This window comes from Streptomyces sp. NPDC058662 (assembly GCF_042716255.1).
Taxonomy (GTDB): domain Bacteria; phylum Actinomycetota; class Actinomycetes; order Streptomycetales; family Streptomycetaceae; genus Streptomyces.
Genome location: NZ_JBHXRU010000012.1, coordinates 1 through 57,116, shown reverse-complemented (window position 1 = coordinate 57,116; position 57,116 = coordinate 1). Strand labels below are relative to the sequence as shown.

Here is a 57,116-nt window from a genome sequence, read left to right as displayed (position 1 = left end):
CTCGCGCTCGCGGTGGTCCTCGTCATGCTGGCGACCACCGGCTGGACCGCCGTGCACCGCCCCGAGGGCGGCACGCCGCTGCGGACCGCGGCCCTCGCCGCCTGGGCCGCCGCCCGGATCGACGGGCGTGCGGTGCCCGCCGCCGACGCCCCCGCAAGGACCGTGGCCCGCTTCTTCACCGGCCTCGACGGAGCCCAGCGGGCCCGCCTCGCCGACGGCTACCCCCTCGTCGTCGGCAACCTCGACGGGGTCCCCGCCCAGACCCGCTATCGGGCCAACCTGCGCGGGCTGCGGCTGGCCGAGCGCGTGGAGCGGTCCCGCAGCGTCGACGTCGCCCTCACCCCGGCCGACCGGGCCTCGGCCACCCGCCGCGCCCACCGCTTCGCCTCCCTCGCCGAACCCGGCCGGCAGATCCTCGCCTTCGACCCCACGGGCGGCGGCCGCGCCGCCGAGGTCTTCGGCGACCTCGACCGGGCCCGCCGGGTCTCGGTGGTCGTCCCGGGCGTCGACACCGACGTGATCACCTTCGAGCGCACCCAGCGCCGCTTCAGCGCCCCCGTCGGCATGGCCCAGTCCCTGTACGAGGCCCAGGACGCGGCCGCGCCCGGCGGCCGGACCGCGGTGATCGCGTGGGCCGGCTACACCGCGCCGGCCGGGGTCGGCGTGGACGCCGTGACGGGCCGGATGGCCGTCGACGGCGCCGCCCGGCTGCGGTCGCTGGCCGCGGGCCTGCCGAGGAGCGCGAGCGTGGCGCTGTTCTGCCACAGCTACGGCTCGGTGGTGTGCGGGGTGGCCGCGCGCGACCTTCCGGCCCGGGTGACGGACGTGGTGGTGGCGGGCAGCCCGGGGATGCGCGCGCAGAACGTCGCCGGCCTGCACACCTCGGCCCGGGTGTGGGCCGCGCGGGACGAGGGCGACTGGATCGCGGACGTGCCGCACCTGGAGGTCGGCGGACTGGGGCACGGCGCGGACCCCGTGTCCCCCGGGTTCGGCGCCCGGCTGCTGTCCTCGGCCGGGGCCCGGAGCCACACCGGCTATTTCACGCCAGGTACGGGTTCCGTGGAGAACTTCGCGAAGATCGGAACCGGCGCCTTCGGTTCCCTTGTGTGCGCGACCGGCGACGACGCCTGCCGGCGTGAAATTTCCGGGGCTGAGCAGGACTGACGCACGGAATGACGGAGAGACCGGTCTTTCCGACGAGGGGGACGCGCGGGGGTGCCTCCCTTTACCATGTGCCGCATGGGTGACGTACTGGCCGGAAATCATGCCGTCTGGGAGTTCGACTCGGACTCGGTGCTCATCCGCTTCGCACGGGGGATGAGAACGCCGAGGACGCCGAGACTCCTTCAGGCCCTGGGCTCGCGCCGGATCCCCCTGGAAGCGGTGTCCGGGGTGACCGTGAGTGGAGGAAGACGCGACACCGTCGTACTGCGCGCCGTGCCGCGGCCGGGGGCGGACCCGCTGATGGAGGCGGCCGCCGGGCAGTTGAAGGACGTGTGCGACCCGTACCGGCTGGTGCTGCCGGGCGGGCGGGCGGGGCAGGCCGAGGAGTTCGCCGAGGCCCTGCGCTCCCGCCTGCGGGCGGAGGCCGCCGAACCGGCCCCGCGCTTCCTCGTCGAGGTCCCGCGGCCGCCGGTGCAGCTCAAGGCGTACGACGCCCGGGTGGCCCTCGACGGCGGCGCCGTCACCTTCCACTGGTCGCGCACCGGCGCGACCAGCACCAAGTGGAAGGCGTGCGACCAGCGTTACCCGCTCTCCGATGTGACCGGCGTCGAGTGGCGCTCCCCGGAGGGCCCCGGCGGCCACCTGCGGCTCCTGCTGCGGGAGCCCCGCCCCGCCGCCGCAGACCCGCGCCCGGACCACGACCTCGCGGCGGCGGTCTTCGGCACCGGATACGGGTCGGTGCACGAGTCGCTGCCGTTCGCCGCGGCCGTCCTGCAGGAGCTGCGCGGCCGTACCCCGCTCGGCTCGGTACCCCCGGCCCGCGCCGCGGCGAGCCCGGCCGGCCGCTCCGGTGACGAGCGGCTGCGGCACCTGGGCGAGCTGCACGGTGCGGGCCTGCTGACGGACGCCGAGTACGGAACGCTGCGCGCCCGGTTCACCTCGGAGGCCCTGGGGACCTGAGGGCACGGCGTCCCGGGCCGCCCGCGCTCAGTCCTCGCGGGCCGCGGCGGTGGAGCTCATGTCCGGGTAGCGGTCCCCCGCGACCCGGTCGGCGATCGGCTCCAGCAGGGCCAGCTCCGCGTCGGTGAGGGTGATCCGGGTCGCCGCCGCGTTCTCCGCGAGGCGCTCGGCCCTGCGGGTGCCCGGGATCGGGACCACGGTCAGCCCGTGCACCCGCGCCCGCTGCTGCACCCAGGCCAGGGCGATCTGCGCCGGGCGGGCGCCGTGCGCCTCGGCGACCCGGCGTACCGGGGCCAGCAGTTCCGCGTTGGCCCGCGCGTTGTCGCCGGTGAACCGGGGCTGGAAGCGGCGGAAGTCGCCCGCCGTGAGGTCCTTCCCCGCGTCGGTGAAGGAGCCCGCCAGGAAGCCGCGGCCGAGCGGCGAGTAGGGCACGAGGGCCACGCCCAATTCCGCCGCGGCGGCCACCGCGCTGCGCTCCACGTCCCGGCTGAACAGCGACCACTCCGACTGGAGCGCCGCGACGGGGTGCACGGCGTGCGCCTCGCGCAGCTCCGCGCCGGTGACCTCGCTGAGCCCCAGCCAACGCACCTTGCCCTCGCGCACCAGCTCCGCCATGGCGCCGACCGATTCGGCGAGCGGCACGGCGGGGTCGCGCCGGTGCATGTAGTACAGGTCGATGACGTCCACGCCGAGCCGGCGCAGGCTGCCCTCGACGGCCTGCCGGACGTAGGCGCGGTCGTTGCGGACGCCCCGGTACGCCGGGTCGTCGGTGCGCTCTATCGCGAACTTCGTCGCCAGGGTGATCTCGTCCCGGTGGGCCGCCGCGAACGGGGCGAGGAACTCCTCGTTGCGCCCCCGCCCGTAGGCGTCCGCCGTGTCGAGGAGGGTGACCCCGGCAGCCAGCGCGGCGTCCAGGGTCCGGCGGGCCTCCTTCTCGTCCGTCTCCCCGTAGAACTCGCTCATGCCCATGCAGCCGAGGCCCTGGACCCCGACCAGCGGGCCGCCCCGGCCCAGTTCCACCCGCTCGATCGGCCTGCCGCCGCCGTTCTCCGTCATTGCGCTGCCTCTCCCGAGCCCGTTCTCATCGCGTACGTGCCGATCTTGTAGTCCAGAACCCCGAGCGCGTCCGTCAGCTCCGTGATCCGCGCCCGCACCTCGCGCCGGGTCCGCTCCAGCAGCTCGCGGCGCTCGTCGCAGGTGTGCTCGCCCGCGCGGACCAGTTCCGCGTACCTGACCATGTCCGCCACCGACATTCCGGTGGCGCGCAGCTTGCCCACGAAGGCCAGCCAGTCGAGGTCCTTGTCGCTGAAGCGCCGCTGCCCCGAGTGGGAGCGGTCCACATGCGGCATCAGGCCGATCCGCTCGTACCAGCGCAGGGTGTGCTGGGTCAGACCGGTCCGCGCCTCGACCTCGCTGATCGTGTACCGCGCCGGCGTCAGGCTCTGGCTCATGGCCCCCACGCTAAAACCCTTGAGTGCGCTCCAAGCAAGTAGGCTCGGCGGCATGGAGAGCGTGGAGGCCGTCAACGGCATGGAAAGTCTGCGGATCATCGAAACCTGGCCGGTGCCGACGGCCGCGGCGGCCGTGGTGCGCGCCGACGGGACCGCTGTCGGCTCCCACGGGGACACGGGGCACCGCTTCGCGCTGGCCTCGGTGACCAAGCCGCTCACCGCGTACGCCGCCCTCGTCGCGTACGAGGAGGGGGCGATCGAGCTGGACGAGCCCGCCGGGCCCGAGGGCTCGACGATCCGTCACCTGCTCGCGCACACCAGCGGTCTGGCCTTCGACGAGCACCGGGCGGCCGCCCCGCCCGGGCAGCGCAGGATGTACTCGAACGCCGGTTTCGAGGTGCTCGGGGACCACATCGCCAAGGCCACCGGAATCCCCTTCGCCGAGTACCTGCACCAGGCGGTCTTCGAGCCGCTGGGCATGACGGCGACGACGCTGGACGGCTCGCCCGCCAAGGACGGTGTGTCCACCGTCCGGGACCTCGCGCGCTTCGCCGCCGAGCTGCAGGCGCCCCGGCTCCTCGATGTCCGTACGGTCGCCGAGGCGACCTCCGTGGTCCAGCCCGGGCTCGCCGGCGTCCTGCCCGGGTACGGCCACCAGTCCCCCAACGACTGGGGCCTGGGCCTGGAGATCCGCGACGGGAAGTCCCCGCACTGGACGGGCGCCTCGTCCTCGCCGCGCGCCTTCGGCCACTTCGGCCAGGCGGGCACCTTCCTGTGGGTGGACCCGGACGCGCGCGCCGCGTGCGTGGTGCTGACGGACCGGCCGTTCGGCCCGTGGGCCGTGGCTGCGTGGCCGCAGTTCACCGACGCGGTCCTCGCCGAGCTGGCCTCCGGCGGCCGGGGCTGAGCCGTCGGCTCAGCCCGGCAGCTCCCAGATCAGCAGCTCCCCCGGGGAGCCCGCGACGACCTCCAGGCCCGCCTCGCCGGTGATCCGGACCGAGTCCCCGGGGCCCAGCTCCTCCCCGTCCAGGCGCAGGTCCCCGCGCACCACGTGCAGGTACACGCGCTCGGCCGCCGGTACGGCGACCCGCTCGCCCGCGCCCGGCCGGCGGACGTGGAGCACGGCTCCGGCCGCGGGGACCTTGTAGGGCGCGCCGTCGGCGAGGGCCTCGACCACCTCGTACGCGGGCTGGCCGCCGGCGGCGAGCGGGGCGAGCCAGGTCTGCACGAAGCGCAGCCGGCCGGCGCCGTCGTTGCGCTCGACGTGCCGCGCCCCGGAGCCGGCGCTCAGGTGCTGGACGTCTCCGGTTCGGACCACGGTCGAGGACCCGGTGCTGTCCTGGTGGGTGAGTTCGCCCTCGATCACCCAGGTGACGATCTCGGTGTGGCTGTGCGGGTGCTCGTCGAACCCGGCGCCGGCGACGAGGGTCTCCTCGTTGCAGGCCAGGACCGGGCCGAAGCGGACGTTGTCCGGGTCGTAGGAGGACCCGAAGGAGAAGGCGTGCCGGGTGGTGATCCCGGTGGCGGGCCGGCCGCCCTCGTACCGGTCCGTGCCGCGACGTACATCAATCATGGGGGCCACGGTAGCCCCGGGCGCGGGGGCGGTACGGGACCGGACTCCGCGCAGCCGTCCCGATAAGGCAGTCTTGTCACGTGCCTCAACCCGAACGTGAGCATTCCCCCGCGACACATCCCGCGCATCCCGTGCCCGCGCATCCGCACACCGCGACGCTGCGCCGGCTGGAGAAGTCCTCCGGCCGGCTCGCCGCGAACGCGATCGCGCGGATGGACGAGACCCTGCCGTGGTACCGGGCGATGCCCCCGGAGAACCGGTCCTGGATCGGCCTGGTGGCGCAGGCGGGCATCGCCGCGTTCACGGAGTGGTTCCGGCACCCGGAGACGCCGCAGGCGATCTCCACGGACGTGTTCGGGACGGCTCCGCGCGAGCTGACCCGGGCCATCACCCTGCGGCAGACCGTCGAGATGGTCCGCACCACGATCGAGGTCATGGAGACCGCGATCGAGGAGGTGGCGGCTCCGGGCGACGAGTCGATCCTGCGCGAGGCGCTCCTGGTGTACGCCCGGGAGATCGCCTTCGCGACGGCCCAGGTGTACGCGCAGGCCGCCGAGGCGCGCGGAGCCTGGGACGCCCGGCTGGAATCGCTGGTGGTCAACGCCGTGCTGTCCGGTGAGGCGGACGAGGGCGCCCTGTCCCGGGCGGCCGCGCTCGGCTGGAACTCGCCGGAGCACGTGTGCGTGGTGCTGGGCACCGCGCCGGAGGGCGACAGCGAGCTGACGGTCGAGGCGATCCGGCGGGCTGCCCGCCATCACAAGCTCCAGGTGCTCACGGGTGTGCTCGGGGACCGGCTGGTGGTCATCGCGGGCGGCAGCGACAACCCGATGCAGGTGGCGAAATCCCTGATCGGGCCGTTCGCCGCCGGTCCGGTGGTGGCCGGGCCGGTGGTCCCCGACCTGCTGAACGCGACGAAGTCGGCGCAGGCCGCGGCGGCCGGTCTCAAGGCCTGTACGGCGTGGCAGGACGCGCCGCGCCCCGTCCTGGCGGACGATCTCCTCCCGGAGCGGGCCATCGCCTCGGATCCGGCGGCGCGGGAGCAGTTGGTGGAGGAGATCTACAGACCGCTGGAGGAGGCGGGGTCGGCTCTGCTGGAGACGCTGAGCGTCTACCTGGAGCAGGCCAGCAGTCTCGAAGGGGCGGCCCGGATGCTGTTCGTGCACCCCAACACGGTGCGGTACCGGCTCCGACGTGTGACCGACGTCACCGGATGGTCGCCTTCCGATGTGCGCTCCGCGTTCACGCTGCGGATCGCCCTGATCCTGGGGCGTCTGGCCGACGGAGATCCGCAGTCCTAGACTTTTGTCGGACATCAACAATTCCCCCGACGGTTCTTCGTCCCTGTCCCCACGGGCGGCGGGGACCGTCCACAAGAGAGAGTGTGAGGGTGCTCGTACTCGTCGCTCCCGGCCAAGGCGCTCAGACGCCCGGCTTCCTGACTCCCTGGCTCGACCTCCCCGGCGCCGCTGACCGCGTCGCCGCCTGGTCGGACGCCATCGGGCTCGACCTTGCCCACTACGGCACGAACGCCGACGCCGACGAGATCCGCGACACGGCCGTGGCCCAGCCGCTGCTGGTCGCCGCCGGTCTGCTGTCCGCCTCCGCGCTCGGCTCGCCCACCGCCTTCGGCGCGGTAGCCGGCCACAGCGTCGGCGAGATCACCGCCGCCGCGTACGCCGGCGTGCTGTCCGAGGCCGACGCGCTGTCCTTCGTACGGACCCGCGGTCTGGCGATGGCCGAGGCCGCCGCCGTCACCGAGACGGGTATGGCCGCCGTCCTCGGCGGCGACCGCGACGTGGTCGTCGCGCACCTGGAGAAGCTGGGGCTGACCCCGGCCAACATCAACGGCGCGGGCCAGATCGTGGCCGCCGGCACCATGGAGCAGATCGCGGACCTGGAGGCCGAGAAGCCCGAGGGTTCCATGAAGGTCGTCGCCCTCAAGGTCGCGGGCGCCTTCCACACGCACCACATGACCCCGGCGGTCGCGACGCTGGCGAAGGCCGCCGAGGCCCTCTCCCCGGCCGACCCGGTTCTGAAGTACGTCTCGAACAAGGACGGCCTCGTCGTCACCGCGGGCGCCGACGTCGTCGCCCGACTGGTCGGCCAGGTCGCGAATCCGGTCCGTTGGGACCTGTGCATGGAGACGTTCGCCGAGCTGGGCGTCACGGGGATCATCGAGCTCTGCCCCGGTGGCACCCTGACGGGTCTGGCCAAGCGCGCGCTGAAGGGCGTACCGAGCGTGGCGCTGAAGACCCCGGACGATCTCGACAAGGCCGCGGCGCTCCTCACCGAGCACGCGGCCTGAGAGAAGGAGCCGACACAGCATGTCCAAGATCAAGCCGGCCAAGGGCTCCCCGTACGCCCGCATCCTCGGGGTCGGCGGGTACCGTCCGACCCGTGTGGTGCCCAACGAGGTCATCCTGGAGACGATCGACTCGTCCGACGAGTGGATCAGGTCCCGCTCCGGCATCGCGACGCGCCACTGGGCCTCGCCCCAGGAGACCGTCTCCGCGATGTCGGTGGAGGCCTCCGGGAAGGCGCTGGCCGACGCCGGTGTCTCGCCCGAGCAGATCGGGGCGGTGATCGTCTCGACGGTCTCGCACTTCAAGCAGACCCCGGCCGTCGCGACCGACATCGCGCACCGGATCGGCGCGGGCAAGCCCGCCGCCTTCGACATCTCCGCGGGGTGCGCCGGCTTCGGCTACGGCCTGACCCTGGCCAAGGGCCTGGTGGTGGAAGGTTCCGCCGAGTACGTCCTGGTCATCGGTGTGGAGCGGCTCTCGGACCTGACCGACCTGGAGGACCGCGCGACGGCCTTCCTGTTCGGCGACGGCGCGGGCGCCGTGGTCGTCGGCCCCTCGGCGGAACCCGCCATCGGCCCCACGGTGTGGGGTTCCGAGGGCGACAAGTCCGAGACCATCAAGCAGACCGTGCCGTGGGACGAGTACCTCGGCAAGGACGGCGGCGAGAAGTTCCCGGCCATCACGCAGGAGGGCCAGGCGGTCTTCCGCTGGGCCGTCTTCGAGATGGCCAAGGTGGCCCAGCAGGCGCTGGACGCCGCCGGGATCACCGCCGAAGACCTGGACGTCTTCATTCCGCACCAGGCGAACATGCGGATCATCGACTCGATGGTGAAGACTCTGAAACTGCCGGAGCACGTCACGGTCGCCCGCGACGTGGAGACCACCGGCAACACCTCGGCCGCCTCGATCCCGCTCGCTATGGAGCGGCTCCTGGCGACCGGAGCGGCGAAGAGCGGCGACACCGCGCTCGTCATCGGCTTCGGGGCGGGGCTCGTCTACGCCGCGACGGTCGTTACCCTCCCCTAGGGCCGGGTTCCACTTCCCGTCCTGAATTCCAGTTACCCAGAGAAGGAGCGCCACATGGCCGCCACGCAGGAAGAGATCGTCGCCGGTCTCGCGGAGATCGTCAACGAGATCGCCGGCATCCCGACCGAGGACGTCCAGATCGAGAAGTCGTTCACCGACGACCTCGATGTCGACTCCCTGTCCATGGTCGAGGTCGTCGTCGCCGCCGAAGAGCGCTTCGACGTCAAGATCCCGGACGAGGACGTCAAGAACCTCAAGACGGTCGGCGACGCCGCCGAGTACATCCTGAAGAACCAGGCCTGAGCCTGACGAGCGTTTGTCGCCACCTGGCGGTGGCGCCGTGACAATTCAGCACCCCCTGAGACGTGGAGAAAGAATTCCTGTGAGCCCGACCAATCGCACCGTGGTCGTCACCGGTATCGGCGCAACCACTCCGCTGGGTGGCGACAGCGCTTCGACCTGGGAAGGTCTGCTTGCCGGCCGTTCCGGCGTAAAGCCCCTGGAGGGCGAGCGCTTCGCCGAACTCCCGGTCCGTATCGCCGCCCCGGCCGCCGTGGACCCGAGCGAGGTGCTCCCCCGGCCGCTGGCCCGCAAGCTGGACCGCTCGGCGCAGTTCGCCGTCATCGCGGCCCGCGAGGCGTGGGCCGACGCCGGCTACACGGCTCCGGCCGGCGAGGAGACGCAGACGGGCGCCTTCGTCGCGCCCGACCGCCTGGGCACGGTCATCGCCTCCGGCATCGGCGGCGTCACCACCCTGCTCGACCAGTACGACGTGCTGAAGGAGAAGGGTGTGCGCCGGGTCTCCCCGCACACCGTTCCCATGCTGATGCCGAACGGCCCGTCCGCCAACGTCGGCCTGGAGGTCAACGCCCAGGCCGGTGTGCACACTCCGGTCAGCGCGTGCGCGTCCGGCGCGGAGGCCATCGGCTACGCCGTGGAGATGATCCGCACCGGCCGTGCCGACGTGGTCGTCGCGGGCGGCACCGAGGCGGCGATCCACCCGCTGCCCATCGCCGCGTTCGCCAACATGATGGCGATGTCCAAGAACAACGAGCACCCCGAGCAGGCTTCGCGCCCGTACGACAAGGGCCGTGACGGCTTCGTCCTCGGCGAGGGCGCCGGCGTCGTGGTCCTGGAGTCCGCCGAGCACGCAGCCGCGCGCGGTGCCCGGGTCTACTGCGAGGTGCTGGGCCAGGGCCTGTCCGCCGACAGCCACCACATCGCGCAGCCGGAGCCGACCGGCCGCGGTGTCGCCGCCGCGGTGCGCAACCTGCTCGACAACACGGGTCTGGACCCGGCCGAGCTGGTCCACCTGAACGCGCACGCCACGTCCACCCCGCAGGGTGACACGGCCGAGCTGAAGGCGCTGCGCAAGGTGCTGGGCGACGACCTCGACCACATCGCGATCTCCGCGACGAAGTCGATGACCGGCCACCTCCTGGGCGGCGCGGGCGGCATCGAGACCGTTGCCACGGTGCTGGCCCTGTACAACCGCCTGGCCCCGCCGACGATCAACGTCGACGAGCTGGACGACGACATCGACGCGGACATCGTGCGCGGCGAGCCGCGCAAGCTGCCGGCCGACGGTCCGATCTCGGCGATCAACAACTCCTTCGGCTTCGGCGGCCACAACGTGACCCTGGCGTTCCGGAGCGTCTGACACGCGTACGAAGGGCCCCGCCCGGCAGTTGCCGGGCGGGGCCCTTTCCGTGCCGGGGGTCAGACGACCTGGTGGAGCCAGCGCACGGGTGCTCCCTCGCCCGCGTAGCGGAAGGGCTCCAACTCGTCGTCCCAGGGCTTGCCGAGCAGTTTGGCGATCTCCGCCTCCAGCTCGGTCTCGCCGCGCGCGGACCGGGCCAGGGCGGCGCGCAGCCGGTCCTCCGGGATGAGGATGTCCCCGTGCATGCCGGTGACGGCGTGGAAGATGCCGAGCTCCGGGGTGGAGCTGTAGCGCTCGCCCTCCGCGGTCGGGCAGGGGTCCGCGGTCACTTCGAAGCGCAGCAGGTGCCAGCCCCGCAGGGCGGAGGCGAGCTTCGAGGCGGTGCCGGCCTCGGCCTGCCAGGAGAACTCGGCTCTCCAGGTGCCGGGGGAGGCGGGCTGTCTGATCCAGTCGAGGTTCACCCGCACCCCGAGCACGCCCGCAACAGCCCATTCCACATGCGGGCAGAGCGCGCGCGGTGCGGAATGCACGTACAGAACTCCACGTGTCGTCACCGGGACCTCCAGTGTGGGACGAGGTCGGGAATAAACTCCAGAAAACGGACAGAATGTGACGTGATGTAATGTAACGGAAATTTTTGGACATTGCGCTACGGGACCTGCGGCCGAAACGCCACGGGAAAAAGCTACCGTGAGTCAGGGGTCATGGTGTGACGTACGGTCGCTCCAAGACCCGTAATCACAGAGCTTTCACTCAGCAGGACGCCCCCGAACGATGACGGGGTGACACGAAGGGGACCCATTCCGATGCGCACCACCGCTCCGCGCCGCCGCGCGCGCCGCACGCTCGCGGGGGCGGGCGCCGCGGTCGCACTGCTGACCGGAACGGTGGCGGGGTGCTCCCCGGGCGGACCGGGAGACGCGGGCGAGCGCGGGGCGCAGGCCGCGCCGCGCTGGAACACCCGGCCCACCTCGATCGCCGCCGTCGGCGACTCCATCACGCGGGGTTTCGACGCCTGTTCGGTCCTGGCCGACTGCCCGGAGGTGTCCTGGGCCACCGGGAACGACCCCGCGGTCCGCTCGCTCGCCATGCGGCTGCTCGGGGACGCCGCGGCGCCGTCCCGCAGCTGGAACTACGCGGTGACCGGCTCCCGGATGGCGGACCTGCCGGCGCAGCTGACGGCGGCCGCCGGGCACGCTCCCGACCTGGTCACCGTGATGGTCGGCTCGAACGACGCCTGCCGGCCCACCGTTGCCTCCATGACCCCGGTGGCGGATTTCAAGGCGGGCTTCGAGACGGCCCTCGCGGGGCTGCGGGCCGCCTCCCCCTCCACCCAGGTGTACGTCTCCAGCGTCCCCGACCTCCAACGGCTGTGGGAGCAGGGCAAGGACACCCCGATGGTCCGGCAGGTCTGGAAGCTCGGCATCTGCCAGTCGATGCTCGCCGACCCGCTGTCCGCGGCGACGGGGGCGACGGCCCGGCGCGAGCAGGTGCGGGCCCGGGTGGTGGAGTACAACGAGGTCCTGCGGGAGGTCTGCGCGAAGGACGCGCTGTGCCGCTACGACGGCGGCGCGGTGTTCCAGTACCCCTTCTCGGCGGATCAGTTGAGCCGCTGGGACTGGTTCCACCCGGGCAGGGACGGCCAGGCGCGGCTGGCGGAACTGGCGCACCGCCAGGTGACCGCGGCCGAGCCGCCCCGGTAGCCGTACGGACCGGGGGCGGGTGTCAGGGCCCGCCCCCGGTCCTGCTCTTGACCGCCTCAGGAGGGATCCTTTCCGGCCATCGGGCGTGTCACGCGAGATGGAGCGCGGCCGTCAGCCGCGTGTCGCCGTGCGCGTGGCTCGCGCGGACCTCGTAGGCGCCGCCGATCCGCCGCCAGCCGCCGCTCTCCTCGTCCCAGATCTCGAAGGCCCGGGCGGGCAGTGGGATCTCCACCTCGACGCTCTCGCCGGGGCCTGCCTCGGCGCCCGCGAAGGCCGCCAGCCAGTCGGCCGGGCGCTCGACGGTGTCGGCCACGGGCGCCAGGTAGACCTGGACCACCTCGCGGCCCGGCCGGCTCCCGGTGTTGGTGAGGCGCACCCGGACCGTGTCGGCGGTGGCCTCCAGGGACTCGTAGGCCCAGTCGGTGTAGCCGAGCCCGTGCCCGAACGGGTAGGCGGGGGTGACGGCGTACTTCTCGTACGCCCGGTAGCCGATGTGGAGGCCCTCGCGGTACTCCAGGCGCCCCTCGGTGGGGACGACCTCGGTGACGGGGGCGTCGGCGAGCTCCGCCGGCCAGGTCGTGGGCAGCCGCCCGCCCGGCTCCGCGTCGCCGAGCAGGACGTCGGCCAGCGCGGCCCCGCCCTCCTGCCCGGGGAACCACGTGAGCAGGACGGCGGCGACCTCCTCGCGCCACGGGAGCTCGACGGGGGAACCGGCGTTGACGACGACCACGGTGTTCGGGTTGGCCGCGGCGACGGCGCGGACCAGGTCGTCCTGGCGGCCCGGGAGCCGGAGGTCCGCGCGGTCGAAGCCCTCGGACTCCACCCGCTCGGTGGTGGCGACGACCACGACGGCCGTGTCCGCGGCGCGGGCGGCCGCCACGGCCTCGGCGATCAGTTCGTCCCCGTCGCGCCGCGGCCCGAGGTGGAGCAGCGAGAACATCACGGCGCGGAGCGGCAGCGCGCTCATGTCGGGGACCTGGTAGGTCAGCGACACCTCGACCGGCTCCCCCTCGGCGAGGTCGACCCGGGCGCGCTCGCTGGGGGCGCCGAAGAACGCCTCGAAGGGATCGGCCTCCTCGCCCATCTCCTGGACGCCCTCCCAGCGGACCTCCCCGCCGACGGCGAGGGCGAAGGCCCCCAGTCCCCGGGTGCCGAAGACGTGCTCACCGTTCTCGCGCGGCAGGAACGTACCTGTGACCTCGATGCTCGCCATCGTCTCGTACGAGGCACCCGCGGGCAGGTCGTCGCCGATCCACTGGACCTGGCCGGTCGGCAGGGAGCCCTCGCCGATGACGGCGCCGGACGCGTCGCGGCAGACGGCGCGCAGCTCGAAGCCCTTGCCGGCCGGGGCCGGCTCGTCGGAGGGGTCGGCGCCGACGGTGAAGGTGAGCGCCCCCTGCGGCAGGGCGGCGGCGAGCCCGTCGAGCGGGGAGACGATCCGCTCGGGGAAGACGGTGGCGGAGCCGCCGCCGAGGACGCGGGCGTCGCGGGCGGCTGCTCCGACCAGGGCGACGGTCCGGCCGGCGCCGGTGTCGAGCGGCAGGGCCGCGGCCCCGCCGGAGAGGGCCTCGTTGCGGAGGAGGACGAAGCCGCGGGCCGCGAGCTCGCGGGCCAGGGCCTGGCCGTCGACGGGGGCCGGGGGCTCGGTGACGACGGCGGGGACGCCGTCCAGCAGGCCGACGCGGGCGGCCAGGCGCAGTACGTTGCGCACCGCCGCGTCCACGGCGGACTCGGGGACCTCCCCGGCCCGTACGGCCTCGGCGAGGGCGGGGCCGTAGACGGTGGCCGGACCGGGCATGGCGACGTCCATGCCGCCCCCGATGTCGCCGGTGGTGGAGCGGGCGGCCATCCAGTCGGAGACGTTGCAGCCGTCGAAGCCCCACTCCCCGCGCAGGACCTCGTTCACGAGGTGTCGGTGCTCGGTCATCGTGGTGCCGTTGACCTGGTTGTAGGCGGTCATGATGCCCCAGGGGCGGGCGTTGGCGACGATGGCCTCGAAGGGCGCCAGGTACAGCTCGCGCAGCGGGCGCGGGGCGATGACGCTGTCGACGGTGAAGCGGTCGGTCTCGGCGTCGTTGCCGACGAAGTGCTTGACGGTGGTGCCGACCCCGCCGTCCTGGACGCCGCTGACGTAGCCGCTGCCGATGGCGCCGGTGAGGTACGGGTCCTCGGAGTAGCACTCGAAGTGCCGTCCCCCGAGTGGTGAGCGGTGCAGGTTGACGGTGGGCGCGAGCAGGACGTGCACGCCCTTGCGGCGGGCCTCCTGCGCGAGGAGCCGGCCGGCGCGGCGGGCGAGCGCCGGGTCCCAGGCGGCGGCGAGCGCGGTCGGTGAGGGCAGGGCGACGGACGGGTCGTCGGCGGTCCAGCGCACGCCGCGCACCCCGACGGGACCGTCGGACATGACCAGGGACCCCAGCCCGATCTCCGGCAGCGCGGGCAGGGACCACATGTCCTGGCCGGCCAGGAGGCGGGTCCTGGTGTCGAGGTCGAGTTTCCTGAGTGCCGCTTCCACGGCGTCTTCGCGGACCTGATCGGCATCGGTCACGGCCGAGCCTCCTCGCTGGGTGCGGTGCGTGCAGTTCGGGGTGCGGTGCGGTCGATGTGCGGGTGGGGCGTGCGGTGGGGCGGTGGGGCGGTGGGCGCCCCCATCGTGGACCCGATACCTGTAGAGCGGTAGGGTTCGTTATGCCTTCGTGATTTTTATGTGCCGTACGGTCCTGCTGACAGGGATGGGCGGAGAAGGGGTGCCGGTCGATGGCCAGGGCGAGGAGCGAGGAGCGGCGCGGGGAGATCCTGCGGGCCGCCGTCGAGGTGATCGCGGAGCGCGGGTACCGGGGCGCGGCCCTGGGCGCGGTCGCGGAGCGCGTGGGCCTGACGCAGCAGGGACTGCTGCACTACTTCCCGACCAAGGAGGCGCTGCTCGTCGCGGTCCTGGAGGAGCGCGACCGGTGGGACACCGGCGGCGGCTCCCGCGCCGCGGCCGACACCTGGCGCCTCGACCTGCTGGCCTCGTTGGTCGACTACAACGCCATGCGCCCGGGCATCGTCCAGACCTTCTCGGCGCTGCTGGGCGAGAGCGTCACCGACGGCCATCCGGCCCGCGAGTTCTTCACCGCGCGCTACGCGCAGGTCCGCGCGGAGATGGCCACCGTCCTGCGCGCCGAGTTCGGCGAGCGCCTGCCCTCGGGACTGACCCCGGAGCAGGCCGCGCCGCTGCTCACGGCCGTCATGGACGGCCTCCAGTACCAGTGGCTGCTGGCCCCCGAGTCGGTGGACATGCCCGGCGCCTTCCGGTCCTTCCTCACCCTGCTGCGCGGACCGGCGGCCCCCTGAGGGCCGCGCCGCGGGCAGTTGGGATGCTGGGCCCGTGAAGATCGCCGCAGCCCAGCTGACCTGTGTCCCCGCCGACGTCCGCGCCAACGCCGGCCGGGCCGCCGGCCTCGCCGTCCGGGCCCGTGAGGAGGGGGCCGCCCTGGTGGTGTTCCCCGAGCTCACGCTCACCGGCTACGAACTGCCGGCGCTGGCCGCCGATCCCGGACTGTGGATGGAGCCCGACGACCCCCGGCTGGACCCGGTGCGCTCGGCCGGCGTCGCCACCGCGGTCAACGTCGCGCTGCGCACGGACGGCCCCCTCCCGGCTCTGGCGACGCTGGTCCACGACGCGGACGGCGCGCACGTGACGACGTACGCGAAGCAGCACCTCTACGAGCAGGAGCGGGACGTCTTCCGGGCGGGCGGCGACGACGGGCGCTTCGAGCTCGCAGGGATCCGCTTCTCGTTGGGCGTCTGCTTCGACAACCACTTCCCGCGACTGCCCGGCCGGGCCGCGGCGGACGGCTGCCGGGTGCACCTGGCCAGCTCCCTGTACGGGACGGGCGCGGGGGTACGGGAGCGCGCCGCCGTCCACCCCGGCATCGCGAGGGACCACGGGCTGTACGTCGTGCTCGCCAACCACGTGGGGCCGGCCGGGCCGTGGACCGGCTGCGGCGGCGCGGCCGTCTGGGCGCCCGGCGGCGCGCTGCTCGCCGAGGCGGACGACCGCACCCCCTCGGTGGTGACGGCGGACATCGGCGCCTGAACCGGCGCGGCCCCCGCACCCGCCGGTACGGGGGTGCGGGGGCCGCGGCACTCACGCCGGCTCCGGGGGGCGGGCCCGGTCAGAGGAACTCGGGAACGCGCGAATGCCGCCCGGAGCGCGCGCCGTCGGTGTCCGCGTCCTCACCGGCGGCGGGGACCCGGTCCGACTGCAGCGCCGGTACGAGCAGGGCCAGCGCGGTCACCGCGTACACACCGGTCCACAGCACCCAGCCGCCGGGCGGGGCCCAGTGCGCCGGGGAGGGCACCCACGAGGCGGAGGTGCCGACGGCGAACCGGCGCAGCGTCCAGAAGAAGGCCGCCACGTTCGCGAGCGTGAGCCCGGCGGCGGCGAACCCGACCATCCGGCGCCAGGGGAAGCCCCGGTCCGGTGCCCGGCTCGCGCAGATGAGCACCGCCATCAGGGGCAGGCCCACGGCGAACGGCAGCAGGTAGCGGCCCTGCCACACCATGCCGATCTTCTCCGCCTGCGAGGCCTGCGCCACCACCGGTAGCAGCACGATGCCCACCAGCATGCCCAGGACCGCCAGCGTCTCGCGGAAGCGGCCGTAGGCGAGCGCCAGCACGACGAGCGCGGCGATCACGCCCAGCCAGACCTCCCAGGTGAGGGCGGGCGCGGGGGTGTCCAGCCAGCCGAAGTAGCCGAGCATCTGCTGGACGTAGGTGGCGGTGTTGCCGAGGGTCTGCTTGGCGGCCGTCACGGTGGTGAGGCTGTCCGGGATGTCGATCACCGAGTTGTCCGGGTGCGCGCGCGCCCAGAGCAGCGCCCCGGCCGAGGCCGCGCCCAGCAGGGCGGTCCACAGCCAGAGGGCCTTGCGGCGCAACACCGAGCCCAGGAGGCCGCGCCGGCGCGCCAGCAGCAGACCGAAGACCAGCGCCCCGGCGAACCAGATCAGTCCCAGCGGCCGGATGTTGATCAGCACCAGCCCGCCGATGCCGAGCCGCGCCAGCCGGCGGTTGAGCAGCGCCGGGTCGGGGGACATCGTGATGGACAGCAGGGCCGTCCACACCAGGATGCCGGCGGCGATCTCCCCACCGCTCGGGTTGACCATGCCCGCCATGTACAGGGTCATCGGTGTGGCCGCGGCGAGGACGCCCAGCACCGCCAGCGAGCGGCGCCGCCACTCGGAGGCCGTGACCACCGCGCCGGCCAGCAGGGCCGAGCAGAGCAGCGCCGACACCAGGCGCATCAGGTACAGCCCCGCGGGGCCGTCGACGAGCAGGCTCGGCCAGCCGGTCGCCAGGTAGTACGCCGGGTGGTACCGGCCGGCGGCGGTGGTGACCTGGACGGTCTTCTCGGAGCCCGCGACGGCGGGCGCGCAGGAGGCGGGCTCGTCCTCGTGCCAGGAGTAGCACTCGTGCAGCGACGGAAGCTGCTTGTACCACTCCGGGAGCCGCACGCCCGTCTCGGCGAACTCGCCCTCGATGCCCGCGACGTAGTGCGGGACCATCACCTCGGGTCCGCCGATCTGGCCCCGGGCGACGGCGGCGGCGCGGATGAAGTGCGCGTGCTCGTCCGGGCTGCTGCCGATGGGCGAGGCCGCGGCCCAGGAGCCGGCGAGGGTGAAGAAGAGGGCGAACGAGACCAGCCAGAGCCGCTTGGGCGTCCGGGCGGACCAGTCGGCCAGCCGCGTCAGTGCGGAGATCATCTGTTCCCTCGGGTCATCGGATGTAGTCGAGCCAGCTCTGGTCGCCGTCCTTGGAGCACGTGCCGCCGGGGGCGAACCGCGGGCAGCTGCCGTCCTGCTCGGTGATCGTGTGCGAGACGTAGGGCAGGATCCGGTACGTACCGTCCTGGGCCGGCATGTAGCGGTCGGCCATCGAGGAGGAGACGGTGCCCAGGAGCAGCAGCAGCGCGCACAGGGTGCCGATCACCGCGCCCTCGCGGGCCGGGAGCCCGGAGCCCTCGGGGCGGCCGACGGCCGGACCTGCGGCGGCGCCCGCGGCCTCCTCGGCGGTGCGGCGTGCGGCCATCCGCTGCGAGACCAGGTGGGCGACCAGCGCGCACAGCAGCAGGCCGCAGTAGAGCAGCTGGTTGTTGGTGCGGGTGTAGAGCTGCACGGTCTGGGTCTCGTACATGTTCGAGGCGATGAACATCCGCATGACCCAGGCGCTGATGAACATGGCCGCGATGGTCACGACCATGGGCCGGCGGATGCCGAGCCAGATCGCGGCGCCCAGGCAGACGAAGGTGAGGAGGGCGAAGAGGCCGACGCCGCCGTACTCGCCGGGCAGCGGCCACTCGCCGACCTTGCCGGGCATGTCGGTGCGCCACATCAGGTAGTAGGCCGGGTCGGTGAAGTTGTCGAACCGGAAGTTGTAGTCCTTGGTGGTCTGCCCCTCGGTCAGCATGACCACCAGGTAGCGCCCGGCGACGACGAGGAAGCCGGCCAGGGAGGCGCCGAGGAAGGCCGCGCCCTTGAGCCGGCCGGTGCGCCACGGGAAGTACAGCAGGGCGGCGAACAGCACGCCCGCCGCGCTCCACAGGAACCAGCCCGAGTAGGTGAGGAACAGGACGCCGAGGAGTACGCCGAAGCCCGCGCCCTTGAGGAGCAGGGGCCGCCAGCCGTCCGTCCCGCTGCGGCGCAGGGACACCACCAGCGCCACGAGCACGGGGACCAGCAGCACGAGGACGGTCTGGCTGTACGGCTTGTACGTGTCGATGAGCGCGAAGGCGGGCGCCACGCCGAAGGCGAGGGCGCGGACCGGGCTGAGCAGCAGGCGCCAGGCGAGGTAGACCAGCGGTCCGAAGGCGGCGGCGCCGAGGATCTGGAGGTCCTTGAAGGCGTACGCCGTGTTCCCGCCGCGGAACCACTCGGCGTAGTAGCCGAGGGTGTGCAGCGGGGCGGGCGGGTAGACCGGTGAGCCGGACGGGCGGCCGTTGGCCACCGCGTGCGCCCACTCGACGATGCGGCCGCTGTCGCCGTTGAGGCCGAACATCGGCCAGGGTGTGCCGTGGAGCGCGAGGACGGCGCCCGCCGCGACGAATCCGCTGGCCAGGCCCGCGATGGCGGCGGCGGCGAAACGCGCCGTCAGGTCGAAGTGGCGGCCTGCGCGCAGCCGCATCGCGAGCGCGACCGCGGCGACACACAGCAGGCCGAGCAGCACGAACCGCAGCTGGAGCGCGGCGAGGCCGCTGACCTGCGCGATCCTGTTGAGGGGGTTGAAGTCGAAGCCGCGGGCCAGCAGCGGGAGGACGAGGGCCGCGGCGAACGCGACGACGGCCTCAAAAAGGAGGAGTGCTCCCCGGGACCGCGGCACGCGCCGTGCCGCCGGTATCGGGGGATGGTCGGACGCGGCCGGTCCGTTCGGAGGCAGCACGGTCACCGACCCCTCGGTGCTCACTGTCACTGCTTCGTCCCTACTGCCGCGGCGCTTGCTGCCGTGCATACTATCGGGCCCCGGACGCGCGGAAGCCTGGCCGAAAGCACCGCCGGGACAGGGCCCGCCCCGCCCCGGCCGGCGTCGGCGAGCCGCGTCAGCGACCCGTGTCAGGAGCCCGTGTCAGGAGCCCGCGTCAGGAGCCCGCGTCAGGAGCCCGTCGGGGGGCCGTAGCCCGGCGCCGGGTCGTGGCCCCGGGCGGGGCCGTAGCCCGGCGGGGGCGGGCCGAAGCCCGGTGCGGGCGCCGGGAGCCGCGTCCCGGACCCCGGCAGCGCCCGCGGGTCGGCGGCGCCCATCAGGTCGCGCGCCATCAGCGTGGCTCCGGCCACGGCGCCCGGCATCAGGAACACGGCGACCAGCGGCACCAGGAACGCCAGCACCAGCGGCACGCCGAAGCCGAGCACCAGCATGCGCCGCGAGCGCAGCAGCACCAGCCGCTCCCGCAGGTCCACCTTGCGCCGCTGGAGGGCGACGGCGGTGAGCTCCTGGGTCAGGAAGTACCCGGACACGCAGAACCCGAGGAACGGGACCACGGTCTGCCCGATCACCGGGACGAAGCCGAGGGCGAACAGCAGCACCCCGTACAGCAGCACGCGGCCGAGGATCCGCACGCTGTCCCGCGCCGAGATCCACAGCTCCTTCCAGAGGGGGAGCCCCGACTCGGGGGCGTCGCCGCCCTCGCTGCGCTCGACCTGCCCCGAGAGGGACTCGTAGAAGGGCTGGCCGACGAGCAGGGTCACCGCGGTGAAGGTGATCACCGAGACGAACAGCCCGAGGCCGATGAGCAGGGCCGTCAGGAAGCCGCGGAAGAGGTCCTGCCACGGCGAGGACCAGTCGTCGGCGACCGGGGTCGCCCACGCGGTCAGGTCGTCGGCCCCGTGGAAGAGGGCGATGAGCGCCCCCGCGTAGAGGACGAGCGACACGAGCCCGGGCAGCAGCCCGAAGCCGAACCATCGGCCGTGCCCGAACACCCACCGCTGTCCGGCCAGCAGATACCGGAAACCCCCCGCAAGATCACGCATACGGATCAGTTTACGGCGAAGGCCGCACCCCCCGAGGGGGGTGCGGCCTCCGGTGGCCGAACGCCTGCTCAGACGGCGAGCTCGACGCTGATGTTGCCGCGGGTCGCCTTGGAGTACGGGCAGACCTGGTGGGCCTTCTCCAGAAGGTCCTTGGCGGTGGCGGCGTCCACGTTCGGGATGACCGCGGAGATCTTCACGATGAGGCCGAAGCCGTCGTCGTTCTTGCCGATGCCGACCTCGGCCGTGACCGTGGAGCCGGAGATGTCGGCGTTCTCGTTGCGGGCGACGACGCCGAGCGCGCCCTGGAAGCAGGCGCTGTAGCCGGCGGCGAACAGCTGCTCCGGGTTGGTGCCCTCGCCGCTGCCGCCGAGCTCCTTCGGCGGGTTCACGACGACGTCGAGCTTGCCGTCATGGGTGGCGACGCGGCCGTCACGGCCGTTCTCGGCGGTGGCGACAGCGGTGTACGCGACATCGGACTGCTGGATGGACATGTAAGAAGATCCTCCTGGTAATCGCCGCGACTCGCGCCCACGGTCACGACGGTGTGCACTGAGCCTAACCGGTGAAAGAAACGATCATCTTTCCGGTGTTCTCGCCGCGCAGCATGCCGAGGAACGCGGAGGTCGCGTTCTCGACGCCCTCGACGACCGTCTCGTCGTACCGCAGCTCACCGGACCGCAGCCAGCCGGCCACGTCCGCGACGAACTGCGCCTGGAGCCCGGCGTGGTCCCCGACGAGGACGCCCTGCAGGCGCAGCCGCTTGCCGATGACGAGGGCGAGGTTGCGCGGGCCGGGGGTGGGCTCCGTGGCGTTGTACTGGGCGATCGCCCCGCACAGCGTGGCGCGGCCGTGCACGTTCAGGGAGGAGATGGCGGCCTCCAGGTGGTCCCCGCCGACGTTGTCGAAGTAGACGTCGATGCCGTCGGCGGCGGCGGCCTTCAGCTGCTCGCCGACGGGGCCGTTCCTGTAGTTGAAGGCGGCGTCGAAGCCGTACTTCTCCGTGAGGAGCGTCACCTTCTCGTCCGAGCCGGCGGAGCCGATCACCCGGGACGCGCCCTTGATCTTCGCGAACTGGCCCACGAGGCTGCCGACCGCGCCCGCCGCGCCCGAGACGAAGACGGCGTCGCCCTCCTTGAAGGAGGCGACCTCGAAGAGTCCGGCGTAGGCGGTCAGGCCCGGCATGCCGAGGACGCCGAGGTAGGCCGAGAGCGGCGCGAGGTCGCCGTCGACCTTGGTGGCGTGCTTGGCGTCCAGGTCCGCGTACTCGCGCCAGCCCAGGTGGTGCAGGACGTGGTCGCCGACCGCGAAGCGCTCGTCGGCGGAGGCGACGACCTCACCGACGGCGCCGCCCTGCATCGGCTCGTCCAGCCGGAAGGGCGGGACGTAGGACTTCACGTCGTTCATCCGGCCGCGCATGTACGGGTCCACGGACATGTGGAGGTTGCGCACCAGGACGCGGCCGGCGGCGGGCTCGGCGGACACGGGCACCTCGCGCAGGGCGAAGTCCTCGGGTACGGGCCATCCCTGCGGACGGCGGACGAGGTGCCACTCGCGGCTGACGGCGGGGATCTGAGACATGCGGGCTCCTGACGAAGATGCTTCACAACGTGAAACAACCATGCGCCTGGATATTTCATGTTGTCAAGTAAATGGGTAGACTGAGGCCATGCCCAGTCGTCGCGCAGACCCAGTGACCCTTGAGGTCGTCGAGCTCATCGGCGACGTCGTGTCCCGCTACCACATGGAGTACGAGCACGCGGCCGCCAGCCACCAGCTGACCGGTGCCCAGGCCCGGGTGCTGAACGTGCTGGCACTGGAACCGCTGCCGATGCGCCGGATCGCGCAGAGGCTGCGCTGCGAGCCGTCGAACGTGACCGGCATCGTCGACCGCCTGGAGAGCCGGGGCCTCGTGGAGCGCCGCCCGGACCCCGCCGACCGCCGGGTGAAGCTGGCCGCCCCCACCGAGGAGGGGCTGCTCACCGCGGACCGGCTGCGCGAGTCGCTGGACTTCGCGCGGGAACCGCTGGCGGGCCTGTCCCCGGCGGAGCGCGCGGTCCTGCGGGACCTGCTGCGGCGGATGCTGGGCTGACCGGCCGGCCTCCGCGCGCGGCGGGTCAGCAGAAGATGTTCCACCACTGACACGGCGGCTTGGGCGGGGCGGGGGTCGCCGTCGGGGACGGCACGGGAGCCGGCGCCGTCGCCGTCGCGCTCCCGGACGGGCTCTGCGTGGGTTTCACCGGTTTCGTCGGCTTGCCGGACGGCGATTTTCCCGTGGGGCTCGGCCCCGGCCCCGAGGTGGCGGGGGCGGGGTCCGGCGACTGCGGTCCGGGCGGCGCCGTACCGTCGGCGGAGGCGCCGGGGGCGGGGGTCTTCGTACCGATTCCGGTGGCCTTGGCGGCCCCGGTGGTCTTCGCGGGCGCCACGGGCGGCGGCGCGGCCATCGTCGACGCCTCCGGCAGGGGCGCCGGCTGCTGCGGACCCGCGTCGTCGGTCAGCTCCACCTTGGCGGCCCGGTCGGAGCGCTCCCCGTCGGTGGCGATCCGCGCCGCGGCCAGGGACCCCCCGGTCGCGAGCAGCAGGCCGAGCCCCACGGTCAGCACGGTCCGGCGGCGTCTGCGCCGCGAGGAGCGGCGGCGCGCGCCGGCCCTGCGCTCGTCCGGAACGGACAGCACGACGAGCGAGTCGGCGTACACGTCGGCCAGCGTGGACTGCGGCGCGTACCCGCCCGCCGGCGCCGCTGGCGCGGCGTCCGGCACGGCGGGCGCGACGGGCATCAGGTACTCGGCCGGGGTTCCGCACCCGGCGCACGCGAGCGCGCCGTTGAGGTGCCTCCGGCAGGCGGGGCAGTAGTTCATGGCGCCCGCAGGCTACGTGGTTCCCGGCAACATCCGTATCCCGGGAACGTAAGGATCCTGTGTGGAATGGTTCAGTCCATGACAGCGAAACCGCCCTCCGGCACCCCGGGACCCTTCGGCATGGCCTTCTTCCAACTGGTACTCCTGCGGCGGATGGCCGATTTCCAGCCGCAGCTCGCCGACGAGGCGCGGCACCGGCTGGGCGCCTCGCTCGCGGAGCAGCGGGAGGCCAACAAGCGCTGGCAGGCGATGGTGCGCTCGCCCCGCTCGCGCGGCGCGCTGGCCCGCTACCGCTCCGTGCTGGGCCCGCCGGAGGCCACCGAGCGGCGCGCGATCGGCGACCTGGAGTGCGAGGCGCTGTCCTGGCGCGTGCCGCTCTGGCCCGACCTCCGCTTCGAGGTGCTGGCGGCGCCGGACGGGGCGGTGTGGAACGAGTGGCTGGTACGGGCCCCGGGCGCGCCGGGGCCCGTACTGGAGTCGCCGGCGGATCTGGCGCCCTGGTCGGCGACGGTGGACGAGGTGGCCGGGGCCTTCGCCCCGGTGCGCCCCATGGAGGGCACCGCGCCGACGCGCTGGCGCCTCGCGTTCCGGGCGCGGGGGCGGGCGTACGTCGCGGAGTTCACGTACGGACTGCTCCAGCGGGTCGCGAGCGCGGAGGCGGGGCAGGCGCAGGAGGCCCAGGGGGCCTAGGAGGCGAGGAAGGCGCGTATCCCCGCCGAGGTGCCGTCGTCGCCGAGCAGGTCGTTGTGCCCCAGGCAGCCGACGGGCGTGTTGGCCGCCCCGGCCAGCGGCACGCTGTCGTCCGGGTTGACCACCTCGTCGCAGTTCGACCAGAAGGTCGCGTACCGCACGGCGCCCGGGGTCTCGTCCCCGGCGTTGAGGTTCCTCACCACGTACGAACCGGGGGTCATGTCCCGGCACGCCTGGTCCCACAGGGCGCAGGCCCACGCCGTGGAGGTGCCCCGGCTGGGCCCCGCGAGCGAGATCCAGTGGTCGACGACCGCCGCTCCGCCGCCGAACTTCACGTACCAGCGGCTGACGAGCGAGCCGAAGGAGTGCGCGACGACGTCGACCTCGGCCGCGCCGGTCCGGCGGCGGACCTCGTCCACGTACCCGGCGAGCTGCCCCGCCAGGACCTCGTTGACGGACCGGTGCGTGTCGTAGCCCCAGGAGAAGAGCTCGGAGTCGGCGTACCCGGCGGCGCGCAGGTCCTCGCGCAGGCTTCCCCAGACGCCCGGGTCGGCGTTGTAGCCGTGCACGAGGACGACGGGATTGCGCGGTGATGCCTGGTCAGCGGTTCGGGGCGAGGCCCGTTCGGTCGCATGGGCCGGAAGGGCCGCGAGCAGCGCAAGGCAGAGCGTCACGAGCGCCATCAGTCTCTGGCGGGTCGTCAGCATCGGGCCCCCAATACCTTGTTACGCGCGAGTAGCGCGTGTGGTGCGCGCATGGTGCTGCCTGTCGGTACAGAAATCCACCCCCATGCAGCCGCGACACACCCGGGACGCGCCGCCCGCCGGACCCCCCGGCCGGAGCATCAGAAGGGGCGGCAAGTCCGACATGCCCGAGAAGATACGAAAAGCGACCGGCATTCCGCCGGTCCACTTGCGTCAGCGCTCTCGGGAGGATCTGCCGTGACCGTCAGTCTTGAGCAGTTGCGTCGCTGCCACGTCGCCGTCGACCTGGGAGCAGCCCGGACCCGCGTGTACGTCAAGGGCGCCGGCCTGGTGGTCGACGAGCCCAGCGTGGCAGCGGTGAACACACGGACCGGCGCGCTGATCGCCGTCGGGACCTTCGCCGAGCGGATGACCGGCCGCACGCCCGACTACATCCGGGTCGTACGCCCCGTCTCCGGCGGCACCGTCGTCGACATCGAGATGGCCCAGCGGATGCTGCGTCACCTCCTCGGCGAGAAGCTGCGGCGCGCCCTGCGCCGCAAGCCGCGGCTGCGAGCGGCCGCCTGCACCCCGCACGACGCGGACCCGCTGGCCCAGCGGGCCACCGTCGAAACCCTCGTCGGCCTCGGCGCCCGCCGCGTCGAGCTGGTCGACACCCTGATCGCGGCCGCCGTCGGCTGCGGCCTGCCCGTGGAGCAGCCCACCGCGACGATGATCATGGTGTGCGGGGCGGCGGCCACGCAGGTGGCCGTCCTCTCCCTCGGGTCGATCGTCACCGCCCAGCGGATCCCGGTCGGCGGCGAGGCCATCGACCACGCGGTCGTCCAGCACCTGCGCCACGCCCACGAGCTGATGCTGCCCAGCCAGGCCGTCCGGCCGCTCCAGCTGGCCCTGCACGGCAACGGCATCACCGCGGAGGGTCCGGCCTCCACGCTCATCCACGGCCGCGACGTCGCCACCGGCCTGGCCCGCTCCGTCCACGTGGACACGGCGGCCGTCCGGGACGCCATCCACACCCCGCTGACCACCGTCCTCGACGGCATCGGCAAGGTGCTCCGGGACTGCCCGCCGGACCTGGTCGCGGACCTGACGGACCGGGGGATCATGATGGTGGGCGGCAGCGCCCTGCTGCCGGGCCTGGACCAGATGCTGCGCGACGCCACCGGAATGCCCGTCGCCATCGCGGAACGGCCCGACGTGTGCGCCGTCCTCGGTCTCGGCGCGATGCTCGAAGGGAAGATCTCCCCGATGGTCCTCAACCCGCTGGCCGTATGACCCCTTCCGAACCGGAGCGGGGGTCCGGCCCGGCGCTCGGGACCGGAGCGGGAACCGGGCCCGGAGCCGCGTACGACGAGGAGGAGCGAGCGGGCCTCCCGGCGCTGCTGGAGGCCGTGCTCAGCGTCGGCTCCGAACTGGAGCTGCACGCCACCCTCCAGCACATCGTGGACTCGGCGGCCGAGCTCTGCGCGGCGCGCTACGGAGCGCTCGGGGTCGTCGACCCCGAGCGCGCCCGGCTGACCGACCTGTTCACCGCCGGGATGACGCGGGCCGAGCGGGCCGCGATCCCCCGGCTTCCCGACGGACACTCCGGCCTGCTGGGAGCCCTGATCGCCGATCCGCGCCCGCTCCTGCTGGACGACCTGACCCGCGACCCGCGCGCGGCCGGCTTCCCGCCGGGCCACCCGCACATGCGCAGCTTCCTCGGCGTCCCCATCCGGGTGCACACGCAGGTGTTCGGCAACCTCTACCTCACCGAGAAGCGGGGCGGCGGCCCCTTCACCGACGACGACCTGGCACTGGTACGCGTACTGGCCTCGCAGGCGGGCATAGCGATCGGCAACGCCCGGCTCTACGAGACCGCGCGTCGCCGGGAGCGCTGGATCGAGGGCGCGGCCGCCGTGACCACGGCCCTGCTGGCCGGCAGCCCGGCGGCGGACGCCCTGATGTGCGTGGCCGAACAGGCCCGGATCCTGGCGGACGCGGCCGCCGGCGTGGTGCTCCAGCCGACCCCGCAGGGCGGCATGGAGATCGTCGCCGCGTCCACCCACGGGGACCCCGGCGACCTGGTCGGGACGGCGATCGCCCCCGGCTCACCGGTCCTGGAGCAGCTCCTGGGCGGGGAGGCCGTCTTCATAGAGGACTCGGCGACCGACCCGCGGATGACCACGCACGTGCGGAAACGCTTCGGCCCCAGCATGATGCTCCCGCTCCAGAGCGGCGGCCAGCTGATCGGCACCCTGGCCCTGCCGCGGGTCCGGGGCGGGCCCCCCTACGACGCCGTGGACCGGCTGCTGGCCTCGCAGTTCGCCTCGCAGGCGGCGCTGGCGCTCGTCCTGGCGGACGCGCAGCACGACCGGGAGCAGCTGGCCGTGTACGAGGACCGCGACCGGATCGCGCGGGACCTGCACGACCTGGTGGTCCAGCGGCTGTTCGCGACGGAGATGATGCTGGAGAGCACCCGGCGCCGGTCCTCGATCGCGGCGGCGGATGACACCGTCGGCGAGGAGCTGGGCCGCGCCGTGGACGAGCTGGACTCCACCATCCAGGAGGTCCGGACCGCGATCTTCGCCCTCCAGCAGCCGCCGACCGACGCCCCCACGACCTTCCGCGGGCGGGTCCTGCGCGAGACGGGCGGGGCGGCGGTCCTGCTGGGCTTCCAGCCCTCGGTCCACTTCTCGGGCGCGGTGGACGCGCTGCTCCCGGAACCGGTGGCGGGCGACCTCCTGGCGGCGCTGCGCGGCGCGCTGGCGGCGGCGCACCGGCGCAGCGGGGTCACCTCCATCGAGGTGCGGGTCGACGCGGACCCGTCCCGGGTCCGGCTGGCCGTCGCGGACGACGGCCGCACGGAGTCGGGGGCCCGGGGCACGACGGCGACCTGGGAATCGGCGCTGTAGTCCCCCGGCCGCCCGCCTTTGAGGCGCGGGCGCCCGCCCCCGGACCCCCGCCCCCTAGGGTGGCCCCGTGACGACGACCCGCCCCTCGGCCCGCGCGGCCATCGCCTCCGTGTCCGACCCCGGCAGCTTCGCCGAACTCCCGCCCCCCGCACGCGCGTCGGCGCCTGACGGCCCGCTCGGCTGGACCGGCTACGACGCCTCCCGCGCCCGGGCCGTCGCGCACACCGGCGAGCAGGAGTCCGTCGTCGCCGGCACCGCCCGCATCGGCGGCCGCGAAGCCGCCGTCGTCTCCTTCGAGTTCGGCTTCCTCGGCGGCTCGCTCGGCGAACGCACCGGCGACCTCCTCGAAGCCGCCTACGCCCACGCCCGCGAGCGGCGCCTGCCCCTCGTCTCCCTCGTCGCGACCGGCGGCTCCCGCATGCAGGAGGGCATGCTCGCGCTGACCCAGCTCCAGCGCGTGGCCCGCCAGTCGGTCCTCACCCGCGCCGCCGGGCTCCCCCAGCTCGCCGTCCTGCGCGATCCCACGACGGGCGGCGGCTGGGCCACGCTCGGCGCCGGTGCGGACGTGGTCCTCGCGCTCCCCGGCGCCCAGGTCGGCTTCGCCGGGTCCCGGGTGCGCCCGGCGGACGCGGACCCCGCCGCGTACACCGCTGAGGGCCAGTACGCCGCCGGGCACGTGGACGCCGTGGTCCCCCGGGAGGAGCTCGCCGGGACCCTCGCCGACTGGCTCCGCGTCCTGACGGCGCCCCGCCCGCGCGGGCCCGTCGAGCCGCCGGCCGCGCTGGCCGACGTACCGCCTCCGGCCACCGGCTGGGACGCGGTGCGCCAGGCCCGCGATCCGCGGCGGCCGCGCGCCGAGGCGTACCTGGACGCGTACTTCGCACTCCGGCTGCCCCTGTCCGGGGACCGCGCGGGCGGCACCGACCCCGGGATGCTGTGCGGCTTCGGGCTGCGGGACGGCAAAGCCGTGGCGTACGCCGCCCAGTGCGGCACCGCGACCCGCCCGGCGGGCTACCGTACGGCCGCCCGCCTCGTGCGCCTCGCGGACCGGCTCGGCATCCCCGTCCTCACCCTGGTGGACACCCCGGGCGCCGCCAACGACGCCGCCGCCGAGCACGCGGGCGCGGGCGCGGCCATCGCGGACACGTTCGCGGCGCTGGCCGCGGCGGCCGTCCCCGTCACCACCCTGCTGATCGGCGAGGGCGGCTCCGGCGGCGCCCTCGCGCTGGCCGCGCCGGGGAACACCTGGGTGACGCCGGACAGCTACTTCTCGGTGATCGCCCCCGAGCTGGCGGCGGCCATCCTCAAGCGCCCTCCGGAGGCCGCCGCGGACACGGCGGAGCAGCTCCGCGTCCGCCCCCAGGACCTGGTGGCCCTCGGCGTGGCGCGCGGCATCGTCGGCCCCGCCGGCCCCCGGGCCCCGCACAGCGCGGGGACGGTCTAAGCCCGCGGCGACCTGGCGTCGTACCGCGCGAATCCCCGCCAGCGGAGCGCGAGCAGTCCCAGGACCAGGACGCAGCCCAGGCCGCCGCCGGTGATCGCCATGGCCGGGGACGCCAGCTCGGCGGCGGTCCCCGCGAAGAAGTCGCCGAGCCGCGGACCGCCCGCGACGACCACGATGAAGACGCCCTGGAGGCGGCCCCGCATCTCGTCCGGGGTCGCGGCCTGGAGCATGGTGCTGCGGAACACCATCGAGACGGTGTCCGCCCACCCCGCCGCGGCCAGGAAGAGCAGCCCGAGCCAGAGGTTCCGGGTGAGCCCGAAGACCGCGATGGCCAGCCCCCACGCGGCGACGGCCAAGAGGATCGCCAGCCCGTGCCGGCGGATGCGGCCCTGCCAGCCGGAGAGGAGCCCGCCCAGCAGCGCCCCGAACGCCGGCGCCGCCACCAGCAGGCCGACGGTCTTGGCGTCGCCGCCGTACCAGAGCACGGCGATGGCCGGGAACAGCGCCTTCGGTTGCGCCAGCACCATCGCGGCCAGGTCGGAGAAGAAGGTCATCCGGATGTTGGGTCGGGTCCCGAGGAAGCGCAGGCCGTCGAGGACGGACGCCCGGCCCCGCGCTCCCTCGGCGCGGTCCGGCCGCATCGGCGGCAGCCGCCACATGGCGTACAGGGCGGCGCAGAAGGTCACGGCGTCGATCAGGTACGCCGCCTGGTACCCCCACCAGCCGACGATCATCCCGCCCAGCATCGGGCCGGCCATGGTCCCGGAGGTCATGGTGACGGAGTTCAGGGCGTTGGCCGCGGGCAGCTGCGCGGCCGGCAGCAGCCTCGGGATCATCGCGGAACGGGCCGGTCCGCTGAGCGCCCCGCAGACCGCCTGGAGCGCGACGACGGCGTACAGGAACCAGACCCGGTGGTAGTCGAGCAGCGCGGCCGAGGCGAGTGCGATCGACAGGGCGGCGGCGCCGAGGGAGCTGTACAGGCCGAGCGCGCGGCGGTCCACGGTGTCGGCGACGGCCCCGCCGTAGAGGCCGAAGGCGACCAGGGGGACGAGCGAGAAGAGGCCGACGAGTCCGACGCAGAAGCTGGAACCGGTGATGTCGTAGACCTGGAGCGATACCGCGAGCGCGGTCATCGCCTGGCCGATCCAGGAGATGGTGCCGCCGATCCACAGCCGCCGGTAGTCCGGGGACGTGCGCAGCGGGGTGAGGTCGGCGAGGACGCGCCGCGGGGGGCGGGGAGGAGAGGTCGTACCGGTCACGGGGGATGGTAACCACCGGGCCGCCGGCGTCTCCAGGGGATCGTTGCCCCCTTCACACATCCGCAACAGTCGCCCCTTGCGGCCCGGGGCTCCCGGCGCGTACCGGTCCTTGCCGGTAACCCGCCACCTGCATCGAGCATTTGACCGAATCGTCGTGCGCTGCGGACCTGGTGTTCCGCTCATGATGAAAAGACTCGTATGTCCAGGGAGGCGTAGTGATCGAACCTGGCAACAGCACCACGCGCACCGGAACGGCGCAGAACACGGTGCGCACCACGGTCCCCCTCACCGTCGGAGTCGAGGAGGAGTTCCTCCTCGTCGACGCCGGCACCTTCCGGGTGGTCCCGGCCGCCCCGCTCGTCCTTGCCACGGCCGCCGGGCTTCCGGGCGAGCTGCACCCGGAGGGCACGCGCTACCAGGTGGAGATCTCCACCCCGATCGCCCATTCCGCGGCCGCCCTCCGGGAAGAGCTCGCCGCCCTGCGGCGGACCCTCGGCCGGGCGGCGCGCGCGCACGGCTGCCGGCTGCTGGCCGCGCCGTCGCCGGTGATGGCCGTGGAGGGACCGCTGCACCTGACCGACGACGAGCCGCGCCAGCGGGAGCAGCACCGCCGCTTCGGCGCGCTCACCGACACCCTGGTCAGCTGCGGCCGCCACATCCATGTCGGCACGCTCGACGTGGACACGGCGGTCGCGGTGTCCAACCGGGTCCGGCCGTGGCTGCCGACCCTGATCGCGCTGGCCGCCAACTCGCCCTTCTGGGGCGGCCGCGACACCGGTCACGCCAGCTGGCGTGCGATGGCCTGGTCGGGCTGGCCCTCGGCGGGGCCGCCCCCGCACTTCACGTCCACGGCCCATTTCCGGCGCTCGGTGCAGACCCTGCTGGGTTCCGGGGCGGCCCTGGACACCAAGATGGTCTATTGGGACCTGCGCCCCTCCGGGACCTGGCCGACGCTGGAGATCCGGGCGCCCGACATGTCGCCCTACCTCGACACGGCCGTCCTCCAGGCCGAGTTGGCCCGCGCCCTCGTGGCCACGGCCCTGCGGGAGATCGCGGAGCGGCGTCCGGAGCCGGTCGTACGGGACGACGTGCTGCGCCTGGCCCGCTGGCGGGCGGCGCACGACGGATTGGAGGGGTTCGGGCTCGACCCGTACACGGGGGCCGAGGTCCCGGCGGCCGACCTCGCGGAGTCCCTGCTGGAGCTGGTCGCCCCCGAACTCGCCGCCACCGGCGACCTCGACCATGCGGCGAAAACGATGGCCGACCTGCTGCGCGACGGCTCGGGAGCGCACCGCCAGCGCGCCGCCTTCGCGCGGCGCCAGGACCTGACGGACGTACTGCGCCACCTCGCGGACGAAACGGAGAACTTCTAGCCCGGCGGAAACGACCCGCTCCCCCGCCCCCGCACCCCGAAGCCGCAGGTGCAATCGTTTCCGCACCTGCGGCCCCAGCCCGACCGAACGCTCCGCGCCCCTCCGCACCCCTCCCGGCCCGCCCGATCCCGCACCCGCCGACGGCTGCCCGGCCGCCCCGCCCCGCCGCTACCGTTGCTGCTCCGAGGGCCGTCACGCACCGGCACGGCCGTGGGGAACGGGGGGAGCGCGATGCCGCGTCTCAAGAATCTGGTCGTCGTGGTTCCCGGGATCGGCGGCAGTGTGCTGCGGACCGCCGAGGGCGCCGCGCGCTGGGACGAGCACCGCCGACGGCTCGTCGGCGCGGCCTTCCGGCCGGAGCGGCTCGGGCTGGACCGGCACCCGGACCTGGTACCGGTCGGGCTGTTACCGGACATCACCGTCCTCGGCCCGTTCGTGGTCCCCGGCTACGACCGCCTGGTCCGCGGGATCCGCAACCACTTCGAGGACGTACGGGTGGACGTCGCCGTACCCGGCCGCGCTCCCGACACGCGGGCCGACCTCGTCCTCTTCCCGTACGACTTCCGGCGCAGCGTCCAGCACACGGCCGAGCGGCTGGCGGCCGACATCGCGGCCCGCCTCGACGGCGAGCACCCCGGCGCACGCCGCCGGCGCGTGATCGTGGTCGCGCACTCCATGGGCGGCCTCGTCGCCCGCTACTGGACGGGCCCGCTCGGCGGGGCCGCGGACTGTGCGGCGCTGATCACCCTCGGGACACCGCACCGGGGCGCCCCCAAGGCCCTGGAGGTCCTGGGGAACGGGCTGTCCGTGAGCGGCCGGAGGCTGTCCGGCCTCACCGGCGTGCTGCGCGGGTGGCCGTCCGCGTACGAACTCCTGCCCCGCTACCCGATGGTGGGCGGTGGCGCCGGAGAGGAGCCCCTCAGCCCGTACGAGGTGGCGGCGGGAACCATCGGGGACGCGTCGTTCGCGGCACGGGCGAAGGACGCCTTCGCCGTGCACCAGGACATCGAGACGGCCTGGACCGCCCTGCACCGTGGCCCCGGCGCCCCCGAGGTCACGGCCGTCTTCGGGCGCGGCCACACCACCTTGCAGCACGCCCTGCTCTCACCTGCCGGGCTGACCGTGCTCAAACAACCGGCGCGTTGGCTGCCCAACGCGGACTGGCACGGCGACGGGACGGTCCCCGCCATCTCGGCCATTCCGATCGAGCAGGACGGCATGGGCGCCCGCAGGGCCGTGGCGGAGCGGCACATGGGCCTGGCGTCCTCGTCGGTGGTGGTCGACGTACTGGCCGAGTACGCGGGTGAGTCGCTCGATGCCGTCCGGGGGGACAGCCCGGACGAGCCGTGGCTCGGGCTCGACCTGGAGGAGGCCGTCGCGACCGGCGAACCCGTGCCGATCGGCGTGACGCTGCTCGGGGCGCCGGCCGACGAGCGGACCCGGGTACTGGTGCGGGCGCGCCCGCACGACGGCCCGAAGGGGGCCGGCACGCGCTGGCTGCCGTGCACGGCGACGGGCGACGGTACGTGGGCCGTGGCTCTGCCGCCCCTCGGCTCGGGGACGTACACCGTCGAGGTCGCGGCGACCGGGGTGCCGGCGGTGGGACGGCTCGCGGCCCGGGACGTCCTGGGCGTGCTCGACCCCGGGGAAGCGGAAGCCGGCGTGCGGCGGGAGGCGGGCGCGTGACGACCGCCTGGCGCCGGTGGGCGGGCCACGACGCCCGAACCCTGATCGAGTACGTCCAGCGGCGCCGCCAGGGGGAGCACACCCGGGGGACGCCCGCCGACCTGCTCGGCACCGCCATGCCCGCCCCCGGCGTCGGGCCGCCGCTGGACCGGGCCCGCGCGCTGTACGAGGCCTTCGCCGCCCTCGGTGTCCAGTACGCCGACGAACCGACCACCAGCGATCCGGGCCGGCAGACCGTCCGGCCCCCGGACCAGGTCCTCAGCCGGCCGCGCCACGGCACCTGCCTCGACCTCGCCGTGGCCTTCGCCGGCGCCTGCCTGGACGCCGGACTCCACCCGCTGATCGTCGTCCTGGCCGGTGCGCGGCCCGGCGATCCGGCGCACGCGCTGGTGGCGGTGTGGCTCGACGGGAACTGGTCCAACCGCGCCCACCGCGACTACCGGGGCGACGAGGAGGACCCCGACTGGAACACGCTGCCGCCGGACTTCACCGACCTGCTCGCCGAGGACGAGACGTCCGGCGGCGCGTTCGCCGCCGTCGACATCACGGGCGTCGCCGCCCGCGCCGACGCGCTCGACCCCCGGCGGCGGGTGCGCCAGACCTGGGACCAGTCGGTCGCGTACGGCGCGCAGCTGCTGCGGGAGGCGGCCGAGGACCGCTGGACGGTGACGCTCGACGTGGGACTGGGCTACGGGCACATCGAGCCCCACCCCCTCCCCCACCGCCCCACCACCGACGTGCTGGCACCCCCCTACCTGCCGGTGCCGCAGGACGAGGGGGCGGACAGCGGCCCCCTGCGGCTCCTGTGGGCCCGCCACGACGCCATCCGCTTCCACCCCCGGGACGAACTGGACTTCCTGCGGGACTGGTTCCAGGCTCCGGACCCGCTCGGACCGCGCACCCGGATCGCCCTGCTCCACGGCGTCGGCGGCGCCGGCAAGACCCGCCTGGCGGCGGAGCTCGCCCACCAGCTGGCGGGCTCGAACTGGTACGCCGGCTTCCTCGTCCGCGACCCCGACCCCCAGGACCGGGCCTGGCTCAGCGAGGTCGAGTCCCCGCTGCTGGTGGTCGTCGACTACGTGGAGGACCGCAAGTCCGCAGACGTCATCAACGTCCTGCGCACACTGCGCCACCGCACGGCGCCCACCTGCCTGCTGCTGACCGCGCGCACCGTGAGCGGCTGGTGGGAGGAGGAGATCGCGGTGGCCCTCAAGGAGGACGGCCACCCGTACGTCCTGCACGACAGCGCCCTGGCCGCCCGCCACCCGCGCCAGACGGGCGTCTACCGCGCGGCGCTGCGCTCCTTCGGCGGCTCCGAGGCCGCCGCCCTGGGCCACCAGCCGCCCCCGGACCCCAACTCCGGCCGGTGGACCACGCTGGACCTGGTGATGCTGGCCTGGCTGGACGCCCAGCCGGGGAGCGCCGGCAAGACACCGGAGTCGGAGGAGAAGCTCTACGAGCGGATCCTCGACCACGAACTGGGCTACTGGGTCCGGGCGTACCAGTCCCAGATCGGCAAGCCCTCGCAACGGACGAAGGCGGTCCTGCGCGAGGCGGGCGCCTGCCTCAGCCTGGTGGCCCCGACGGCGGAGCGCCTGGACCACAGCCTCAGCGCGATCGGGGAGCTCGCCAAGGACGCCGGCCGCCGGGACCAGATAGCGGCCCTCTTCGCCGACCTCCTGCCCTCCACCCCGGAGGACGGCACCCTGGCCGTCCGCCCGGACCCCCTGGGCTCCCATCTGGCGGCGTCCGTGTTCGGCGCCGACCACGCCCTCCTGCGCGACTGCCTGCGCGCGGCGGACGAACGCGAACGCCTGAACGCGTGCGTGAGCGTGTCCCGCTTCTCCAGAGCGGACGGCGGCTCGGCCGCCACGGACATCGCGCACGCCGCCCTGCGCGCGGTCCCCGACCTGTGGAGCCCGGCCCTCGGAGTCGCCGCCACCCAGGGCGGAGTCTTCATCCGTGCCCTGGAACGCCTGGCGACGGCGCAGGACACCCCCCTGCCCCTGGCCGAACTGGCCGCCACCGTACCCACGGGCCACAGCACCCTGCGCGGCCTCGCGCTGATCGCGACCGAGAGCTCGAAACCGGACGACTACGCCGACCCGTCGGAGGCGGCCCGGATGGCCCGGGCCGTGTGGCTGAACAACCTCTCCGTTCGGCAGAGCGACACCGGAGACCACACCGCCGCCCTGGCGTCCAACATCGAAGCCGTCGAGCTCTACCGGACCCTGGCCGACGAGGACCCCGCGACCTTCCTCACGTACCTCGCCGGGGCCCTCAACAACCTGTCCAACCGGCAGAGCGAATCGGGAGACAGCGCCGCGGCCCTGGCCTCCGGCGTCGAGGGCGTCCGGATCCGCCGCGCCCTCGCCCGGGACAACCCCGGCTCCTTCCTCCCCGAGCTCGCCTCCTCACTCAACAACCTCGCCATCCAGCAGAGCAGCACCGGCGACCGCACCGGCGCCCTGGCCTCCATCACCGAGGCCGTTCGTATCCGCCGCGCACTGGCCGAGGAGGTCCCCGAGGTCTTCCGCGCCGACCTGGCGTCCTCCCTCAACAACCTCGCCATCCAGCAGAGCGAGACCGGCGACCGCGCGGCCGCCCTGGCCTCCAGCACCGAAGCCGTCCAGCTCTACCGCACCCTCACCGAGAAGAACGCGGCCGCGTTCCTCTTCAACCTCGCCGGATCCCTCAACAACCTCGCCAACCAGCAGAGCGACACGGGGGACCGCCGCGCCGCGCTCCGGTCCATCAGCGAAGCGGTGCGGCTCTACCGCACCCTGGCCGACGAGAGCCCCGCGGCCTTCCTCCCCGCTCTCGCCTCCTCGCTCAACAACCTCTCCAACCAGCAGAGCAACACCGGGGACCGCCCCGCCGCGCTCCGGTCCATCACCGAAGCCGTCGAGCACTACCGCGGCCTCACCCGCGCGAATCCCGCCTACCGTTCCCACCTGGCCTCGTCCCTCAACAACCTCTCCGTCCAGGAGAGCAACGCCGGGCAGTTCACGGCGGCCCTGGCATCCATCACCGAGGCCGTCGGCATCCGCCGCACTCTGGCCGACGAGAACCCGGCGGCCGCCGGGCCCGACCTGGCCGGATCCCTCAACAACCTCGCCAACCGGCAGAGCGAGACCGGGGACCTCACATCGGCTCTGGCCTCCAGCATCGAAGCCGTCACACGCTACCGGGCCCTGGCCGAGGACAACCCCGCCGCCTTCCGCCCCGACCTGGCCTCCGCCCTCAACAACCTCTCCATCCAGCAGGGCAACACCGGCCTGCGTCGCGCGGCCCTCGCCTCCAGCACCGCGGCCGTCCGGATCTACCGCGCCCTGGCCGAGGACAACCCCGCCGCCTTCCGCCCCGATCTCGCCGGGTCCCTCAACAACCTCGCCGTCCAGCAGAGCAGCACCGGCGATCACGAGGCGGCGCTGGCCACCACCACCGAAGCCGTTCTCATCCGGCGCGTTCTGGCCGAGGAGAACCCCGAGGCCTTCCTTCCCGAACTCGGCTCCTCGCTCAACAACCTCGCCGTCCAGCGAAGCAACATTGGGGACCGCGCGGCGGCGCTGGCAGCCAGCGCCGAATCCGTCCGGATCTACCGCGCCCTGGCTCACCGCAACTCCGTCTTCCGCGTAGAACTCGCCGGTTCCCTCAACAACCTCGCCGCCCAGCAGGGCGACGTACGGGACTTCACCGCCGCCCTCGCCGCCGGCACCGAAGCCGTCCAGCTCTACCGCGCCCTCGCCGGGGACAACCCCGTCCTGCTACCCGACCTCAGCGCCTCCCTCAACAACCTCTCCATCCAGCAGAGCCACACCGGCGACATCGAGGGGGCCCTCGCCTCCAGCGCCGAGGCTGTCCGGCTCTACCGCTCGCTCGTCCCCGACCACCCCGTATTCCGTGCCGACCTCGCCGGGTCCCTCAACAACCTCTCCATCCAGCAGAGCAACAGCGAAGACCACGAGGCAGCCCTCGCGTCCATCACGGAGGCTGTCGGCATCCGGCGCGCACTCGCCGCCGACACGGTCTTCCTCCCCGACCTCGCCGGGTCCCTCAACAGCCTCTCCAACCGGCAGAGCAACGTCGGGGACCACGAGGCGGCCCTCGTCTCGGTCACGGAAGCCGTCCGGCTCTACCGCACCCTGTCCCGAGGCAATCGCGTCTTCCTGCCGAGGCTCGGCGGCGCACTCAACAACCTCGCCATCCAGCAGACCCGCGCGGCGGCCCGGCCGGCGGCCCTCGCCTCCAGCGCCGAGGCCGTCCGGATCTTCCGGACCCTCGCCGATGAGGATCCGACGGCCTTCCTGCCCGAGCTCATCTCCGCCCTCACCACGCTCTACCTGCACGGCACGGACGCCGGGCACGTGGCCGAGGCCCTCCGCCTGTCCGAGGCGGCCGTCGCGGGGCTCCCGACGGGTTCCCAGGCGGAACTCCTCGTCCTGCGCGCGCGGTGGCGCCTCTCGCTCGAAGACCACGCCGGTGCGGCCGCGGATCTGCGCACCGCCGTGGAACGCGCGGCCGCCACGACGGAGCCGGCCTGGGCGGGCCGGTCCCGCCGCGCCGTCCGGGGCCTGGTGGCGGCACTGGGGCAGGACGCGACCCGACGGCACATGCCGGCCCTCGCCGATCCCGACCTGCCGCGCTGGGCGAAGGACGGCCTCCCCGATGAAGCCACGGACCTGTTCAACGACTGGCTCGCGCAGACGGGTCCGATGGACCAGATCGCCTTCATCCGCCGGCGCCACCAGCTCCTCACGACCCCGGAAACCCTGGACGCCCTCGGTCTCGCACGATCCCTGTACCCGGAGTCACACGGACTCGTACACCTCGCCACCGTGCTGCGACTCGCGGCCGAGCAGGGACTGGAGCCGATTCTGGAAGAACTCCGCACGACGCACGCCAGGATGACTCTGATCGGCGAGTGGCTCGCCACCCGCACATGGCAGGACGACCTGGAGTTCCTGACCCGCCATCCCGAGCTCACGGCCGACCCCCGCGTGCGGTACCTGCTCGGGCAGCAGGCGGTCGACGACCCCACGTCCCACCAGCATCTGGCCATCCTCCAGCTCGCGGAACTGCTTCCGGTCCCGGACGTCTACGACGCCGTCACCGACCCCGCCACGGCGCACGACACAGCGGTGGCCTTCATCGAAGAAGGCCGTCCCGAAGCACTGCACCCCCTGCTCGCCGCCTCCCCAGCCCTGACGAGCATGCCCTTCACCGGGGCGTACCTCCTCGCCGTCCACCTCCTGTTCGACGCCACGCCGCACCCGTCACCGGACTCCGCCACGGATCCGGACCCCGGCCACCGCGTCCGTACCCCCGCGGAGCTCATGGCGCGGGCCGCCCAACAGGCCTCCGAGGTCCAGCGGGGCGCCGGCGCGGCACGGCTGCGCCGCCTCGCCCAGCGCCGCCCGGAGCAGGCCCCGGCCCTCCTCGAACTCGCCGACCTCCTCGGAACGGCTCCCCCGCAAACCCCGGCGGAAGCCGACCCCGACCGCGGCTGAGACGGGCCCCCGCCGGAGTCCGGAAACGCCAAAGCCGCAGGTGAGTCGTTTCTTCACCTGCGGCTCGCAGTGGGGCGGGTGGGACTCGAACCCACGGCCGACGGATTATGAGTCCGCTGCTCTAACCGGCTGAGCTACCGCCCCTTCACGGCGTGGCGCGTACATGTGTGCGCGCCGTCTGCCGCAGCATAGCCGCTCATACGATCTCCTGCCTCGGATGCCTCGCATGATCGGCTTCGCCTGTTCAGAGAGACCGCGCCGAGGGCTGCCCGGTTCCCCGCCGGGGCAAAAAAGAAGAGGACCCGAGGGCCCTCTTCTTCCTTGCTCCCCCGGCTGGACTCGAACCAGCAACCCTCCGGTTAACAGCCGAATGCTCTGCCAATTGAGCTACAGGGGACCGCGCTCCCCCGACTGGACTCGAACCAGTAACCTGCCGGTTAACAGCCGGCTGCTCTGCCAATTGAGCTACAGGGGATTGCTGCGGTGCATCGAACAGCCCACCTCCGGCCTTGCCGGGGGGCGAGCGTCCGCTGCGAGTCATAGATTAGCGCAAGCAGGGGGGTGCTCCGCCAATCGGTATCGAGAGCAGGCCGGGCACCACACGACGAAGGGTGACAGGCATGCGGTACAAGGTCACGTTCGCGGTCGGACTGGCCCTCGGGTACGTGCTCGGAACACGGGCCGGACGCGAGCGGTACGAGCAGCTCAAGAAGTCCGCGCGGGAGGTCGCGCAGAACCCGGCGGTGCGCAACGCCGCCGAGACCGCCGGGCAGAACGGGCGGGAGTTCGCCGGGAAGGCGTTCACCGCCGTGAGCCAGAAGGTGGGGGACGTCGTACCGGAGTCCCTGGCCGGCCGGGTCCGGGGACTGCGCGGCCGGGTCGGCGGCGGCGAGGACGACTGGGGCACCAGTAACACCTGAGGCGACTGGGCACCCGTAACACCTCAGGCGCCCGAGGCGGCGGGAGCCGTCGAAGCCACGGCCGCGCGGGGCTCCCGGGACTCCCGGGGCCTCCGCGGCGGTGGAGACCGGCGCGGCGTGCGGCAGAATTCTCCGCATGGGGATAGTCGCCGGGCTGGACAGCTCTTCCGCCTTCACTCGCATCGTCGTCTGCGACACCGAGACGGGTGCCGTTCTGCGCCAGGGGTACGCGCCCCATCCACAGCCGGCGGGGGAGCCCGAGGGCTCCAGCCCCCACGAGACCGACCCGCAGGCCTGGCTGCTCTCGCTCGGCGAGGCCGCCGGCGGCGGGCTGCTCGAAGGCGTGCAGGCCATAGGGGTCTCCGCGCAGCAGCACGGCCTGCTGCCGCTGGACGCGCAGGGCAACCTCGTGCGCCCCGCCCTGGTGGGCAACGACCGGCGCGCCCAGGTCGCCGCCGCCGACCTCATCGACGCGCTCGGCGGCCGGCAGGCCTGGGCCGAGGCCGTCGGTTCCGTGCCGCACGCGGCGCAGCCGGTGGCGAAGCTGGCGTGGCTGGCCCGTACCGAGCCCGAGGCTGCGCGCCGGGCCGCCGTGCTGATGTCCCCGCACGACTGGCTCGTCTGGCAGCTGCTGGGCCGCCCCGCCCGGCGCACCACGGACCGGGGCGGCGCCTCCGGCACCGGGTACTGGTCGGCGGCCACCGGGGCGTGGCGCCCCGACCTCGTCGAGCTCGCGCTCGGGCACCAGGCGCTGCTGCCGGAGGTACTGGGCCCCGCCGACTCCGCCGGGACCACTCCCGAGGGGCTGCTGATCTCCGCCGGCACCGGCGAGACCATGGCCGCCGCCCTCGGGCTGGGACTGGGCCCCGGCGACGCGGTGGTCTCGCTCGGGGCGTCCGGGTCCGTGATGGCCGTGCACCGCGAGGCGCTGTCGGAGCCGGGCGGTCTGATCACCTCCCTGGCCGACGCCGGCGGCATGCACCTTCCGGTGGTGAACACCTCGAACGCCGTACGGGCCCTGCGCGGCACCGCCGAGCTGCTGGGCACCGATCTGGAGGGGCTGTCCGACCTCGCGCTCAAGTCGACGCCGGGCGCGCACGGGCTCGTACTCCTGCCGTACCTGGAGGGCGAGCGGACGCCGAACCTGCCGCACACCGCCGGGACCCTGTCCGGGCTGCGCCGGGACTCCATGAAGCCGGAGCACCTGGCGCGGGCCGCCTTCGAGGGCATGCTGTGCGGGCTGGTGGACGCGCTGGACGTGCTGCGGTCGCGCGGGGTGGAGATACGCCGGGTGTTCCTGCTGGGGGCCTCGGCCGGGCTGCCCGCCGTACAGGCGGCGGCTCCGGGGCTGTTCGGGACGCAGATCGTCGTACCGGCCCCGGCCGACTACGCGGCGCTGGGCGCGGCGCGCCAGGCGGCATGGGCGCTCGGGGTGCAGCAAGGGGCGCTGTCCCCGCACACGCCGCCGCTCTGGCCGTCCCCCGCGGCGCAGGTGTTCGAGCCCGATGAGGACTTCCCGGCCTGGCAGGCGGTGCGCCAGCAGTACATCGCGACGCGGGAGGAGATCCACCCGGGCGCGTTCCAGGCCCAGCCCGGGGCGTTCTGAGGTCCGGGCGCGGGGCTTCCCGGGCGCGGGGCTGCCGTCCCGGGACCGGGGTCGCGGGGGCCTCATCCTTTTGACCGGGCTTTGCGAAATCCGTTGGGGATCGGGCCACCGGTTGGCTCAAGATGGGTTGAACCCCCTCGATCTTGCCGACCGGAGCCTGCGCGTGCTCATACGACTTCTGCGGACCCATCTGGGCCCGTACCGTAAACCGATCGCCGCGCTGGTCCTGCTGCAGCTGCTGCAGACCAGCGCGAGCCTCTACCTGCCCACCCTGAACGCGGACATCATCGACAGCGGCGTCGTCCACGGCGACACCGGCTACATCCTGCGCTACGGCGCGCTGATGCTCGGCGTCTCGCTCGTCCAGCTCGTCTGCAACGTCGGAGCCGTCTACTACGGCGCGCGCACCTCGGCCGCCGTCGGCCGGGACATCCGCGCCGCCGTCTTCGACCGCGTGCAGAGCTTCTCCGCGCGGGAGCTCGGCCAGTTCGGCGCCCCGTCGCTGATCACGCGTACGACCAACGACGTCCAGCAGATCCAGATGCTGGTGCTGATGACCTTCACCCTGATGGTCTCGGCGCCGATCATGTGCGTCGGCGGGATCGCCATGGCGCTCTCGCTCGACGTGCGGCTGTCGGGCGTACTGCTCGCGGTGGTGCCCGTGCTCGGCCTGTCGGTCGGCGCCGTCGTCTTCCGGACGCGGCCGCTGTTCCGGCAGATGCAGGAGCGCCTGGACACCGTGAACCGGGTGCTGCGCGAGCAGATCACCGGCAACCGGGTGATCCGCGCGTTCGTCCGCGACGCGTACGAGAAGGAGCGGTTCCGGGAGGCCAACGCGGATCTCACCGGTGTCTCGCTGGCCGCCGGCAAGCTGCTCGCGCTGATGTTCCCCACCGTGATCCTGGTCGTGAACGTCTCCAGCGTCGCCGTCATCTGGTTCGGCGCGATGCGCGTCGACAGCGGCGGCATGGAGATCGGCCAGCTGACGGCCTTCCTCGCCTACCTGATGCAGATCGTGATGTCCGTGATGATGGCCACCTTCATGTTCATGATGGTGCCGCGCGCCGAGGTCTGCGCCGAACGGGTCCAGGAGGTCCTGGACACCGAGTCCAGCGTGGTCCCGCCCACCGACCCGGTGCGCGAGCTCGCCCGGCACGGACTGCTGGAGCTGCGCGGCGCCGACTTCCGCTACCCGGGCGCCGAGGCGTCGGTGCTGCGCGGGGTGGACCTGGTGGCCCGTCCGGGTGAGACCACGGCGGTGATCGGATCCACCGGCAGCGGCAAGTCCACGCTGCTGGGCCTGGTCCCCCGACTGTTCGACGCGACCGGCGGCGAGGTGCTGGTCGACGGGGAGGACGTCCGCCGGCTCGACCCGGAGCTGCTCGCGCGGACGGTCGGGATGGTTCCGCAGAAGCCGTACCTCTTCTCCGGTACCGTCGCGTCCAATCTGCGCTACGGGCGCCCGGACGCGACCGACGAGGAGCTGTGGCGGGCCCTGGAGGTGGCTCAGGCCAAGGAGTTCGTATCCGCTCTGGAGGGCGGGCTGGACGCGCCGATCACCCAGGGCGGCACCAATGTCTCCGGCGGTCAGCGCCAGCGGCTGGCGATCGCCCGCACGCTCGTGCAGCGCCCGGAGATCTACCTCTTCGACGACTCCTTCTCGGCCCTCGACTACGCGACGGACGCGGCGCTGCGCGCGGCGCTCGCCCGCGAGACCGAGGAGGCGACGGTGGTCATCGTGGCGCAGCGGGTCTCCACGATCCGCGACGCCGACCGGATCATCGTGCTCGACGAGGGCCGGGTCGTCGGCGAGGGACGCCATCACGAGCTGATGGCGGGCAATGAGACCTACCGGGAGATCGTGCTCTCCCAGCTGACCGAGGCGGAGGCGGCGTGAGCGGGCCCGGTGGACGGATGATGACGGGGCCGGCCCAGCGGTCCATGGATTTCAAGGGCTCGGGCAAGCGCCTGCTGGGGCAGCTGGCGCAGGACCGGGCCAAGCTGTGGGGCATGGTCGTGGCCGTCGTCGGCAGCGTCGCGCTCACGGTGATCGGCCCGAAGATCCTCGGTATGGCCACCGACCTGGTGTTCGCGGGGATCGTGGGCCGCGGGATGCAGGACGGCCTCACCAAGCAGCAGGCGCTGGACGGGCTGCGCGCCCGCGGTGAGGACGGGACGGCCGACATGCTGTCCGGTACCGACTTCACGCCCGGCAGGGGCATCGACTTCGGTGCGGTCGCGGCGGTCTCGGTGTGGGCGCTGGTCGTCTTCGTCCTGGCCGGCCTGCTGATGCTGGTCGCCACGCGGCTGTCGAACCACGTCATGAACGGCACCGTGTACCGGATGCGCGAGGAGCTCCAGGCGAAGCTGTCGCGGCTGCCCCTGTCGTACTTCGACAGTCAGAAGCGCGGCGAGGTGCTGAGCCGGGCCACCAACGACATCGACAACATCGGCCAGACGCTCCAGCAGACGATGGGGCAGCTGCTGAACTCGCTGCTGACGATCGTCGGCGTGCTGGCGATGATGTTCTGGATCTCGCCGCTGCTGGCGCTGGTCGCGCTGGTGACCGTGCCGGTGTCGGTGTTCGTCGCGGCGCGGATCGGCAAGAAGTCGCAGCCGCAGTTCGTGGCGCAGTGGAAGACGACGGGCGCGCTCAACGCCCACGTCGAGGAGATGTACTCGGGCCACTCGCTGGTGAAGGTCTTCGGCCGGCAGAAGGAGTCCGCGGCGGTCTTCGCCGAGCAGAACGAGGCGCTGTACCGGGCCTCGTTCAAGGCGCAGCTGGTCAGCGGGATCATGCAGCCGGTGATGTTCTTCATCTCGAACATCAACTACGTGCTGATAGCGGTCGTCGGCGGACTGCGGGTCGCCTCGGGCTCCTTGTCGATCGGCGACGTGCAGGCCTTCGTCCAGTACTCGCGGCAGTTCTCGATGCCGCTGACGCAGGTCGCGTCGATGGCGAACCTCATCCAGTCCGGTGTCGCCTCGGCGGAGCGGGTCTACGAGCTGCTGGACGCGCGGGAGCAGGAGCCGGACGCCGAGGTGCCGGAGCGCCCGCACGCGCTGCGCGGCCGGGTCACGCTCGACAAGGTGGCCTTCCGCTACCAGCCGGACAAGCCGCTGATCGAGGACCTCTCACTGACGGTCGAACCGGGCCAGACGGTCGCGATCGTGGGCCCTACGGGCGCCGGGAAGACGACGCTCGTGAACCTGCTGATGCGGTTCTACGAGGTCACGGGCGGGGAGATCGCCCTCGACGGGGTGAACGCCGCGAGGATGACGCGGGAGGAACTGCGCGGCCGCATCGGCATGGTGCTCCAGGACACGTGGCTGTTCGGCGGCACCATCGCGGAGAACATCGCCTACGGGGCCTCGCGCGAGGTGACGCGCGCCGAGATCGAGGAGGCGGCGCGGGCCGCCCACGCGGACCGGTTCATCCGTACCCTGCCGGACGGCTACGACACGGTGCTGGACGACGAGGGCGCGGGGGTCAGCGCGGGTGAGAAGCAGCTGATCACCATCGCGCGGGCGTTCCTGTCGGACCCGGTGATCCTGGTGCTCGACGAGGCGACGAGCTCGGTGGACACCCGTACCGAGGTGCTGATCCAGAAGGCGATGGCGCGCTTGGCGCACGGTCGCACGTCCTTCGTGATCGCGCACCGGCTGTCGACGATCCGCGACGCCGACGTGATCCTGGTGATGGAGGACGGGTCGATCGTGGAGCAGGGCACGCACGAGGAGCTGCTGACCGCGGGCGGCGCGTACGCCCGGCTGTACGCGGCGCAGTTCGCGCAGGCGGTCGCCGAGGTCGACTGACCGGCCGCGACGCGGACGGGGTCGGGGACGGGGTCGGGGTCGGGTGGGGGCGTCCCGCGGGGCGCCCCCGGCCCGGCCGCTGTCAGTCCAGGTAGCCGCGCAGCTGGTCGGCGAAGGCGTGGTCGCGCAGCTTGTTGAGGGTCTTGGACTCGATCTGGCGGATCCGCTCGCGCGTCACGCCGAAGATCCGGCCGATCTCCTCCAGGGTGCGGGGGCGGCCGTCCGCGAGGCCGTAGCGGAGCTGGACGACCTTGCGCTCGCGCTCGCCGAGGGTGGACAGCACGGCCTCCAGGTGCTCGCGCAGCAGGAAGAACGCGGCGGACTCCATGGGCGAGGTGGCGTCGCCGTCCTCGATGAGGTCGCCGAGCGCCACGTCGTCCTCCTCGCCGACCGGCGCGTGCAGGGAGACGGGCTCCTGCGCGAGGCGGAGCACCTCCATGACCCGCTCGGGCGTCAGCTCCAGGTGGACGGCGACCTCTTCGGCGGTGGGCTCGTAGCCGCGCTCCTGCAGCATGCGCCGCTGCACGCGGATCACGCGGTTGATCAGCTCCACGACGTGGACGGGTACACGGATGGTCCGGGCCTGGTCGGCGAGGGCGCGGGACATCGCCTGGCGGATCCACCAGGTGGCGTAGGTCGAGAACTTGTACCCGCGGGCGTAGTCGAACTTCTCGACAGCCCTGATCAGCCCGAGGTTTCCCTCCTGCACGAGGTCGAGCATGGTCAGGCCCCGGCCCACGTAGCGCTTGGCGACGGAGACGACCAGCCGCAGGTTCGACTCGATGAGGCGGCGCTTGGCCATCCGGCCCATGACCACGAGCTTGTCGAGGTCGAGGGCGAGTCGGGAGTCGAGGTCGGGGGTGGTGCCCAGCTTCTCCTCGGCGAACAGGCCGGCTTCGACCCGGCGTGCGAGGTCGACCTCCTCGGCGGCGGTGAGCAGCGGGATCCGGCCTATCTCGCGCAGGTACTGGCGGAACAGGTCGGCGGAAGGGCCTGCTCCGCCCGTTCCCCCGGCCGGGCGGCGGCGCTGCGCCGGGACCGGTTCGACCAGTTCCAGTACCTCGGGCTCGTCGTCGTCCACGGCTTCGGCCTCTGTCCCGGCTTCTGTCCCGGCCTGCGTCCCGGCCGCGGCCTCCTCGGCCTCCGGGGACTCGCTCACGCTCACGTTCACGGTCAGGGTCTGGGTCTGCACGGGGGCGACCTCCAGGGCTCCGAGGACGGGGGCACCGCACCTCAGTGTGGCGTACGGCACATCACCGCCACGAGGGGCGTGCGAGCACTTTCTGAGTCCGGTGCGTGACCGATGGTTACCCCCCGTCGGGAACCCCGATGCCGATCGGACACATGTCCGACATGATCGACTCCGCGTACCGCTACGAACCCCTGCCCCAGAGCACGCCGCCGGGGCTCCCCCTTGCGCGCGGGCGGACGCCCGTCAGGGGGTGGTCTCGACGGGCTCCACGCGGACCGCGCAGACCTTGAACTCCGGCATCCGGGAGGTAGGGTCCAGGGCCGGGTTGGTCAGGTTGTTGGCGCGGCCCTCCCCGGGCCAGTGGAAGGGCATGAAGACCGTGTCCGCGCGGATGGCGTCGGTGATGCGGGCGGGGGCGACGGCGCGGCCGCGCCGCGAGGTGACCGCCAGCGGACTGCCGTCGACCGCGCCGATCCGGGCGGCGAGGCGGGGGTGGAGTTCCACGAAGGGGCCGGGGGCGGCGGCGTTGAGCTCGTCCACCCGGCGGGTCTGGGCCCCCGACTGGTACTGGGCCACCACCCGGCCGGTGGTGAGCAGCAGCGGGTACTCGGCGTCGGGGACCTCGGCGGCGTCGCGGTGGGAGACGGGGACGAAGCGGGCCCGGCCGTCGTCGGTGGCGAACCCGTCCAGGAAGAGGCGTTCGGTCCCGGGGGAACCCTCGGGGCAGGGCCAGAAGACGCCCTGCTCCGCTTCGATGCGGTCGTAGGTGATGCCCGAGTAGTCGGCCGGTCCGCCGGCCGAGGCGCGGCGCAGTTCGTCGAAGACCTCCTCGGGGGCGGTCGGGAAGCCCTTCTCGACACCGAGGCGTCCGGCCAGGCCGTGCAGGACCTCCAGGTCGCTGCGGACCCCGGACGGCGGGGTGAGGGCGCGGCGGCGGAGCAGGACGCGGCCCTCCAGGTTGGTGGTCGTGCCGGTCTCCTCGGCCCACTGGGTGACGGGGAGCACCACGTCCGCGAGGGCCGCGGTCTCGGAGAGGACGACGTCGGCCACGGCCAGGAAGTCCAGGGAGCGGATGCGTTCCTCGACATGGGCGGCGCGGGGGGCCGACACCACCGGGTTCGAGCCCATCAGCAGCAGGGCGCGGACGTCCGTGCCGAGGGCGTCGAGGAGTTCGTACGCGCTGCGGCCCGGGCCGGGCAGGGAGTCGGGGTCCACTCCCCAGACGGCGGCCACGTGCGCGCGGGCCGCCGGGTCGGTCAGCTTGCGGTAGCCGGGAAGCTGGTCGGCCTTCTGGCCGTGCTCGCGGCCGCCCTGGCCGTTGCCCTGGCCGGTGAGGCAGCCGTAGCCGGAGAGCGGACGCCCGGCCCGGCCGGTGGCCAGGCACAGGTTGATCCAGGCGCCGACGGTGTCGGTGCCCTTGGACTGCTGCTCCGGGCCCCGGGCGGTGAGGACCATGGCGGTGTCGGGGGCGCAGAACATCGCGACGGCTTCGCGGAGTCTGGGGACGGGGACGCCGGTGATGCGTTCCACCAGTTCGGGCCAATGGGCCATGGCGGCGGCCCGGGCCTCCTCCCAGCCGGTGGTGCGCTCGGCGATGAACTCCTCGTCCGTACGGCCCTCCGCGACCACGAGGTGCAGCAGCCCGAGGGCCAGGGCGAGGTCGGTGCCGGGGCGCGGGGCGAGGTGCAGGTCGGCCTGCTCGGCGGTGCGGGTGCGGCGCGGGTCGATGACGATCAGGGTGCCGCCGTTCGCCTTGAGCTCGGTGAGGTAGCGCAGGGCGGGGGGCATGGTCTCGGCCAGGTTGGAGCCGACGAGGATCACGCAGCCGGTGCGCGGAATGTCCTCCAGCGGGAAGGGCAGCCCGCGGTCGAGTCCGAAGGCGCGCTGGTGGGCGGCGGCGGCCGAGGACATGCAGAAGCGGCCGTTGTAGTCGATCTGCGAGGTGCGCAGGGCGACCCGGGCGAACTTGCCGAGCGCGTACGCCTTCTCGTTGGTGAGCCCGCCGCCGCCGAAGACGCCGACGGCGTCCGGGCCGTGGGCGCGCGCCGTGCGGGCGAGGCCGTCGGCGACGGCGTCGAGGGCCTCTTCCCAGGTGGCCGGTTCGAGCTGCCCGGCGCGATTGCGGACGAGCGGCTCGGTCAGGCGTACCCGGGAGGAGAGCACGGCGGGGGCGGTGCGGCCCTTGCCGCACAGCGCGCCGCGGTTCACGGGGAAGTCCGCGCGCTCCTCCACCGTCACGGCTGCGCCGTCCGGATCGGGGCGGAGCATCATCCCGCACTGCAGCGCGCAGTACGGGCAGTGCGTGGCGGTGGCGGTGGCGGCTGCTCCCGGGATGTGCATGCCCCCAGCCTGCTTCGGCGGTGTTACACGCGCCGCCGCCTCCCGTTACGGCTGGGGATGCGCGCCCTCAGCGCGTCCCTCCGCCCCCGGTGAGGCCCGACGCCTCCGACACGGCCTGCCGGGGCCGGGACCGGGGCCGGGACCGGGGCGGGGACCGGGGCGAGGACCGGGGCCGGCCGGGACCCGGGATCCGGGCCCCCACGGCCCCGCCCGGGACGCCGCACGGGCAAACCGGCCTGGAACCGGTCCCACTTCCCCGTGGCGAGGGCTCCCCGGCGCGGGGCCGGCGGCGTCAGTCCGCCAGAGCGGCCAAGACCCGCGAGACCCCTTCCTCCTTCTGCCCCAGGAACCTCGGCGCGGGCTTGAACGCCGCGTCCACCGCCGCCTTGCCCGCCGCGAAGACCTCCCGGGCGCCGCCGTAGTACCAGGTCGCGTCGTGCACGTCGGCCACCCCCACCCCGTATGCCTCCAACCCCGCGGCCTGGCACAGGGCCACGGCCCGGCGTATGTGGAAGCCCTGGGTGATCAGCACCGCCCGCTCGACGCCGAATATCTCCTTGGCCCGCACGCAGCTGTCCCATGTGTCGAAGCCCGCGTAGTCGCTGACGATCCGCTCGTCCGGCACCCCCTGCTCGGTGAGGTACCCGCGCATCGCGTCGGGCTCGTCGTAGTCCGCGCGGCTGTTGTCGCCGGTGACCAGCACCACCTTCACCTTGCCGGCGCGGTACAGCTCGGCGGCGGTGTCGAGCCGGTCGGCCAGGTACGGGGTCGGTCTGCCGTTCCACAGCCCCGCGCCGAACACCACCGCGACCTCCGCGGCGGGGACGTCGGCGGCGCCGCGCAACCGGTCCGCGGCGACCGCGTGCGTCCACGCCGAGGGCAGCAGCGCCAGCGCGCAGCCCGCCATGACGGCCCGCACCACCCGCTTGCGGGCCCGCACGCCCCGGAACCAGGCCGTCCACGAACTCCGCCGGGGCCGCACCAGCCGCCCCGCCCACCGCAGCCGCCGCGCCTCCCACAGCCGCCGCCCCGCCGGCGGGCGCGCCAAGCCCGCCTGCGCCTCAACCCCCGGCGCCGCCCCGACCCCGGCTCCCACCCCCGTACTCGTCCTCGCCCCCGTCTCCGAACGCCTCTCCGCCCTGCCCCGCGCCCCGGTCCATACCCCGGCCCGGACCCCGGTCCATACCCCGGCCCGCACCGTCGCGTCCGCCTCAGCCCGCGCCTTCGCCTTCGACTTCGCCCTCATGACCGCCCCCTCACGTCCCGCATTCGACCCCACTCGCACGGACTGACGAACGACCCCCGGCCCCCAGTTCCACCCCCACCCCCTTTCACCCGAACGAATGACCGAGTGAGCAGGCGGAAAACGCCCGTCATCCCGGCGCAACGCCCCGGCAACCTCCACCGCGCAGGATCGGTTCATGACGGAGCCGGTGCACCCTCCCGACAGCCAGACCCTCCCCTTCGGCAGCGCGGCCGAACTACTGACCCGGATCACCGCCCAACTCGGCACCCAGCTGGACGGAGTGCGCCCGCCCCGCGCCCGCCCCGCACCCGGCCCCACGGAGCTCCCCCATGCAGCCCACCCTCGTCGCCGTGGCCCACGGAAGTCGTGACCCGCGCGCCCCGCACACCGTCTCGGCCCTCCTCGACCTGGTCCGCGAGCTCCGCCCGCGGCTCGACGTCCGGCTCGGGCACATCGAGCTGAACCGGCCCCTGCTCGCCGACACCCTGGACGAGGCGTCCGGCGACGCGGTGCTCGTCCCCCTCCTCTTCGGGCGCGGCTACCACGTCAAACGCGACCTCCCGGCCGCCGCCGCCCGCGCCGCCCACCTGCGGAGCCGGGTCGCCGCCCCGCTCGGCCCGCACCCGCTGCTCGTCGAGGCCCTGCGCGACCGGCTCCTGGAGGCCGGCTGGACGGAGGGCACCGCCGTGGTCCTGGCCGCCGCCGGATCCCGCGACCCCGACTCCGCCGCCGACACCCGCCGCACCGCCGCCCTGCTCTCCGAACGCCTGGGCTCCGTGCCCGTGGTACCGGCCTACGCCTCCGCCGCCGCCCCGACCGTCCCGGACGCCCTCCGGGCGCTGGCCGCCCGAGGCCACCACCGGCCCGCTGTCGCCTCGTACTTCGGCGCCCCCGGCCTCTTCGCCTCCCGCAGCGCCGCCTTCGCGCCCGGTCCCGCCGCGGCTCCGCTCGGCGCGCACCCGGCCCTGGCCCGCCTCGTCCTGCGGCGCTACGACGAGGCCCTCGCCGAGCGGCGCCCCCACCTCGTCCCGGCCGCCGCGGCCACCGCGTGACGCCTGCGGCCCGCCCGTAAGGTTTCGGCCGTATTGCTCGGATTGTCAGTGCCTCCGGTTAACGTCTCCCCATGGAAGGCACCGCACCGGCAGACCCGTACGAGACGCACCAGCAGCCCGAGTCCCAGCTGTCCCACGACCCCCACGACCCCTACGGCCCCGCCGCCACCGAACGCTGGGACGCCGAGCCGGACAAGCGCCCCGGCCGCACCGCCTTCCAGCGGGACCGCGCCCGCGTGCTGCACTCCGCCGCGCTGCGCCGCCTCGCGGGCAAGACCCAGGTCGTCACCCCCGGCACGCGCTCGTACGACTGGGACGCGAGCCCCCGTACCCGGCTCACCCACTCCCTGGAGTGCGCCCAGGTCGGCCGCGAGCTCGGCGCGGCCCTCGGCTGCGACCCCGACCTGGTCGAGGCCGCCTGCCTCTCCCACGACATGGGCCACCCGCCCTTCGGCCACAACGGCGAGGAGGCGCTCAACGAGTTCGCCCAGGACTGCGGCGGCTTCGAGGGCAACGCCCAGTCCCTGCGCCTGCTGACCCGTCTGGAGCCCAAGCGCTTCGTGCCCGAGCCGGTGAGCGGCGAGCTCGTCAGCGTCGGCCTCAACCTCACCCGCGCCTGCCTGGACGCCGCGACCAAGTACCCCTGGGCCCGCGGGGACCACCCCACCGACCCCGGCTCGGTGAAGTTCGGCGCGTACGAGGACGACCTGCCGGTCTTCAGGTGGCTGCGCCGCGGCGCCCCCGCCGACCGCAAGTGCTTCGAGGCCCAGGTCATGGACTGGGCGGACGATGTCGCCTACTCCGTCCACGACTTCGAGGACGGCCTGCACGCCGGTCACCTCGACCCCAACCTGCTCTTCGCCGAGCCCGAGCGCGCCGAGATCTGGCGGGTTGCCATCGGCCGGTACGTCCCCGCCGACACCGCGCCCGAGGAGCTGCGCGAGGCGCTCGACCGCCTGATGGAGGCGGAGTGGTGGCCGCACGGGTACGACGGCTCGGCCGTCGCCCAGGCCCGGCTGAAGGACGCCACCAGCCAGCTCATCGGCCGCTTCTGCCTGGCCGCCGAGGGCGCCACCCGCGAGGCGTACGGTTCCGGCCGCCTCACCCGGTACGCGGCCGAGCTGGTCGTCCCCCGCGAGGCGCGCAACGAGTGCGCGGTGCTCAAGGCCGTCGCCGACCTGTACGTCATGCAGCGCGACGAGCAGGAGCGGATCCGCGCCGACCAGCGCGTCGTCCTGGCCGAACTGGCGGAGGCGCTCAGCGCCCGCGCCCCCGAGGGCCTGGACCCGCAGTTCCGGGCGCTCTTCGACACGGCGGCGGACGACAGGGCCCGCAAGAGGGCGGTCGTCGACCAGATCGCGTCCCTCACCGACGCCGCGGCCCGCTCCTTGCACGCGCGCCTCACCCAGCGCACGCGACGCGCCGAAGGGTGAGCTGATCGGGCCACTCCCCCTTCACGCGGCAGGCTCAGTGCGGGACGCTCGCATGTGGTCGCATGTGGCGGTGAGGTTATGAGGAGGCATCAGGTGGTCGACGCACACCGGACATTCGTCATCGTCGGCGCGGGGCTGGCCGGGGCAAAAGCGGCCGAGGCCCTGCGGTCCGAGGGGTTCACGGGGCGGGTGATCCTGATCGGCGACGAGCGCGACCATCCGTACGAACGGCCCCCGCTGTCCAAGGGCTACCTGACGGGCAAGGACGACCGGGACAGCGTCTTCGTCCACGAGCCGTCCTGGTACGCGGCCTCCGACATCGAGCTGCACCTGGGCCAGCCCGCGGTGCACCTGGACCGGGACGCGAAGAAGGTGGTGCTCGGCGACGGCACCGCCCTGCACTACGACAAGCTGCTGCTGGCCACGGGCGCCGAGCCGCGCCGCCTGGACATCCCCGGCACCGGCCTCGCGGGGGTGCACCACCTGCGGCGGCTGGCCCACGCCGAACGGCTGCGCAACGTACTGGGCACCCTCGGCCGGGACAACGGCCACCTGCTGATCGCGGGCGCCGGCTGGATCGGCCTGGAGGTCGCCGCCGCGGCCCGGGGCTACGGGGCCGAGGTGACCGTGGTGGAACCGGAGGCCACGCCGCTGCACGCGGTGCTGGGCCCGGAGATCGGCCGGCTCTTCGGGGACCTGCACGCCGACCACGGGGTGCGCTTCCACTTCGGGGCCCGGCTGACCGAGATCGTCGGCCACGACGGCATGGTGCTGGCCGCCCGCACGGACGACGGCGAGGAGCACCCGGCCCACGCCGTGCTCGCCGCGATCGGGGCCGCGCCCCGGACCGCGCTCGCCGAGACCTCCGGGCTGGCCCTCGTCGACCGTGAGCACGGCGGCGGGATCGCCGTGGACGCCTCCCTGCGCACCTCGGACGCGGACATCTTCGCGGTCGGGGACGTGGCCGCCGCCCACCACCCGGTGCTCGGTGCCCGGCTGCGGGTCGAGCACTGGGCCAACGCCCTCAACGGCGGCCCGGCCGCCGCGCGGGCGATGCTGGGGCAGGAGGTGGCGTACGACCGGGTGCCGTACTTCTTCTCGGACCAGTACGACGTGGGGCTGGAGTACTCGGGGTACGCCCCGCCCGGCGGCTACGACCAGGTGCTGATCCGGGGCGACGTGGGCAAGCGCGAGTTCATCGCGTTCTGGCTCTCGGACGGGCGGGTGCTGGCTGGAATGAACGTGAACGTGTGGGACGTCACCGAGCACATCCAGGCCCTGATCAGGTCGAAGGCGCCGGTGGACCGCGAGGCGCTGGCGGACCCGTCGGTTCCGCTCACGTCCCTGATCGGGTCCCAGGGGGCCTGACGGGATTGTCCGCGCCCGGCCGTAGACTTCACGCGTGGCAGGACGGATCAACGACGACGACGTGAAGGCGGTACGGGACGCGGTCCCGATCGACGCCGTGGTCTCCGACTACCTCCAGCTGCGCAACGCGGGCGGCGGCAACCTCAAGGGCCTCTGCCCCTTCCACGACGAGAAGTCCCCGTCCTTCCAGGTCAGCCCCAGCAAGGGGCTCTACCACTGCTTCGGCTGCCAGGCGGGCGGGGACACCCTCGACTTCGTCATGAAGATCGACCACCTCTCCTTCTCCGAGGCGGTCGAGCGGCTCGCCGGCCAGGCCGGCATCACCCTGCGGTACGAGGAGGGCGGCTACACCGCCGGCACCAGCGGCCGCGGTGAGCGCATCCGGCTGGTCGAGGCGCACAAGGCCGCCGCCCAGTTCTACGTGGACCAGCTGGGCAGCCCCGAGGCCGAGATCGGCCGCAAGTTCCTGGCGGAGCGCGGCTTCGACCAGGGCGCGGCCGCGCACTTCAGCGTGGGCTACAGCCCGGCCGGCTGGGACCACTTGACGCGCTTCCTGCGCGGCAAGGGGTTCAGCGACAAGGAGCTGATCACCTCGGGGCTCGCCCAGGACAGCCGCAGCGGAAAGCCCATCGACCGCTTCCGCGGCCGGCTGATGTGGCCGATCCGCGACATCAGCGGCGAAGTGGTCGGCTTCGGCGCGCGCAAGCTGCGCGACGACGACAACGGCCCCAAGTACCTGAACACGCCCGAGACGGCGATCTACAAGAAGTCCCAGGTGCTGTACGGCATCGATCTGGCCAAGAAGGAGATCGCGAAGACCTCGCGGGCCGTGGTCGTCGAGGGCTACACCGACGTGATGGCCTGCCACATGGCCGGGGTGACCACCGCGATCGCCACCTGCGGCACGGCCTTCGGCGGGGACCACATCAAGATCCTGCGCCGGCTGCTGATGGACAACGCGACCGCCGAGGTGATCTTCACCTTCGACGGCGACGCGGCCGGCCAGAAGGCGGCGCTGCGCGCCTTCGAGGACGACCAGAAGTTCGCGGCCGAGACTTCCATCGCGGTCACCCCCGGCGGAATGGACCCGTGCGACCTGCGCCTCGCGCAGGGGGACGCCGCGGTCTCCGGGCTCGTGGAGTCCCGCACGCCGCTGTTCGAGTTCGCGCTGCGGCACATCGTGTCCCGGCACAACCTGGAGAACCCGGCCGGCCGGGCCGCCGCGCTGGACGAGGCGGCTCCGGTCGTGGCCAACATCAAGAACATCGCGATCCAGCACGAGTCGGCGGTGCAGCTCGCGGGGATGCTGGGCATTCGCGACGAGCAGTTCGTCGTCAAGCGGGTCGCGCAGCTCGCCCGCTGGGCCCGGGAGCGCGGCAACCAGCCGCAGCAGCAGGGCCGGGGCGGCGGCCGGCCGTCCTACGAGGCCGCCCCCGAGACCGGCCGACCGGCCGGCGGCCCGGCCCTGAACCTGCGCAGCCCGGCCCACCGCACCGAGCGCGAGCTGCTGAAACTGGCCCTCCAGCGGCCGGCCCTGATCTCCCCCGCCTTCGACGCGTACGGGGCGGACGAGTTCACCGCGCCGCCGTACGTGGCCGTGCGCCAGGCCATCCAGGACGCGGGCGGCGCCTCGCTCGGTACCGAGGACTACGTGGCCCGCGTGCGCGAGGCCGCGCCGAACGACACCGTCCGCGCGCTCGTCACGGAGCTGGCCGTCGAGGCCATCCACGCCAAGACGGTGGACGAGATCTACGCGGGGGTCCAGCTGGTCCAGGTGCGGCTGCGCGCCGTCGACCGGCGGGTCCACGAGATCCAGGGCACGCTGTCCCGGCTCGGCCCGCAGGCCCCGCCGGAGCAGCTGGCCGCGGTGCAGGAGGAGCTGTGGGTGCTCCAGCAGTACGGGCAGCGGCTGCGCAACCGGGGCGCCGAGGGCCTGTAGCCCGCCTGCTCCCCGCGTCAGCGCGCGAGCCAGTCCCCGCCCGGTATCTCCGTTCCGGAGCGCCGCAGCTCGCGGGCGAGCAGCGGGGACGCCAGGTAGACCCAGGCCCGCACCCGTGTGCCGTCGGGGCGCAGGGCCTCGCGCGCGGTCCGGTCGTACACGTTCCCGGGGCGGCCCGGACCCCCGTACTCCTCCAGCAGGTCCAGCGCGGCCAGCAGCTCCGGGAAGGCGCCCGGGGCGGCGGTGACCAGCGCGCCGGCCACAAACGAGCCGGGGCGCTCCACCGCGAAGGGATACCCCGGACCGTCGTAGAGCGCGGTGTCCGGGAGCCGGGCCGGCTCCTCCGAGGCCGTGCGGCCGCGCAGGAACAGTGCGTGGTTGACCTCGCCGGGGCGCAGGGTCCCGTAGACGAAGAACGGCAGCGGCGCGCCGGGGTCGTTCGGCCGGACGACCGGTGTCACGGAGGCCTCCCTCGGATATGCGGACGGTCGGCGGGCCGCGGCCGCGGCCGCAGTCCCGGTCGCCCGCGCGCCACCACCGTACGACCCGCTGCGGCACGCGCCATCACCCGGACGGCGCGAGCGCCCCGGATGGCGGCGGTACCGTCCTTGACCTGCGGCGACGGTCCAGTGGAGGAGGGTGCGCGGCGGAGCTGACGGGCTGTCAGCAGGCGGGCGGCGCCCGGCCCGGGTTACCTCGGAACCACGTACCCGTGCCTCCAGGAGAGCCGCCATGCGCCGACGTACCGCCCACGCGCTGACCGCAGCCGCGCTGACCGCCGCCGCGTTCGCCTGCCCGGTCGCCGGCGCGGTGGCGGCGGCGGAGCTGGGCGCGGCGAGCTTCGCCCCCGGCGACTTCGCCGCGCTGGAGGTGTGGCCCAAGTCCGCCGCCGCCGGCGCCACGGTCACCGTGAACACCACCGCGTGCGGCAGCGGCGGCCACGCGGACGGCGATGCCAGCACGGTCGGCGGCGGCCGGTTCAAGCTGGTGCCGGGCACCCACAAGGAGGTGGTCGTGGGGCAGTTCCAGGTCGCCCACGGCACCCGCCCCGGCACCTACTCCATCGGCGCGACCTGCGCGAACGGCAAGTTCGCCACCGGCGACCTGGTCGTCACCGAACGCGGCCCGCAGGGCCACGTCCGGACCGGCGTGGGCGGTGGCACGACCACCACCACGAACCCGGCCAAGATCGCGGCGGGAGCGGCCGTACTGGCCGCGTCCGCCGTCGGCGGTACCTGGCTCCTGCGTCGCCGGGCGAGCGGCACGCGGAGCTGACGGACGCCCACCGCGGCCCCGGCCGCGGTCCGACCGGTACCGTCCCCGTCGCCCGCCCCCCCCGGTCCCCCCCGTCGCGGGGCCGGGCGACGGCCCCTCACCCCGAGAAGGTAGGCGAGGGGGTGTTACGCCTGGGGGGCGGATTGCGTTCCGGGCGGGGGCCGGGGCCGCAGCCC

The 57,116-nt window shown here is 73.7% G+C and carries 45 protein-coding genes and 3 tRNA genes; 28 read left to right on the top strand and 20 right to left on the bottom strand.

The window, feature by feature from the left end; all coding sequences use genetic code 11:
• Nucleotides 1-12 precede the first annotated feature (12 nt).
• Nucleotides 13-1,164 carry an alpha/beta hydrolase gene (locus ACFWUQ_RS07395; protein ID WP_384534231.1) on the top strand — a complete coding sequence of 384 codons (1,152 nt, stop codon included), beginning with the start codon at nt 13-15 and terminating at the stop codon, nt 1,162-1,164.
• A 66-nt stretch (nt 1,165-1,230) separates the two neighbouring features.
• Nucleotides 1,231-2,124, top strand: a complete 894-nt coding sequence (locus ACFWUQ_RS07390) for a DUF4429 domain-containing protein (protein WP_384534229.1) — start codon at nt 1,231-1,233, stop codon at nt 2,122-2,124.
• A 27-nt stretch (nt 2,125-2,151) separates the two neighbouring features.
• Here ACFWUQ_RS07390 and ACFWUQ_RS07385 read toward each other — a convergent pair whose 3' ends face one another.
• Both ACFWUQ_RS07385 and ACFWUQ_RS07380 read right to left on the bottom strand, forming a co-directional pair.
• Nucleotides 2,152-3,180: an aldo/keto reductase gene (locus tag ACFWUQ_RS07385; RefSeq protein WP_384534132.1), complete on the bottom strand. Its 1,029-nt coding sequence runs from the start codon at nt 3,178-3,180 to the stop codon at nt 2,152-2,154.
• Nucleotides 3,177-3,575, bottom strand: coding sequence for a MerR family transcriptional regulator (locus ACFWUQ_RS07380; protein WP_384534129.1), 399 nt, complete (start codon nt 3,573-3,575; stop codon nt 3,177-3,179). Before ACFWUQ_RS07380 ends, ACFWUQ_RS07385 begins: the two co-directional genes overlap by 4 nt.
• A 79-nt stretch (nt 3,576-3,654) precedes the next feature.
• Between ACFWUQ_RS07380 and ACFWUQ_RS07375 the strand changes: the two genes are divergently transcribed.
• A complete protein-coding gene (locus ACFWUQ_RS07375) occupies nt 3,655-4,482 on the top strand; it encodes a serine hydrolase domain-containing protein (RefSeq protein ID WP_384534226.1) in 828 nt (275 codons plus the stop codon).
• A gap of 9 nt (nt 4,483-4,491) precedes the next feature.
• Here the strand turns inward: ACFWUQ_RS07375 and ACFWUQ_RS07370 are convergent, their stop codons facing one another.
• Nucleotides 4,492-5,148, bottom strand: a complete 657-nt coding sequence (locus ACFWUQ_RS07370) for a pirin family protein (protein WP_384534126.1) — start codon at nt 5,146-5,148, stop codon at nt 4,492-4,494.
• A gap of 80 nt (nt 5,149-5,228) precedes the next feature.
• Here ACFWUQ_RS07370 and ACFWUQ_RS07365 point away from each other — a divergent pair, with 80 nt between their 5' ends.
• The 5 genes from ACFWUQ_RS07365 (at nt 5,229) to ACFWUQ_RS07345 (ending at nt 10,137) form a co-directional block, all read left to right on the top strand.
• The gene (locus ACFWUQ_RS07365) at nt 5,229-6,446 is read left to right on the top strand and encodes a PucR family transcriptional regulator (RefSeq protein ID WP_384534123.1); all 1,218 of its coding nucleotides are present in this window, start codon (nt 5,229-5,231) and stop codon (nt 6,444-6,446) included.
• An 89-nt stretch (nt 6,447-6,535) separates the two neighbouring features.
• Nucleotides 6,536-7,453, top strand: coding sequence for an ACP S-malonyltransferase (locus ACFWUQ_RS07360; RefSeq protein WP_384534120.1), 918 nt, complete (start codon nt 6,536-6,538; stop codon nt 7,451-7,453).
• Nucleotides 7,454-7,472: 19 nt separating this feature from the next.
• Entirely contained in the window at nt 7,473-8,477 is a 1,005-nt protein-coding gene (locus ACFWUQ_RS07355) for a ketoacyl-ACP synthase III (RefSeq protein ID WP_384534117.1), read from the top strand.
• Nucleotides 8,478-8,531: 54 nt separating this feature from the next.
• A complete protein-coding gene (locus tag ACFWUQ_RS07350; RefSeq protein WP_384534114.1) occupies nt 8,532-8,780 on the top strand; it encodes an acyl carrier protein in 249 nt (82 codons plus the stop codon).
• Between the two features lie 79 nt (nt 8,781-8,859).
• Nucleotides 8,860-10,137 (top strand): beta-ketoacyl-[acyl-carrier-protein] synthase family protein, encoded by a 1,278-nt coding sequence (locus ACFWUQ_RS07345; protein WP_384534111.1) that lies wholly within the window; start codon nt 8,860-8,862, stop codon nt 10,135-10,137.
• A gap of 59 nt (nt 10,138-10,196) precedes the next feature.
• Here the strand turns inward: ACFWUQ_RS07345 and ACFWUQ_RS07340 are convergent, their stop codons facing one another.
• On the bottom strand, nt 10,197-10,691 hold the full coding sequence (locus ACFWUQ_RS07340; RefSeq protein WP_384534110.1) for a DUF3145 domain-containing protein: 495 nt from the start codon (nt 10,689-10,691) through the stop codon (nt 10,197-10,199).
• 252 nt (nt 10,692-10,943) lie between these two features.
• On the opposite strand from ACFWUQ_RS07340, the gene ACFWUQ_RS07335 reads away from it, so the two are divergent.
• Complete coding sequence (locus ACFWUQ_RS07335) at nt 10,944-11,840, top strand: SGNH/GDSL hydrolase family protein (RefSeq protein ID WP_384534107.1); 897 nt, start codon at nt 10,944-10,946, stop codon at nt 11,838-11,840.
• A gap of 88 nt (nt 11,841-11,928) precedes the next feature.
• Here ACFWUQ_RS07335 and ACFWUQ_RS07330 read toward each other — a convergent pair whose 3' ends face one another.
• Nucleotides 11,929-14,385 (bottom strand): beta-glucosidase, encoded by a 2,457-nt coding sequence (locus ACFWUQ_RS07330; protein ID WP_384534105.1) that lies wholly within the window; start codon nt 14,383-14,385, stop codon nt 11,929-11,931.
• A 209-nt stretch (nt 14,386-14,594) separates the two neighbouring features.
• On the opposite strand from ACFWUQ_RS07330, the gene ACFWUQ_RS07325 reads away from it, so the two are divergent.
• Both ACFWUQ_RS07325 and ACFWUQ_RS07320 read left to right on the top strand, forming a co-directional pair.
• Nucleotides 14,595-15,173: a TetR/AcrR family transcriptional regulator gene (locus ACFWUQ_RS07325; RefSeq protein ID WP_384534102.1), complete on the top strand. Its 579-nt coding sequence runs from the start codon at nt 14,595-14,597 to the stop codon at nt 15,171-15,173.
• 34 nt (nt 15,174-15,207) lie between these two features.
• Entirely contained in the window at nt 15,208-15,918 is a 711-nt protein-coding gene (locus tag ACFWUQ_RS07320; RefSeq protein WP_384534099.1) for a carbon-nitrogen hydrolase family protein, read from the top strand.
• Nucleotides 15,919-15,997: 79 nt separating this feature from the next.
• Here ACFWUQ_RS07320 and ACFWUQ_RS07315 read toward each other — a convergent pair whose 3' ends face one another.
• From ACFWUQ_RS07315 to ACFWUQ_RS07295, 5 genes are all read right to left on the bottom strand, one after another.
• Nucleotides 15,998-17,584, bottom strand: a complete 1,587-nt coding sequence (locus tag ACFWUQ_RS07315; RefSeq protein WP_384534097.1) for a DUF2142 domain-containing protein — start codon at nt 17,582-17,584, stop codon at nt 15,998-16,000.
• 13 nt (nt 17,585-17,597) lie between these two features.
• A complete protein-coding gene (locus tag ACFWUQ_RS07310) occupies nt 17,598-19,286 on the bottom strand; it encodes a hypothetical protein (RefSeq protein WP_384534094.1) in 1,689 nt (562 codons plus the stop codon).
• 179 nt (nt 19,287-19,465) lie between these two features.
• On the bottom strand, nt 19,466-20,338 hold the full coding sequence (locus ACFWUQ_RS07305) for an EI24 domain-containing protein (protein ID WP_384534092.1): 873 nt from the start codon (nt 20,336-20,338) through the stop codon (nt 19,466-19,468).
• A gap of 68 nt (nt 20,339-20,406) precedes the next feature.
• Nucleotides 20,407-20,829: an organic hydroperoxide resistance protein gene (locus ACFWUQ_RS07300; RefSeq protein ID WP_384534090.1), complete on the bottom strand. Its 423-nt coding sequence runs from the start codon at nt 20,827-20,829 to the stop codon at nt 20,407-20,409.
• Nucleotides 20,830-20,893: 64 nt separating this feature from the next.
• The gene (locus tag ACFWUQ_RS07295; protein WP_384534087.1) at nt 20,894-21,916 is read right to left on the bottom strand and encodes an NADP-dependent oxidoreductase; all 1,023 of its coding nucleotides are present in this window, start codon (nt 21,914-21,916) and stop codon (nt 20,894-20,896) included.
• Nucleotides 21,917-22,004: 88 nt separating this feature from the next.
• Here ACFWUQ_RS07295 and ACFWUQ_RS07290 point away from each other — a divergent pair, with 88 nt between their 5' ends.
• A complete protein-coding gene (locus tag ACFWUQ_RS07290; RefSeq protein WP_384534085.1) occupies nt 22,005-22,427 on the top strand; it encodes a MarR family winged helix-turn-helix transcriptional regulator in 423 nt (140 codons plus the stop codon).
• Nucleotides 22,428-22,452: 25 nt separating this feature from the next.
• Here ACFWUQ_RS07290 and ACFWUQ_RS07285 read toward each other — a convergent pair whose 3' ends face one another.
• A complete protein-coding gene (locus tag ACFWUQ_RS07285; protein WP_384534082.1) occupies nt 22,453-23,193 on the bottom strand; it encodes a hypothetical protein in 741 nt (246 codons plus the stop codon).
• Between the two features lie 78 nt (nt 23,194-23,271).
• On the opposite strand from ACFWUQ_RS07285, the gene ACFWUQ_RS07280 reads away from it, so the two are divergent.
• Nucleotides 23,272-23,883 (top strand): hypothetical protein, encoded by a 612-nt coding sequence (locus ACFWUQ_RS07280; protein ID WP_384534079.1) that lies wholly within the window; start codon nt 23,272-23,274, stop codon nt 23,881-23,883.
• Here the strand turns inward: ACFWUQ_RS07280 and ACFWUQ_RS07275 are convergent.
• A complete protein-coding gene (locus ACFWUQ_RS07275; RefSeq protein WP_384534076.1) occupies nt 23,880-24,590 on the bottom strand; it encodes an esterase/lipase family protein in 711 nt (236 codons plus the stop codon). The genes ACFWUQ_RS07280 and ACFWUQ_RS07275 overlap by 4 nt on opposite strands.
• 234 nt (nt 24,591-24,824) lie before the next feature.
• Here ACFWUQ_RS07275 and ACFWUQ_RS07270 point away from each other — a divergent pair, with 234 nt between their 5' ends.
• The 3 genes from ACFWUQ_RS07270 (at nt 24,825) to ACFWUQ_RS07260 (ending at nt 28,925) form a co-directional block, all read left to right on the top strand.
• Nucleotides 24,825-25,862, top strand: coding sequence for a rod shape-determining protein (locus tag ACFWUQ_RS07270; RefSeq protein ID WP_384534073.1), 1,038 nt, complete (start codon nt 24,825-24,827; stop codon nt 25,860-25,862).
• Nucleotides 25,859-27,481: a GAF domain-containing protein gene (locus ACFWUQ_RS07265; protein ID WP_384534070.1), complete on the top strand. Its 1,623-nt coding sequence runs from the start codon at nt 25,859-25,861 to the stop codon at nt 27,479-27,481. Before ACFWUQ_RS07270 ends, ACFWUQ_RS07265 begins: the two co-directional genes overlap by 4 nt.
• 67 nt (nt 27,482-27,548) lie before the next feature.
• Nucleotides 27,549-28,925 (top strand): carboxyl transferase domain-containing protein, encoded by a 1,377-nt coding sequence (locus tag ACFWUQ_RS07260; protein WP_384534067.1) that lies wholly within the window; start codon nt 27,549-27,551, stop codon nt 28,923-28,925.
• On the opposite strand, the gene ACFWUQ_RS07255 is transcribed toward ACFWUQ_RS07260, so the two are convergent.
• On the bottom strand, nt 28,922-30,184 hold the full coding sequence (locus ACFWUQ_RS07255) for an MFS transporter (RefSeq protein ID WP_384534064.1): 1,263 nt from the start codon (nt 30,182-30,184) through the stop codon (nt 28,922-28,924). The genes ACFWUQ_RS07260 and ACFWUQ_RS07255 overlap by 4 nt on opposite strands.
• 215 nt (nt 30,185-30,399) lie before the next feature.
• Between ACFWUQ_RS07255 and ACFWUQ_RS07250 the strand changes: the two genes are divergently transcribed.
• The 3 genes from ACFWUQ_RS07250 to ACFWUQ_RS07240 all read left to right on the top strand — a co-directional run bounded on the left by ACFWUQ_RS07250 (nt 30,400) and on the right by ACFWUQ_RS07240 (nt 38,753).
• On the top strand, nt 30,400-31,557 hold the full coding sequence (locus ACFWUQ_RS07250; RefSeq protein WP_384534061.1) for a glutamate--cysteine ligase: 1,158 nt from the start codon (nt 30,400-30,402) through the stop codon (nt 31,555-31,557).
• Nucleotides 31,558-31,788: 231 nt separating this feature from the next.
• The gene (locus tag ACFWUQ_RS07245; RefSeq protein ID WP_384534058.1) at nt 31,789-33,243 is read left to right on the top strand and encodes a hypothetical protein; all 1,455 of its coding nucleotides are present in this window, start codon (nt 31,789-31,791) and stop codon (nt 33,241-33,243) included.
• The gene (locus tag ACFWUQ_RS07240; RefSeq protein ID WP_384534056.1) at nt 33,240-38,753 is read left to right on the top strand and encodes a hypothetical protein; all 5,514 of its coding nucleotides are present in this window, start codon (nt 33,240-33,242) and stop codon (nt 38,751-38,753) included. The genes ACFWUQ_RS07245 and ACFWUQ_RS07240 overlap by 4 nt, the downstream gene beginning before the upstream one ends.
• A gap of 70 nt (nt 38,754-38,823) precedes the next feature.
• Here ACFWUQ_RS07240 and ACFWUQ_RS07235 read toward each other — a convergent pair.
• From ACFWUQ_RS07235 to ACFWUQ_RS07225, 3 genes are all read right to left on the bottom strand, one after another.
• Nucleotides 38,824-38,897: transfer RNA gene (locus ACFWUQ_RS07235), tRNA-Ile, on the bottom strand.
• Nucleotides 38,898-39,077: 180 nt separating this feature from the next.
• Nucleotides 39,078-39,150: transfer RNA gene (locus ACFWUQ_RS07230), tRNA-Asn, on the bottom strand.
• A 5-nt stretch (nt 39,151-39,155) separates the two neighbouring features.
• Nucleotides 39,156-39,228, bottom strand: a tRNA-Asn gene (locus ACFWUQ_RS07225).
• A gap of 145 nt (nt 39,229-39,373) precedes the next feature.
• On the opposite strand from ACFWUQ_RS07225, the gene ACFWUQ_RS07220 reads away from it, so the two are divergent.
• The 4 genes from ACFWUQ_RS07220 to ACFWUQ_RS07205 all read left to right on the top strand — a co-directional run bounded on the left by ACFWUQ_RS07220 (nt 39,374) and on the right by ACFWUQ_RS07205 (nt 45,095).
• Nucleotides 39,374-39,673: a YtxH domain-containing protein gene (locus ACFWUQ_RS07220; protein ID WP_384534053.1), complete on the top strand. Its 300-nt coding sequence runs from the start codon at nt 39,374-39,376 to the stop codon at nt 39,671-39,673.
• 136 nt (nt 39,674-39,809) lie between these two features.
• Nucleotides 39,810-41,279: an FGGY family carbohydrate kinase gene (locus ACFWUQ_RS07215; protein WP_384534050.1), complete on the top strand. Its 1,470-nt coding sequence runs from the start codon at nt 39,810-39,812 to the stop codon at nt 41,277-41,279.
• A gap of 163 nt (nt 41,280-41,442) precedes the next feature.
• Complete coding sequence (locus ACFWUQ_RS07210) at nt 41,443-43,176, top strand: ABC transporter ATP-binding protein (RefSeq protein ID WP_384534047.1); 1,734 nt, start codon at nt 41,443-41,445, stop codon at nt 43,174-43,176.
• Entirely contained in the window at nt 43,173-45,095 is a 1,923-nt protein-coding gene (locus ACFWUQ_RS07205; RefSeq protein ID WP_384534045.1) for an ABC transporter ATP-binding protein, read from the top strand. Before ACFWUQ_RS07210 ends, ACFWUQ_RS07205 begins: the two co-directional genes overlap by 4 nt.
• Before the next feature lie 82 nt (nt 45,096-45,177).
• On the opposite strand, the gene ACFWUQ_RS07200 is transcribed toward ACFWUQ_RS07205, so the two are convergent.
• The 3 genes from ACFWUQ_RS07200 to ACFWUQ_RS07190 form a co-directional block, all read right to left on the bottom strand.
• On the bottom strand, nt 45,178-46,287 hold the full coding sequence (locus ACFWUQ_RS07200) for an RNA polymerase sigma factor (protein WP_384534042.1): 1,110 nt from the start codon (nt 46,285-46,287) through the stop codon (nt 45,178-45,180).
• A gap of 243 nt (nt 46,288-46,530) precedes the next feature.
• The gene (locus ACFWUQ_RS07195) at nt 46,531-48,627 is read right to left on the bottom strand and encodes a molybdopterin oxidoreductase family protein (RefSeq protein WP_384534040.1); all 2,097 of its coding nucleotides are present in this window, start codon (nt 48,625-48,627) and stop codon (nt 46,531-46,533) included.
• 292 nt (nt 48,628-48,919) lie between these two features.
• On the bottom strand, nt 48,920-49,534 hold the full coding sequence (locus ACFWUQ_RS07190; RefSeq protein WP_384534224.1) for a vancomycin high temperature exclusion protein: 615 nt from the start codon (nt 49,532-49,534) through the stop codon (nt 48,920-48,922).
• Nucleotides 49,535-50,202: 668 nt separating this feature from the next.
• On the opposite strand from ACFWUQ_RS07190, the gene ACFWUQ_RS07185 reads away from it, so the two are divergent.
• The 4 genes from ACFWUQ_RS07185 (at nt 50,203) to dnaG (ending at nt 55,665) form a co-directional block, all read left to right on the top strand.
• Nucleotides 50,203-50,925, top strand: a complete 723-nt coding sequence (locus tag ACFWUQ_RS07185) for a sirohydrochlorin chelatase (protein WP_384534037.1) — start codon at nt 50,203-50,205, stop codon at nt 50,923-50,925.
• A gap of 71 nt (nt 50,926-50,996) precedes the next feature.
• The gene (locus ACFWUQ_RS07180; RefSeq protein WP_384534035.1) at nt 50,997-52,358 is read left to right on the top strand and encodes a deoxyguanosinetriphosphate triphosphohydrolase; all 1,362 of its coding nucleotides are present in this window, start codon (nt 50,997-50,999) and stop codon (nt 52,356-52,358) included.
• A gap of 93 nt (nt 52,359-52,451) precedes the next feature.
• Entirely contained in the window at nt 52,452-53,726 is a 1,275-nt protein-coding gene (locus ACFWUQ_RS07175; RefSeq protein WP_384534032.1) for an NAD(P)/FAD-dependent oxidoreductase, read from the top strand.
• A 34-nt stretch (nt 53,727-53,760) separates the two neighbouring features.
• Complete coding sequence (gene dnaG, locus ACFWUQ_RS07170) at nt 53,761-55,665, top strand: DNA primase (protein ID WP_384534029.1); 1,905 nt, start codon at nt 53,761-53,763, stop codon at nt 55,663-55,665.
• A gap of 17 nt (nt 55,666-55,682) precedes the next feature.
• Here the strand turns inward: dnaG and ACFWUQ_RS07165 are convergent, their stop codons facing one another.
• Nucleotides 55,683-56,126: a gamma-glutamylcyclotransferase family protein gene (locus ACFWUQ_RS07165; protein WP_384534026.1), complete on the bottom strand. Its 444-nt coding sequence runs from the start codon at nt 56,124-56,126 to the stop codon at nt 55,683-55,685.
• Nucleotides 56,127-56,397: 271 nt separating this feature from the next.
• Here ACFWUQ_RS07165 and ACFWUQ_RS07160 point away from each other — a divergent pair, with 271 nt between their 5' ends.
• Entirely contained in the window at nt 56,398-56,940 is a 543-nt protein-coding gene (locus ACFWUQ_RS07160; protein WP_384534023.1) for a hypothetical protein, read from the top strand.
• The last annotated feature ends 176 nt before the right edge of the window (nt 56,941-57,116 follow it).

Coding starts and splice junctions, on each gene's coding strand:
- ACFWUQ_RS07390 (WP_384534229.1), top strand. CDS start 1,231: ATGTGCCGCATGGGTGACGTACTGGCCGGAAATCATGCCGTCTGGGAG.
- ACFWUQ_RS07385 (WP_384534132.1), bottom strand. CDS start 3,180: ATGACGGAGAACGGCGGCGGCAGGCCGATCGAGCGGGTGGAACTGGGC.
- ACFWUQ_RS07380 (WP_384534129.1), bottom strand. CDS start 3,575: ATGAGCCAGAGCCTGACGCCGGCGCGGTACACGATCAGCGAGGTCGAG.
- ACFWUQ_RS07375 (WP_384534226.1), top strand. CDS start 3,655: ATGGAAAGTCTGCGGATCATCGAAACCTGGCCGGTGCCGACGGCCGCG.
- ACFWUQ_RS07370 (WP_384534126.1), bottom strand. CDS start 5,148: ATGATTGATGTACGTCGCGGCACGGACCGGTACGAGGGCGGCCGGCCC.
- ACFWUQ_RS07355 (WP_384534117.1), top strand. CDS start 7,473: ATGTCCAAGATCAAGCCGGCCAAGGGCTCCCCGTACGCCCGCATCCTC.
- ACFWUQ_RS07350 (WP_384534114.1), top strand. CDS start 8,532: ATGGCCGCCACGCAGGAAGAGATCGTCGCCGGTCTCGCGGAGATCGTC.
- ACFWUQ_RS07335 (WP_384534107.1), top strand. CDS start 10,944: ATGCGCACCACCGCTCCGCGCCGCCGCGCGCGCCGCACGCTCGCGGGG.
- ACFWUQ_RS07325 (WP_384534102.1), top strand. CDS start 14,595: ATGGCCAGGGCGAGGAGCGAGGAGCGGCGCGGGGAGATCCTGCGGGCC.
- ACFWUQ_RS07315 (WP_384534097.1), bottom strand. CDS start 17,584: ATGATCTCCGCACTGACGCGGCTGGCCGACTGGTCCGCCCGGACGCCC.
- ACFWUQ_RS07305 (WP_384534092.1), bottom strand. CDS start 20,338: ATGCGTGATCTTGCGGGGGGTTTCCGGTATCTGCTGGCCGGACAGCGG.
- ACFWUQ_RS07300 (WP_384534090.1), bottom strand. CDS start 20,829: ATGTCCATCCAGCAGTCCGATGTCGCGTACACCGCTGTCGCCACCGCC.
- ACFWUQ_RS07295 (WP_384534087.1), bottom strand. CDS start 21,916: ATGTCTCAGATCCCCGCCGTCAGCCGCGAGTGGCACCTCGTCCGCCGT.
- ACFWUQ_RS07290 (WP_384534085.1), top strand. CDS start 22,005: ATGCCCAGTCGTCGCGCAGACCCAGTGACCCTTGAGGTCGTCGAGCTC.
- ACFWUQ_RS07285 (WP_384534082.1), bottom strand. CDS start 23,193: ATGAACTACTGCCCCGCCTGCCGGAGGCACCTCAACGGCGCGCTCGCG.
- ACFWUQ_RS07280 (WP_384534079.1), top strand. CDS start 23,272: ATGACAGCGAAACCGCCCTCCGGCACCCCGGGACCCTTCGGCATGGCC.
- ACFWUQ_RS07275 (WP_384534076.1), bottom strand. CDS start 24,590: ATGCTGACGACCCGCCAGAGACTGATGGCGCTCGTGACGCTCTGCCTT.
- ACFWUQ_RS07265 (WP_384534070.1), top strand. CDS start 25,859: ATGACCCCTTCCGAACCGGAGCGGGGGTCCGGCCCGGCGCTCGGGACC.
- ACFWUQ_RS07245 (WP_384534058.1), top strand. CDS start 31,789: ATGCCGCGTCTCAAGAATCTGGTCGTCGTGGTTCCCGGGATCGGCGGC.
- ACFWUQ_RS07220 (WP_384534053.1), top strand. CDS start 39,374: ATGCGGTACAAGGTCACGTTCGCGGTCGGACTGGCCCTCGGGTACGTG.
- ACFWUQ_RS07215 (WP_384534050.1), top strand. CDS start 39,810: ATGGGGATAGTCGCCGGGCTGGACAGCTCTTCCGCCTTCACTCGCATC.
- ACFWUQ_RS07195 (WP_384534040.1), bottom strand. CDS start 48,627: ATGCACATCCCGGGAGCAGCCGCCACCGCCACCGCCACGCACTGCCCG.
- ACFWUQ_RS07190 (WP_384534224.1), bottom strand. CDS start 49,534: ATGGCGGGCTGCGCGCTGGCGCTGCTGCCCTCGGCGTGGACGCACGCG.
- ACFWUQ_RS07185 (WP_384534037.1), top strand. CDS start 50,203: ATGCAGCCCACCCTCGTCGCCGTGGCCCACGGAAGTCGTGACCCGCGC.
- ACFWUQ_RS07180 (WP_384534035.1), top strand. CDS start 50,997: ATGGAAGGCACCGCACCGGCAGACCCGTACGAGACGCACCAGCAGCCC.
- ACFWUQ_RS07160 (WP_384534023.1), top strand. CDS start 56,398: ATGCGCCGACGTACCGCCCACGCGCTGACCGCAGCCGCGCTGACCGCC.